This window comes from Paenibacillus sp. OK060 (assembly GCF_900101205.1).
Taxonomy (GTDB): Bacteria; Bacillota; Bacilli; order Paenibacillales; family Paenibacillaceae; genus Paenibacillus; species Paenibacillus marchantiae.
Genome location: NZ_FNFR01000012.1, coordinates 1 through 57,671, shown reverse-complemented (window position 1 = coordinate 57,671; position 57,671 = coordinate 1). Strand labels below are relative to the sequence as shown.

Below are 57,671 nucleotides of genomic sequence, written 5' to 3'. Positions count from 1 at the left end.
TCGTCGAAGCTGGGGTGCATAACTTTAGCAAAGAAGAGGAATGGGTGAAGCCTGAAGATCCGTTGCTGAATGAACGTCTGGAGTGGTTCAAGGATCAGAAGCTGGGGCTGATGATGCATTGGGGTCCCTATTCCCAACTTGGACTCGTGGAGTCCTGGGCGCTAAGTGATGAGGATGGCGATTGGTCGCGCAATGATATCGACTGGACTGACGACATGGAGCATTTCAAGCAAGAATACTTTGATCTCAACAAAACCTTCAATCCCATTCGCTTTCAGCCTGAAGAGTGGGCACAGATGGCCGCTGATAACGGGTTCAAATATTTCCTGTTCACCACCAAACATCATGATGGTTTCTGCATGTGGGATACACATACCACCGATTATCGCATCACGGGCAAGGATACTCCTTTTCACACTCATAAGTATGCGGACATTTGCCGGGCGCTTTTTGACGCTTTTCGTGCCAAGGGGCTTGGGATCTCAGCTTACTTCTCCAAAGCGGACTGGCATACGCCATATTACTGGACACCTGGCATGGAGCGGGGAAGCCATATGTGGCGTGGACCATCCTATGACCCGAAAGCGTATCCATGGCTGTGGGAGAAATTCGTGGAGTTCACGCATGAGCAAATTATGGAACTGCTGACCAACTACGGACGAATCGAATGTCTGTGGCTGGATGCAGGCTGGGTACGTGAAGGACGCCACGGTCAGGATATTCGATTGGGCGAAGTGGTGGAGCGGGCGCGTCAGACAACACAGCCGTGGCTCCTCGCAGCAGATCGCACAGTAGGTGGACCGTATGAGAATATCGTAACTCCGGAACAGACCATCCCTGAGCATCCAATGAATATTCCTTGGGAGAGCTGCATCACGGTGGGCAATTCCTTTGCGTTTGGATATGATGATCAGTATAAATCAGCAAGACAGCTGGCGCATATTCTGCTTGAGGTAGTATCCAAGGGCGGTAATTTGGCGCTGAATGTGGGGCCACAACCGGACGGGCGTCTTCCAAAAGGGGCAGTGCGAAGCATTAAAGCCCTCGGAGAATGGATCGGTACTCACGGGGAGGGCATCTATGGTACGCGGATTTGCGGACCATACTTCACAGGAGAGTGGGCCTTTACACGTAAGGAAGATCTCAACGTATCGTATGCCTTCCGTCTGTACAGAAGCGAGAACGAGGCAGTACAATCACAGGTAATCATTCCATATGTGGAAAAGGTGGAGCGAATTGAATTCGTCGGCACAGATGATGTGCTGTCATTCCAACGGACAGAAGATGGACTTGCTGTAGAGTTGCCGCAAGCGGTAGTTACAGAAGTAGCACCTATCACGCTGACGTTCAGATTGTTCACAAACCAATAAATCTATACTTCAAATCCCGGGGGACTTTTAAAGTCCCCCGGGATTTTTTGGGTTGGTGATTTTTGCGATATACCTATCCTAAAGGACGATTTTCCCTTGTCCGGCAAGGGTTTTGGGAATAAGGAGAGGTGGGAGAAAATTGCAAATTGATAAAAGAACACCGCTCAAGGTACTATCGATTTAAGAAAGCGTTACCTGACATTAATCTTCACACGGATGACACTATTACAGAAAAAAGAGTCAAAGAAAAGGATGTTTAAGGGATGTAAATGTAATGTATTATTACACTTAAGGTGTAGAAGGAGTGACGCGAATGAGTCGAGCTACGGAAAGCATACCTGCACCGGTGGAGTTCCAGCAAGGAAGGAATGACGCAGAGCCCAAGCGACAGCATCCATTTATCAGAAGCCTAAAAAAGCATTGGGAGCTCTATCTACTGGTGCTTCCTCCCGTATTGTATCTATTGATCTTCAAGTACATTCCAATGGTCGGTGTACAGATTGCCTTCAAAGACTTCAGTGTCGTCAAAGGAATCTGGGGCAGCCCATGGGTTGGACTGAAACACTTTGAAGCCTTTTTTGAATCCCCAAACTTCTGGCTGCTGATCAAAAATACGATTGGGATCAGTTTCTACTCGTTACTCGCCGGATTTCCCATTCCGATCCTGCTGGCGCTCGCGCTGAATGAGATCCGAACAGGTTACTTTAAAAAGACCGTCCAGATGGTCACGTACGCTCCGCATTTTATCTCCACAGTCGTTATGGTATCCATTATCATTCTGATGCTGTCACCGCATGTGGGTGTTGTAGACAAGCTATTTACCTTCCTGGGTTTCCCGATGACCAACTTTATGGGCATTCCCGAATACTTCAAATCCATCTATGTGTGGTCGGGTGTCTGGCAAGGCATGGGCTATTCATCGATCATTTATATCGCGGCTCTCGCTGGGGTTGATCCATCCCTCTATGAGGCAGCGAAGATGGACGGCGCTTCAAGGCTTCGGAAAATTTGGCATATCGATCTTCCAACGCTCGTACCGGTCACCGTCATCATGCTGATTCTGAGTTTGGGCAGCATTATGGGCGTGGGCTTTGAAAAAATATATCTAATGCAGAATCCGCTCAACACGAGTGCTTCGGAAGTCATCTCCACGTATGTGTACAAGGTCGGTCTGATCGGGGCCAACTTCAGCTTCTCCTCGGCGGTAGGATTGTTCAACTCCGTTATCAACCTGATCCTGCTGGTTATCGTCAACGGCATTTCCCGCAAAGTATCCCAGAACAGCTTGTGGTAAAGGAGGAGCTCATCCATGTTTAACCTGATGAATCGTAACCGGATCAAGGACCCGCTCGGTGACCGTATCTTCATGACATTCAACTATATCTTTCTGTTCGCCATACTTCTAACAGTGTTTTACCCGCTCTTGTATATCATCAGTTCTTCGTTCAGCTCCTCGCGTGCCGTTACATCCGGTCAGGTGTGGCTGTTCCCGGTAGACTTTAACATCAAGGCCTATATCTCCATTTTCAAAAGCCAGCAGCTCATGCTTGGTTTCTACAACACGATCATCTATACCGTTGTAGGCACATTTATCAATGTGGCGCTAACGGTCATGCTCGCGTATCCGCTATCGCGCAAGTCGTTTTACGGACGGGGTGCCATCATTATTTTCATGATGATCACGATGTTCTTTGATGGCGGTCTGATTCCAACCTATCTCTTGATGAAAGACCTTCATCTGCTGGATACACGCTGGGCGATGTGGCTGCCAGGGGCGCTCGCAGTGTTCCAAGTTATCGTAGCGAGAACCTTCTTCCAATCTTCCATCCCGGAAGAGCTGGGGGAGGCGGCGGAAATGGACGGATGTCGGGACATCCGGTATTTGATCAGCGTAGTTCTTCCGTTATCAAAGCCGATTCTGGCGGTCATGACCCTGATGTATGCGGTGGGCCACTGGAATGCGTACTTTGATGCCCTGATCTATCTTCGTTCCGAGAAGCTGTTCCCACTCCAGTATGTGCTGCGCAATCTGCTAATTCTAAACGCCGCAGACCCAGCAATGTTGGCCAATACGAGCCAGCAGCTAAGAGATCAGGGGTTCGAGCAGGTCCTGAAATACGCACTGATCGTAGTTGCCAGTATTCCTATTCTCATCATGTACCCGTTTGTGCAGAAGCATTTTGTTAAAGGGGTTATGGTTGGCTCGCTCAAAGGATGATCTTTGTCATCTGCGTCCGTTACGTCACTTGAAAGGAGGTGGGGGAACACTCCGGCTTCCGGGATAAGGTTTAACACGAGTACGCAATCAGAATGTTATGCCGTTTTCAACAAAAAGGAGGAGTCAGATTGAAAAAATCTTGGATTTCGATGTTGTTTCTGGTCTTTGCTTCGATGGCTTTGTTGTCCGCATGTGGTTCATCCGAGGATGCGGGTACAGGGAGCGACGGTAGCGGGGAGAGCGGTGGCCCGGTAACGATGACCTTCTTTGCCCCACAAGGTAAAGCGTCCATGGAAGAAAATGAGTTCACCAAATTTATCGAAGACAAGTTCGATGTTACCCTGAAATGGGATCTGGCCCCGACGGACGCTCTGCAAGACCGCAGACAGTTGCTGCTGGCGAGTGGGGATTATCCCGAAGTGTTCCTCCATGGCAAGTTCACGACCTCAGACCTTCAAACATACGGAAAACAGGGCGTGTTCCTCCCGCTGCAGGATCTGATCAAGCAGTACGGTCCGAACCTGTCCAAGATGATGGAGGAGAAGCCGTACTTCAAAGAAGCGGTAACTGCGCCGGATGGCAACATCTACGCTCTGCCGATTTTCAATGAATGTTACCACTGTACGTACGCTCAGAAATACTGGATTAACACCGAGTGGCTGGACAATCTGGGTCTCAAAATGCCTACCACGACAGAAGAACTCTACACGGTTCTGAAGGCGTTCAAGGAACAAGACCCGAATGGCAACGGCAAAGCCGATGAGATTCCACTCACGGGTGCACCCAACAAGTACGTGTGGAACGGCAACATCGATGCCTATTTAATGAACAGCTTTATCTATAATGACAACGATAAATATCTGATCGTGAATGATGGCAAGGTTGATTTTGCAGCGAATAAGGAAGAGTGGAAAAAAGGGCTGGAGTACATGCATAAGCTGTATGCAGAAGGCCTGATTGATCCGGCTTCCTTCACACAGAACGATCAGGCAATCGGGCAGTTGGGTAACAAGGAAGGCGATGAAGTGGTCGGCTCCATTACGACAGCGCTGGTCAGCTACCTCGTGAACACATATGACAAAGATATCACCCGCCACCAGCACTGGGACATCGTGCCTCCACTGAAAGGGCCAGATGGTGTGCAGACGACAGGCGCTACGCAAAGCGTAGGTGAGTTTGAGTTCGCCATCACCAATAAAGCGACCGAAGCACAACAGATCGCCGCGATCAAAATTGTAGATTATATGTTCAGTGAAGAAGGCGCTTTATATGCAGAGTACGGGCCGACCGAAGGAAAAGGCTGGAAGAAGGCGGATGCCGATGAGAAAAACATCAATGGTGAGCCTGCCAAATACAGCTACTACAACCTGCCTGAGCGTGACCCAAATGTTGTAGTCAACGAGAGTTGGTCACAGATCGGAGCACATGACTTGTCCAATACGTTCCGGAATCTTTTTGCAGAAGGTCAGAACCCACTGGAAGCGGAGGGTTACGGTACACGTCTAGCGCAAGCAACCAATGTATATGAACCTTATGCGCCAAAAGAAGTCTATCCTGCGAACGTATTTATCCGTCCTGAAGATACAGAAACCGCTGCGCAGCTCACGACAGCCGTCAAGGATTACGTGATGACCAATATGGCTCAATTCATTATCGGCAGCAAGAGCATCGATAAGGAATGGGAAGCGTACGTGAAAGGTTTTGATGGTCTGGGACTCAGCAATTACCTTGAGATTTACCAGCGTGCGATTGAGAAGAATCAATAAAGATTAATGGATTCATGAATGAGGCTGTCCCGATGCCAACACAGGAATCGGGACGGTCTTCTCCTTTTGACTACCCCACTTCATTCGATATAATTTACTGAATATTTATGGAAACTTAGCGACCAGATTGGCGCGGTTGTCATTCTAACTTATGCAAAATGCTCATGCGTATAAACAGTGGTGGGGGGCCTCGGAGATGAACAACAGTTGGTTTAGACGTTTGCTGCTTTCGTATTTGCCTGTTTTTTTTATCGTGACCACAATCCTGTTTATTATCTTCTTTCAGGTATTTAATGAACAGAACCGGAGAGAAGCACTCAAGGCCAATGAATTTCTGGCGTCACAGGTAACGCAATATTTGGACAATTCACTACGCTCCATCGACTTCAAGGTGCTGCGTGATATTTTGACCAATCCCAACCTGAAAAATTATTATTCGGTAACCGGAAGCGAGGATGTGTATGCCGGAATTCAAGCAGTCCAGGTTATTGATGAATTAAAAATAGAGTATCCGCTGATTGATTCCATATATCTGGTGAGATACAACGACGATACGGTATTCAGCAACGGCAAGGCAGTGCCGATTGAGGAATTCCCGGATGCAGCGTTTATTAAAGACAGTCGTGCTGCGGCAACGCAAAAGTGGGTGGGGGCGAGATCCTTTAAGGCATTCCCGACAGAGGAAGGAAAACAGGTCATTACACTCATTCGCGGTGTCGGAAACGGCACGGGTCTTGTGGTTGTTAACGTCGATCTGCCGACCTTGCAGAAATCCATCATGCAGATGTATGACCCTGAATTCACCTTCGTGAATATCTTCAATCGCTCGGGTGGCAATCTGTGGGACGGAGGAATTCAGGATGGAATTACAGCGGTTTCTCCCAAAACAGACTCAGGTGAAGTATTCTCCGAGTTTACATCCAGCTACAGCGGCTGGAAGGTACAGACGGGACTGAATAATGGCAAGATCGTCAAATTTGCCCTGAAATTTTATAATATCTGGTTTGTTTTTGCCGTTGCAGTTGTCCTGATTGGTGTGGTGTGGGTGATCTATGTGACACGGAGAAATTACAAGCCCATCCAGCAGATTGTCACGTTGATTGAGACGGTGGCTTCGCAGAAACAGTCAGGGGCGGGTTATACGAAGGATAACGAGTTCCGTTTTATCCAGACTACGCTGGAGCGAATGATTGATCAAACCAAGCAATATCAGGAGGAGCATGAAGAGAACCTGATTTTGCAGAAGAAATATTTCTTTCAGGAGCTGCTGGAGGGTACGCGGGACTTTACTGGAAATGAACTGACAGCGGAGATGAGCAGGTTCAAGCTCCCGCAGTTAGAGGATCGATGGGCTGTAATGGTGGTGGAGATTGATCAGTATTCACGGTTCATGGAGGAGTACCACAATCAGGATCAATCCCTTCTGAAATTCGTGTTATCCAGCATTCTGCAGGAGAGTGCAAGGCACGAGGGCACCGAAGTGTGGGCAGAGTGGATATCGGATCAGCGTCTGTATGCCATACTCTGGATTCCCGAAATGGAGAAAGGTGAGGAAACCGAGCAGAGACTGCTCTCCGGTTATCTTGACAGGGTTGGGCAGTATTTGAACTTCACCGTAACCATTGGTATTGGAAGAGTGGCAGTGGATGTCCGTGGTCTGAGAGCTTCGCTGAAGGAGGCGGTGCATGCCTTGGAATACAAGGCTGTGCTCGGCATGAATCGGATCATTCCATGCGGGGAGGTACCGAGCTCAACCAATGATGTGTATGAGTTCCTGAAGACGATCTCTTTGCTGGTGCAGGCGATGCGACTCTCGGAAGATGTGTGGGAGAAGCATTTTGATCGCTTGTTCGAACAGATCCATGAATCCGTGCTCTCCCGCCAGGAGATTATGAATACGGTCCAATTGCTGTTCCAGCACTATAACCGGGAGTTCGCAGAACTTCCACGAGAGTATCAGGAGCGATGGGCATCTGTATTTACACCACTTCTTCCTAGGTTGGAAGGTTGGGAGACGTTGGATGATTTACGCGCGCTGTGCTGGGAGGGTTTCCGTGAGCTGGCTGATGAGATGCAGACGCTTCATTGCTCCAGAAAACATCGATCTCATATTCTTGAAATTCGCAAGTATATTGAACAGAACTACAACAACCCCGAGTTGTCGCTGAATTATCTAAGTGATCTATTTGATATCAATCCGAAATATTTAAGCAAGCTGTTTAAGGACGAAATTGGTGAGAAGTTCGTGGATCTTCTGATTAGTCACCGTATTGAGAAGGCGAAGCAGCTCATGCTGGAGACGGATAAGGCCATTCAGGAGATCAGTGAGGAAGTTGGGTATACGAATTACAATTCCTTCAATCGGGCGTTCAAGAATGTGGTGGGTGTAGCGCCTAGCGACTACAGAAAAGCCATGTGAGCCCATGCACCAGACTAAGCCGAACTCATAAGGAGAATGTGCATATGGACTATAAAGATGTTTCGCTTCCCATTCAGGAGCGGACCCAAGATCTGCTCGGACGGATGACCACGGAGGAGAAGATAGGACAGCTGATCCAGCCGATGGGGTGGAAGACTTATGTTAAGGAAGCAGATGGTACGGTTCAGGTTACAGATGAGTTTAAAAAGGACATCGCAGAGGGCGGGATTGGGTCGTTGTATGGAGCACTTCGTGCTGATCCCTGGACGGAAGTGACGCTGGAGACTGGCCTGACCCCTAGGCAAGGAGCTGTTGCCACTAATGAAATTCAGCGGTATGCCATGGAGAACTCCCGGCTGGGAATTCCCATTTTGTTCGGGGAAGAGTGTTCTCACGGGCATATGGCCATTGGGGCAACTGTATTCCCGGTGCCGTTAGCAATAGGAAGTGCTTGGAACACGGAATTGTACCGCAAGATGTGTGAAGCGACTGCTGTGGAGACTCGGAGCCAGGGAGGAGCGGCAACATATTCTCCTGTGCTTGATGTCGTACGGGACCCGAGATGGGGACGGACGGAGGAATGTTTTGCCGAAGATCCATACCTGATCGGTGAACTGGCGGTTGAAGCGATAAAAGGTTTACAGGGTGACCGGCTCGATTCTAATCGGACGATTGTGGCGACACTCAAACATTTTGCAGCCTATGGCAGCTCGGAGGGTGGGCGCAATGCTGCTCCGGTGCATATGGGACTGCGAGAGCTGCACGAGGTGGATCTGCTGCCGTTCAAGAAAGCAGTGGAAGCCGGAGCATGTTCTGTCATGACAGCGTATAACGAGATTGATGGTGTGCCTTGTACGTCGAGTTCGTATCTGCTGAATGATCTCCTGCGCGAGCAATGGGGGTTTGACGGATTTGTCATTACTGACTTTGGTGCAATTCAGATGCTCGTCAATGGACACAACACCGCGAAGAACGGGGAGCAGGCCGTCGCTCAGTCGCTTAAGGCAGGGGTGGATATGGAAATGTCCGGGTACATGTACCGTAAGCATCTCGGGCAGGCCCTGTCGCAAGGATTAATTGAAGAGCAGGATCTGGATACAGCGGTAAGGCGGGTGCTGGAGATGAAGTTCAGACTGGGCTTATTCGAACAACCTTTCGTTGATCCTGACTTTGCAGAGCAGGTGATCGGATGTGAAGAACATATTCAGCTGGCGAGAAAAGTCGCGCAAGAGGGAATCATTTTACTCAAAAATGAAGACAACACCCTTCCGCTCGGTAAAACAGGTACAAAACTGGCGGTCATTGGCCCAAATGCGAACCACGTCTACAACCAGCTTGGCGACTACACCTCGCCGCAGCCGAGAGGACAGATCGTTACGGTGCTGGATGGGATTACGCGCAAGCTTGGTGCTGAAACCGGAAAGGTGCTGTACGCACCAGGCTGCCGGATCAAAGGGGATTCCAGAGAGGGCTTTGCGCAAGCGCTCGCCTGTGCTGAAGAAGCAGACACCATCATTATGGTGATGGGAGGGTCAAGTAGCCGGGATTTTGGCGAAGGGACCATTGATCTGCGGACGGGGGCATCCGTTGTTACGGATGATCCATGGAACGATATGGAGTGCGGCGAGGGGATAGACCGCTCGTCTCTGAACCTGATGGGTGTTCAATTGGAACTGGTGCAGGAAGTACATAAGCTGGGGAAACCGGTTATTGTCGTATATATTAACGGCCGGCCGATTGCTGAATCATGGATTGATGAGCATGCCCATGCCATTGTGGAAGCGTGGTATCCGGGGCAGGAGGGAGGCAACGCTATTGCAGATATTCTGTTCGGTGATGTGAATCCATCTGGTCGTCTTACCGTCTCCATTCCCAAGCATGTAGGTCAGCTTCCGGTCAGCTACAATGCCAAACGCACTCGGGGTAAGCGATATCTGGAGATCGATCTGGTACCACAATATCCGTTCGGCTTTGGGCTGAGTTATACAGAATTTAAGTACGAGAATGTAAGAGTTGTGCCGGAAGTGATCGGACCAGACGATGAAGCAGAGGTGCAGGTAGAGGTCACAAATACGGGAGTGGTTGCGGGAAATGAGGTGGTGCAGCTGTATATTACGGATGTATCGGCTTCGGTCACCCGAGCCGAAATTTCGCTGAAGGGTTTCCGTAAAATTCATCTAGAGCCGGGACAGACCCAGACGGTGACGTTCCCTGTGCAAAAAGAACATCTGGAGCTGATCGACTCCAGTCTTCAGCCTGTTGTGGAGCCTGGTGAATTCAGACTGATGGTTGGCAGCAGCTCCAGAGACTGGACTGCTTGTAGTTTACACATCCAGAAGGTGGGGGTGGAGGTATGATTCGAATTCAGCGATTCATTCAGGATCTGGCTCAGCAGCAATGGAAGGATACCCTTGAGCTTCCAGAGTGGCAGATGCAGAAGACCAAGTATATCCGGCCAGGGGTATATGAGAATGAACAGGAGAATGCGGCTGTTCAAAGCTTGAATCCGCTCCATAGCAACCATGGAACGACTTATTTTCTGAGCAAAACCGTAAAGATTCCGGCTAATTGGGAGGAAGATGTGGTCGGATTGATCTTCGAGGCCGGGGGTGAAGGGCTGCTAAGGGTAAATGGCATGCCTTATCACGGACTGGACCGTAATCATGGGTATGTACCGTTACCGAAGAGCCGTGTGGGAACTACGCCTTTGCTGGAGATTGAGCTATATGATCCCATACCGGAACCACATGACCCCTTGAATCGACAGGCGGTCATCCAGCCGCCAATTCAGGGCATCCGAGCCGCTTTGGTTCGTGTTAATTCGCCTTTACAGAGTCTAATGTATAGCATTACGGTACTTGCAGAATCACTCAGAGCATTGCCGGAGAAAGACTTAAAGCGCACCCGTCTTATCCGGGATATTCATCAGGTGATGGATAAGATGTACAACGAGCCGGAGCGCTGGAGTGAAGCGGCGTGGGTGCAGCATTGGGAAGAATGGCTCGCACAGTCGGTGCAGGAGGAAGACCCGGAAGAGTACCGGGACGGATTCATGCATCTGGTTGGGCAGTCCCATATCGATATTGCCTGGCTGTGGCCTGTGCGTGAGACCGTGCGCAAGTCCAGCCGCACCTTCTCCACGATGTGTACTTTGATGGATGAGTATCCGGAGTTCGTGTATTCGCAGAGTCAACCACAGCTGTATGCATTCGTGAAAGAGCACTATCCAGAGCTGTACGAACGCATCAAAGCCCGAATTGCCGAAGGCCGCTGGGAACTAGTTGGTGGCATGTGGGTAGAGCCTGATCTGAACATTCCGAGTGGCGAATCGCTGGTGCGGCAGATCTTATACGGGCAGAACTTTTATCAGGAGGAGTTCGGCAAGCGTTCAAACATCGAGTGGCTTCCTGACACGTTTGGCTACTGTGCTTCGCTGCCACAACTGCTCAAGCTGGCTGATATTCCTTATTTTATGACCACTAAGCTCAATTGGAATGATACCAACGTTTTCCCGTATGATCTGTTCCACTGGGTGGGCATTGACGGCACCTCGGTGCTTGCGTATCTCAATCATGGAGTGAATGAACATACCCGGCCCAAAGATGTCGATGAGCACTGGCAATCCTACAAGCAGAAGGATGTACACCCCGAGCAAATGCTGCTTTATGGGCATGGCGATGGTGGAGGTGGGGTAACGAACGAAATGGTTGCATTCGCAGAGCGATCCCATTTCATGGTTGGGCAGCCCATTAGCAATTTTAGTACAGCAGGCGCGTTTTTCGAGGAAATTTCGAACAACAATCCTAAGCTGCCCCAATGGCATGGCGACTTATATCTGGAACTGCACCGTGGAACCTATACAACCCATGCGCGCAACAAACGGAGCAATCGCAAAGCGGAGGTGTTGTATCGGGAAGCGGAAATCTGGGGGCAGTTTGCCGGAGTTGAAGCAGCTCAGTCGAAAAGTGATCTGGATGAAGGCTGGAAGCTGATTATGCTGAATCAATTCCATGATATTATCCCGGGCACGTCCATTCCCGAAGTATACGTAACATCTATGGAAGAGTATACGAAAGTATTCGCTCTGGGGACATCGGCTATGGATGGTACTCTTGGCCGTATTGAGGACCGCATTGCGACAGATGGCTTCGACGGTCTGCCCTATGTTGTATTTAATAGTCTGGGCTGGGAGCGGGGAGAAGTCGTTACGATTACAGGCGACGAGAAACTGAGCGGTATAGCAGCGTTTGACCATCAGGGTAATCGTCTGCCGAGTGACCTTGAGGCAAATGGAGACGCACTGACCTTGTCAGTCTATGTCCGATCTATTCCGGCCTTTGGATATACAACGTTATGGCTACGCCATGAACCGGATGCCAATCTTCCTGCATTGAAGCAGGATGAATCCTTTCCTTCTGTCTGGGAAACGGACTTTTACACGCTTGAGTTTAACGATGTAGGAGAGATCACCAGATGGTATGACAAATCCATGCAACGGGAGTGGCTGAAGCCGGGCGATAAAGCGAATGAGTTACAGTTTTTCCATGACAGGCCAACGTATTGGGATGCTTGGGATATTGATCCGCGGTTTGAATCGCAGCGAGCAGGAGTGGCAGAGCTGATCTCCAAAGAAGTAGTACAGCGTGGAGTAACGCAGGATATCCTTCGGTTTCACTGGAAGTTAAACGAATCGGAGATTCACCAGGATATTATCCTGTATCGTCATCAGCGACGTGTTGATTTCAAGACAAAGGTGAACTGGGCGGAGAGCCATAAGCTGCTTAAAGTGGCTTTTCCCGTTGATTTGGTATCAGCGAAAGCTACCTATGAAATCCCGTTTGGTGCGCTGGAGCGCCCTACTCATAACAACACCAGTTGGGAGCAAGCCCAGTTTGAAGTGTGTGGTCACCGCTGGGCGGATATCTCTGAGGGCAACAGTGGTGTAAGCCTGCTGAACGATTGTAAATATGGATATGACATCAAGGATCAGACGATCCGTCTTTCCCTGCTCCGTGCTCCTAAATGGCCGGATGAACATGCTGACCGGGGTGAGCATGAATTCACGTATTCCCTGCTGCCGCATCAGGGAGATTGGCGGGAAGCGGGTGTGGTACGACGTGCGATGGAACTGAACTACCCGGTTCGGGTTGTTGCAAGTGAACGACACTCTGGCACATTGCCAGCAGAGCACAGCTGGGTTCATTTCCATAGTGAACATGTCATTCTGGATACGATTAAGGCTTCCGAAGACGGTACGGGAACGGTACTTCGTTTCTATGAGTCATCTGGTGGAAGAGAAACGGTTGAGATTCAATGGGCTGACGCGCGTATACAGACGTCTGTAGTCAATCTGTTGGAGGATGAAATCATGCCACTAGCTTGTCATGAAGGGAAGTTTGAGCTGACGTTCAAGCCATATGAAATTCAAACCGTGAAGCTGGTCTCAGCAGATTAGTCTCAAGAAACCGGATAAGAAATGATCGGAGAAAAAGGAGTGACCGGGTAGGGGTCGAAAATTGTATAGAGCATTCCGTCCATCATGAAGGCTCACCAGGAATGAAAAATCAAATACCGATTTAACGGGAGGGTATGGCATGAAATTAACAAACAAGATTGGCGTGATCGTGGATAGCTTCGGTGTAGGTGTACGTGAAGGATTAAGCAAAGCGAAGGATGTAGGTGCAGAAGGCGTACAGATCTATGCAGTCCATGGAGAGATGGACCCTGAGAACCTCTCTCCGACAGCTCGCAAGGAGTTAAGAAGTTATATCGATTCTCTTGGTCTTGAAATTTCTGCCCTGGTTGGCGATTTGGGTGGTCACGGGTTTCAGGTCAAGGAAGATAATCCGTGGAAAGTAGAGAAGTCCAAGCGCATCGTGGATCTTGCTTTGGATCTAGGTACAAATATCGTCACAACACATATCGGTATTGTTCCGCACGATCCTTCCTCCGAAGTGTATGCCACACTGCATGCCGCATGTGAGGAACTGGGGCAATACGCCAAAAGCGCAGGAGCCTACTTCGCGATTGAGACGGGACCGGAAACGGCAGCAGACCTGAAAGGATTTCTGGATACCCTGTCGACTAACGGGGTTTCAGTGAATTTTGACCCGGCGAACATGGTGATGGTTACCGGAGATGACCCTGCACGAGGTGTTCATCTGCTCAAGGATTATATTGTGCATACCCATGTGAAAGATGGTGTGCGCCTGAAGGAAGTAGACCCGAGGGACGTATACGGTGCAGTAGGATATGCGCCTATGGATCATGAGAAAATTGCCGAAATGGTCTCTTCCGGAACATTCTTCCGTGAGGTACCGCTGGGCGAGGGCAGTGTGGATTTTGACGCATACTTTGCAGCCCTTCGGGATATTGGCTACAAAGGTTATCTGACGATTGAACGCGAGGTAGGCGACCAGCCGGAACAGGACATTCGCAAAGCGGTTAAATTTATCCAACAATACCGATAGGGAGCTGAGCAGATGAAGGTGGGCCTGAGTACGTATAGCTTGTTGAACGATCTGAATTCAGGTGAAATGACGGTTCTGGATATCATCGACTGGATTGCTGCGAATGGTGGCGAGCATATGGAGATGGTTCCGTATGGCTACACCGTGGAGGACAATCCTGATCTCGCCGACGCCATTCGGGAGCGGGCTGCTTCTGCGGGTATTGAGCTGTCCAACTATTCGATGCCTGCGAATTTCGTACAGGAGACGGAAGAAGCTTTTGAAGAAGAGATAGCTCGGGTCAAAAGACATGTCGATGTTGTACACCGGATGGGTGTAAAGCATATGCGTCATGACGTAACGGCGTTTACTTTGCCTAAGGAGAAAATGACCATTGCCTGGTTTGAGGAAAATTTGCCGCTGATGGTGAAGGGAAGCCAGATCATTGCTGATTATGCTGCACAGTTTGGCATTACAACAACCATTGAGAATCACGGCTTCAGTGTGCAGGCCAGTGATCGTGTGCAGCGTGTGCTTCATGCTGTAGATCGTCCCAACTTCAAAACGACACTCGATATTGGCAACTTCATGTGCGTGGATGAGAATCCGATTATCGGGGTCATGAAAAATCTGCCGTACGCTTCTCTGGTCCACTTCAAGGACTTTTATTTCCGCCCTTATGATGAGCATCCGGGTGAAGGGGAATGGTTCACAACCGCTTACGGCAACTTCCTGCGCGGTGCCATTGTTGGGCAAGGGGATATTCCAATTCGCAAAATTGTGAGGCTGATCAAAGACTCCGGTTATGATGGTAACATTACGATTGAGTTTGAGGGCATGGAGGAATGCAAATCTGCTTCCAAAATCGCCATGAGCAACCTGCGCCGCTTCTGGGAAGAGGCTTAGGGCAATCATTTAGTTTTACATTGTGGGGCCACTTTAAGGAAGTGGCTCTTTTTGCACTTCTTATGTTGGAAAATATACTCGTCTTTGTGTTAAATAAGTCATTATTCAGGGATGCCCAGTCCCGTGATTATGATAAAGTATAATAAAGCGAAGCGCTTTCATATTTTCTAATCAAGATAATTATAAATAATATTAATAGAAATGGAGAATGTAGATGACGAACTTATCGCTCGAAATTCAAAATGCGGACGGTGTGGTGCTCGAAACGCGGACGGACAGTGAACAAGTAAATCTTGTGTACAGACAGGCTTATGGATCAGGGGACAGTATCGTTCTAAGAAGCTCTGATGTAAACGTATATCTGATCATCCAGCTGGAGGATTCCATGAACCCGGCTTTCGTTTATTTTACAGGTGAGGAGTATCGTTATGCCATTCCTTTTGACGAGAAACGAGTGTCCTATTCACCAAAGTCATTTACGGGTGACAAGCATGTTCTACATGCTCGGTTGGCTACACGTGAAGAGATTGAGGCATATAAAAATGTAGCGCTGAATCCTTATGATCAGCATGGAAACGAAAGCTGTTTTCCCCATGCCTCCGCCAACGTGGAAACCCGTGGAGAGTCCGTATTTGCAGCACGTAACGCCATTAATGGCAACAGCGCCAATGATTCACATGGCGAGTGGCCTTACGAATCTTGGGGGATCAACCAGCGGGATGATGCTGCCATTACAGTCAACTTTGGACGTACGGTGTCTATCGACAAAGTAGTCCTGACCTTGCGTGCAGATTTTCCCCACGATAACTTCTGGGAGCGGGTTACTCTTACCTTTTCCGATGGCAGCTCCGAGCAGGCCAGTTTGATCCAAACTCATAAACCACAAACGATCGAAATTCAGTCGAAGGACGTGGAATGGGTAACGTTAAGCGAACTGATTAAGTCGTCAGATCCCTCTCCATTCCCGGCATTAAGTCAGTTCGAGGTGTTTGGTCACGAAGCCTAAATTCATTAACATTAATTGGTTCTCGATAAGGATTAAGTTACGATCATCACAAGTATGGTATAATAGATCTATTCAGCCTGGAAAATGACTGGCTATGGATAGGGGAGATCACTGATCTATGCAGGTATTCGAGGACTGGAACCAGAAAGTGAAAAAAACGTTTAATGCTACGAATCCCGAGGTTGTATTGACGGTATCTGAAGCAGGGAGTTTGCTCGGTCTGACCAAAGATCAGATGAAACTTTATGTAGACAAGAATAAACTAACTAAGGTCCCGATCATGAGAAGTGTTCACCGATACCTCTTGTTGAAAAGTGAAATAGATAGCATCGTAAAAACGCGCTAACCTCATAGGATCGACCGCAGCCATTTTACCGACAGGATTCGGGAGAGTGGTTTTTTTTTGGAGATAGGAGGAACAGACCATGCTGAGCAAACTCTCGAGAGGGCTATACCATTGGGTGAATTGGAAATGGGTGGTGGCTTCAGTTGTTATTTTTGCATGCTTTATTGCATTCATTCTTCCCTGGCAGGCGGCGAAGTCGGAAGAAGTAACAGGAAGTGGAGAATCACCGGATACATCCTTCCTGTATTCGGCAAATGATCTCTACCAGATGGCTGAACAATATGGCGAAGAAGGGCGTAGCGCTTATATCCAGGCACGTTTTACATTTGATCTCGTCTGGCCGATCGTTTATCTGTTCCTGTTGTTGGTTTTGTTGTCTATTCTGTATCGAGTGATTCCGCCAGAGAATCGCTGGCGAAGGCTTAATTTGCTTCCAGTTGGAGGATGGGCCTTAGATATGCTTGAAAATGCAGGTGCCTCCTTGACGATGTATCGTTATCCTGTACATACTCCCGTGGTAGCAGAATTGACTCCGATTTTTACTCTGCTGAAATGGTGTCTCATCTCTGCCAGTTTTGCTGCGCTGGTACCGGGTATTATCCTAACAATCTTTCATTTCGCTCGCACAAACCGGGGATAAAATAAGGAATACAGGACAATCCTACCACTGGATGATTTTTGTGCCCCAGTACTGCTGGAAGTGGAATGATAGTGGTCAGAGCTCCTTTGGAGAGGGGAATTTGTTCTTAGAGGAGCCTGTGGAAATACCTTCTTGTCAATGGACAACCTATTCGTATATACTCTTGTCGCAAGTGGCAGGAATGGTTCAATTACATGATATCAAGGAGATGAAGCACGAATGGCGATTAGCTTGAATGTGTATCTTGTAACGGATGGTAACGGACGTGAAGCAGTAGAATTTTACAAAAAGGCATTTGGAGCGGAAGTGCTGGCTCTCCAGACATTTGGCGATGGTCCTTCCAACCCAGACCACCCCGTACCTCCCGAAGCGAAAGACCGCATCATGCATGCTTCTTTGCAGATTGGCAGTTCTGTACTGATGTTATCCGATACATTCCCTGGCATGCCTTATATTGTGGGTAATCATGTGAATGTTACGGTGAACACGGATACTGCGGATGAAGCCAAAGCAATTTTCAACCAGTTGCAAGACGGTGGTGAAGTGAAAATGCCGATCCAGGAAACATTTTGGAGTCCAGCCTACGGCATGGTTATCGATAAATTTGGCGTTCAGTTCCAGATCAGCTGTACAGCAGCCAACCATCAGTAAAATGTAAGTTAGTGTCTCTGACATAAAAGATAAAACTACAAAACCTCCAGGACATGAGTAACGTGTCTGGAGGTTTTTTTGTGACTTTTATTCTTTCTGAATCTTGGAAGGATTATTGATTTTGTAGGGAACAGGGTTCTTGGTCAGCTTTTTCTTGATAATCTTTGCTTCAAAAGTAAGCACATCGCCAACCTCAAGCTCCTGCTTCTTGATCGTGGCACTGTGGCTGGACCAGGCTTCGCCAACGTCAATAACTTCGGGCTCGGTGATCGTAAGAGCTTCATAGATAATGACTTCATCATCATTGTCGGAGAAATGGTTCGGCACGGTCGTAAATTCCTTCACAACAGCGGACATTTTCACTTTACCCTCCGGCAATTCAATCTTAAGCGATTTAGCTTTACCTGCGGTTTTTGCCTTTGGTTTAGCAGCACTGCTTGTTGCGTTAGCGGGTCCAACATACTCTTCCACCAGACCATCAGGGTCGCCTTTTAGCTCGGAGGAGGTATCATCGTTATCCGTGTCCACATCCAGTTCGGAATCAAAGTCACTCATACCGGATGGAATCTTATCCGAATAGGAAGCAGTAACAGGATCTTGTGCAGCATCAGAGCTAGGGAGCTCTTCTAAGTTGGTTGTAGCGACTGGTTCATTAGATTTGTCCTTTGCCGTACCCGCTCCAACCGGACTTTTTACATTATAGCTGGACGCCTGCATTTCTTTCAGATAAGACGGATGAATGCAGTGTTTCTGGTTATTGTCCAATTGGATGACTGCTGCCATATGATCGACAAAGCCAATGATGGTGCAAGGCATATTCAGCCCATTCCCTTTATAATAGAACGTTTTGACCTTCGTTGCTTTTTCCGAAAGCAAGCCCCATTCCTGGCACTTCTCAATCAACTCGTCCTCGTTCTCCAAAGCGGTATAATACTGCGGTTCGATCATAAAAGCATATGCCATAACGAATTTCCGCCTTTCCAATCATATCTTCATGTTCATCGTTGCCAAATTACACTCAGTGTATCACAAAAGTGGACTCTTCGATGAGGAATATAAAAGCGCCTGCGTAGGCGCCTATGGTATAATTTTGGTAGACAACGGGTGGGCATTACCGTAATGAAGTCATAAACAAAAACCCACCGTTAAACAGGTTGACCGCCTGCGGTGGGATTTGCTCTGCATCTGAACAGACGTGTGCCGTGAGAGGATTTCACCTCTCCATATTGTCTATTCTTATGTTATCATAGCCATTTTATACAGGCAAATGAGTGACTGTTCCTACATTAAAATTAATATTTTTTTATGAATATCTTCAAGGAGGATGATCTCCATGGACAAAAAAGTGAATCCTCAAACTCTTTGGCTTGGGGTGGGTATTGCCATTGGAACGAGTATTGGCGTGGCAACAAACCAGATCGCTCTGGGGGTTGCCTTTGGTGTGGCAATGGGCGTCGTGGTTGGATCTGCCGTTAGCAAACGTGCAGGCTCGGGGCTGGATGATATGCTGAGTGAACATGTCAAGGAATTGTATAAGCAGGAGGAATGGGAAGAGGTACTTGAGCGGTCGCAGGATCATCCGGTGCTGCTTCTGAAACACAGTACGACTTGTCCAGTCAGTGCGAGGGCATACAGGGAGTTTATGGCCTTTGTGGGCTCGAATGCATCAGATCCCGCACAGAAAATGGAGTACCGGATCGTCAAAGTCATCGAAAGCCGCTCGCTTTCCCGCCGCATTGCGGAAGACACCGAGGTTCACCATGAATCGCCTCAAGTCCTGCTGCTAGACGGCGGCCAAGTTATTCAACATACGTCACACGGGAAAATTACCCGGAAGAGACTGCTGCAATGGGCCCAGAATCCGTTTGGATAAAGGGCACCCAACATACATAGACCCGCTTCCTTCAGCTAATCGCTGAGTGGAACGGGTCTTTTTTACGCTTTTTTTACACCCTGGAGGGTATTTCTTTACCCCCTTTTTACAGCGTTTCGTATTACGATTTCATATGTAGAAGGTTGCAAGAACGGTAGAGAGAGGGAGGGGAGCACATGGTGAATGATGCCACGATAATTGGGCTGGTCGTGCTGTTGTTTGTGGTGTTCTGGGGCTTTGTAAAATTTTGTGAGAAGGCATGAATGCATAGGGCATGAAAGGGGAGAAGCCGTATGATCGTCATCGGCATGATTGTGCTCGCACTGGTAGTCTATCTTGGTTACGTGCTAGTGAGGCCGGAGAAGTTCTGATGGTCGCTTGGGGCACGAAACCAGAAGCACTCGGATCGTCGATTTTAGGGAGGAAATGCGGATATGAGTAGCGGTTTATTACAAGTGGCGGTGACGCTGCTGATCATCATACTATTGGTGAAGCCAGTAGGGAGTTATCTGGTGAAGGTGTTTGACGGCAAACGAACAGGACTGGATCGGATATTTGGCGGGCCTGAGCGATTGCTGTATCGATTGATGGGGGTGAAGGAGAACGAGTCGATGGGTTGGAAAAAGTACCTGTCAGCCGTGCTCATCTCAAACTTCGTCATGCTGTTATTAATGTTTCTGGTGCTGCGGCTGCAAAAGTATTTGCCACTCAACCCGGATGGCATCGGTAATATGCCTGCGGCACAGGCCTTTAATACAGCTGCATCGTTCATGACCAACACGAACTGGCAGTCTTACACGGGTGAGAATGCCCTGTCGTATCTGTCGCAGATGCTGGCCGTGACGTTTCCAATGTTCACCTCAGCCGCGACCGGCTTCGCGGTCGCTATTGCCTTCATTCGCGGCCTGGTGGGCCGACGGGATGAACTGGGGAACTTCTACGTCGACGTGGTACGGTCGATTACGAGAATCTTTTTGCCGCTGAGCTTCATTGTGGCGTTGTTCCTCGTATTCCAGGGTGTGCCGCAGACACTGGCGGGAGCGGTGAACGCAACCACACTGGACGGGGCACAGCAGACGATTAGCCGCGGGCTGGTCGCTTCGCTGGAGTCGATCAAACACTTGGGTACCAATGGTGGAGGCTGGTTCGGAACCAACGCAGCGCATCCATTTGAGAACCCAACGGCGTTATCGAATCTGGTGCATATCGTCTGCATGATGCTGCTTCCTACTGCGCTGGTTTACGCCTTCGGCATCATGGTGAACAACCGGAAGCAGGGCTGGACGCTGTTTGCGGCTATGAGTTTACTTTTCCTCGTGATGCTGACCACGGTATTTGTTTCGGAATATCGCGGTGTGCCAGCGCTGGATGCGGTGGGAATCCAAGGTAATATGGAAGGCAAGGAAGTCAGGTTCGGGGTATCCGAATCGGCGCTTTTCACAGCGGTGACTACAGCAGCTACAACCGGGTCGGTGAACAATATGCATGAGTCGCTTACCCCGCTTGGTGGCATGGTTGCACTGGCCGAGATGATGCTTAACAACGTATTCGGCGGTAAAGGAGTAGGTTTGCTCAACGGATTGCTCTATGTGATTCTGGCTGTGTTTATCTGTGGGTTGATGGTTGGGCGGACCCCTGAATTTCTGGGCAAAAAAATTGAGGGTAAGGAAGTGAAGCTCGCGTCTATCGCGCTGCTTGTTCATCCTTTGATTATTCTGGCTCCGACCGCGCTGGCGCTTATGCGCCCTGAATCTGTCGCTTCAATTTCGAATTCAGGCATGCATGGTCTGACCGAAGTGTTATATGCCTTTGCATCCGGAGCTGCCAATAATGGATCGGCGTTTGCCGGACTGAATGCCAATACGGACTTTTACAACATCGCCATTGGTGTGGTAATGCTGCTTGGAAGATACATTTCCATGATCGCGATGCTCGCCATTGCCGGATCACTGGCCACCAAACGGGTTGTTCCCGTAACAACGGGTACATTGCGTACGCACACGCCTCTTTTTGCAGGTATTCTGGTGATGATGATTGTGGTAGTTGGGGCGTTGACGTTCTTCCCATCACTGGCGCTTGGACCGATTGCAGAACATTTGGCGATGATTCGATGATGAACGGCACGGTGATCGGATATGGGAATAGGAGCAAGGACGTAAAGTGCGGAGGTGGATTATCACAATGAATGTAGTAGAACGAAAGAAGGAGCAGACGGTGGAAGGATTAGACAGAGGCACGATCAGAACCCAGGGTAAAGGAACGAGAGGTACGGGCACGGATCCCGGTACGCCCAAAAGAAGCAAAACATTAAGTCGGGATATTCTGCTTCAGGCATCTCTGGATGCCTTCAAGAAGCTGAACCCGGTCGTCATGATCAAAAATCCGGTGATGTTCATCGTCGAAGTCGGCACACTCATCACATTGCTGTTATGTATCAATCCGGATCTATTTGTTGCATCCGAGGCGGGGCGAGGGTACAACATCGCGGTGTTTCTCATCCTGTTGTTCACGTTGCTGTTTGCCAACTTTGCTGAAGCACTGGCAGAGGGACGGGGTAAAGCTCAGGCAGATACGCTACGGAAGACGAAATCGGACACGACTGCAAAGCTGGTACAGAAAGACGGGACCATTAAGCAAGTGTCTTCGACCCAGTTGAAAAAAGGAGATATCGTCCGTGTAGAAGCAGGCGAACTGATTCCCACGGACGGTGAGATTATTGAAGGGCTGGCCTCTATCGACGAGTCCGCCATTACCGGGGAATCGGCTCCCGTAATCAAGGAGGCGGGCGGTGACTTTTCCTCCGTTACAGGAGGCACGCGGGTTACTTCCGACTATATCGTGATGCGTGTGCAGACCGATCCGGGGGAGTCGTTCCTCGACCGAATGATCTCACTCGTTGAAGGCGCACAGCGCCAGAAAACGCCGAATGAAATTGCGCTGACAACACTGCTCGCCGTGTTGACCCTGATATTCCTGATTGTCATCATGACCATGGTGCCAATGGCGAACTATTTGGGCATCCGGCTTGATCTGGCTACCCTTATCGCATTGCTTGTCTGTCTGATTCCGACGACGATCGGCGGGTTGTTATCCGCGATCGGTATTGCCGGGATGGACCGTGTCACGCAGTTCAACGTACTCGCCATGTCGGGTAAAGCGGTGGAAGCGGCAGGGGATATTGATACGCTGATTCTGGATAAAACCGGAACTATTACGTACGGCAACCGCATGGCCTCGGAGTTTATTCCTGTTCAGGGCGTATCTGCACAGGAGATGACTCGGGCTGCGCTGCAAGCTTCCGTAGTCGATGAGACACCGGAGGGGCGCTCGGTTGTTGAATTGGCTGGCAAGCAGGGTGAGAACTGGGCGGAGACAGAATATGCAGATGCAGAACATGTGAACTTCACTGCAGAAACTCGCATGTCGGGTCTGAATCTAAGCGGTGGGAAGCAAATTCGCAAAGGTGCGGTGGATGCGATCAAACGCCATATTTCCTCCCGTGGGGGACGGATACCCGGCGATTTGGACGATATAGCTAACCGAATTGCAAAAGCTGGGGGTACACCGCTTGCTGTTGCGATTGATGACCAAATTTATGGTGTGATCTATCTGAAAGATACAGTGAAACCAGGGCTGAAAGAGAAGTTTGCAGAGATGCGAGCCATGGGCATCAAGACGATCATGTGTACAGGGGATAATCCCCTGACGGCGGCGACCATTGCGCTGGAAGCGGGCGTGGATGATTTTATTGCCGAGGCCAAGCCGGAAGACAAGATTAACGCGATCAAAAAAGAGCAGCAGGAGGGTAAGCTCGTCGCCATGACCGGCGACGGCACCAACGATGCTCCTGCTCTAGCGCAGGCCGATGTCGGCCTCGCGATGAATTCGGGCACCATGGCGGCCAAGGAAGCGGCCAACATGATCGATCTGGATTCCGACCCGACCAAGCTGTTGTCGGTGGTCTCCATTGGCAAGCAGCTGCTCATTACCCGCGGCGCACTGACGACCTTTTCGATATCCAATGATATTGCCAAGTATTTCGCCATCATTCCGGCCATGTTTATTCTAGCCATGCCGCAGCTTCAGGCACTCAATATTATGAATCTCGCTTCACCGCAGTCCGCAATTTTGTCAGCGCTGATCTTCAACGCCATCATTATCCCACTGCTAATCCCAATCGCCATGCGGGGTGTGAAATATCGGGCTATGTCCGCGGAGCGGCTGCTTGGACGGAATGTGTTCATCTATGGTGTGGGCGGTGTAATTGTTCCGTTTATCGGTATTAAGCTGATTGATCTGGTCCTGTCGGGGCTTATTTAACTAAGTATTTAAAAAGAAGCCTTGATTTACACGACAACGAAGAGTGCAGAACCAATCTGAAGAAACGAAGTGTTCGCCTTTATCCCCGGATTTTATCCCTTGGAAAAGGGAATCAAAAAAAATCTGGGGATAACAGCGATCGTAGGATGGTGCTGCAATCGGAGTGAACCAGTGTAACACGTATAGGTTGAGTTTTTACAATAACAAATCAGGATGTGATTCATATGAAACAGGTACTGCCCGCCATTCGGTTGTCTGTCGTACTTATGCTAATTTGCGGTATTATCTACCCGCTTGTTACAACCGGAGTGGCGCAGCTGCTCTTCTCAAATCAGGCGAACGGCAGTCTGATCACACAAGGCGGGAAAACCATCGGTTCGTCTCTGCTGGCGCAGGAAGTAAAATCGCCGGGGCTGTTCCAGCCCCGGGCATCGAACGCTAATTATGATGGAACCGCTTCGGCAGGTTCCAATCGCGCTGTGGCATCGGAGGCGTATATAGTTGAAATGAAGGAAAAGGTGGCTCAGCTCAAGCAAGAGAATCCGGGCTTGCAGCAAATTCCTGCAGATCTCGTGACAGGTTCCGGTTCCGGTCTTGACCCCGATCTGTCACCGGAAGCGGCAAAAGCACAGATTCCCCGGATTAGCCAGGCAACGGGCCTTGGTGAGCAAGAGCTTGCCAAGATCGTCGAGGAACATACACAAGGGCGACAGCTAGGCATTTTCGGTGAGCCTCGTGTGAATGTGACCGCTCTGAATCAAGCGTTGACGGCTGAGCTAAAATAACAGGCATCGTGTTGGGTAGATCCACGGGGAATACAACTTCCCTCGGTTGTTCGTATCAGGCCTTCTTCCGAGCTTCGGAAGGGGCTTTCTCCATTTTAAGTAAAGGTTATGTTGGGGGAGTGAACAGGATGGAAGACAGCTTCAAGCGGAAGTCCCCGGAAGACATCTTGAAGATGATCACGAAGCTGCAGCAGGGCACCTTGAAGATATATATCGGTCCGGTCAGCGGTTCGGGCAAAACGTATCATATGCTTAGGGAAGGAAACACATTACGCCATCAGGGGATCGATGTGGTTATCTGCGCTGTGTCTACCATGCAAAGACCGGAGACCGTGGAGCAGCTCGGCGAGTTGGAGCGGATTCCAAGCATTCACTGGTCTCGCTGGAAGGATGGCATGGAGATGAAGGACCTGAATCTGGATGCTCTGCTGGCACGTAATCCGGAGGTTGTGCTCGTTGATGGGCTTGCTCATAGAAACCGAAAAGGGGCGCGTCATGCAACCCGACTGGAAGACATTCAGTATTTGCTGCGACACAACATCAGTGTCATTACAACGGTGAATGTATATGAACTGGAGGGATATACGGAGCTTGCACGCCAGCTAACGGGAATTGCAGCAGAGCATACTGTACCTGCCGATACCCTTGAACTGGCCGATGAAGTGAAATTGATCGATGTAACCCCGGAAACCGTATTAAGCCGTCTTGCGGAGGGACACCTTCGGGGACATGAAGGTGAAGCGGTGTTTCGGCATGGCAATTTGGGCATTTTGCGTGAACTGGCTCTTCGACTTGTTGCGGAAGGGGTCAACGAATCACTGCGTGAGCACCGGGAAGAGATGGGAATTACGGTTACGACAGGCATCATGGAACGCATTTTGGTATCCACCCAATATCACTGGAACGGGTCCATCTATATTCGGCGCGGACAGCAGATTGCGAAGAGATTAAACGGGGATCTGCATGCCGTGACCTTTCGCAATATGAAGCAGCCGCTAACCAAGGAAGCTACTGTTTTTCGTCGCAACATGATCAAACTGGTGGAGAAGTTTGGAGGGCAGTTTGAGGAATTGCCTGTATTACACCGCCGTAACATTCCATCTACACTTGCACGCTACGCAGTCCAGCATCAGATTACCCGTATTGTTATGGGACACTCACGGCACAGTCGCTGGCAGGAGCTGTGGCGGGGATCATTTGTTAATTCCTTGCTGCGCAGAGTGCGGGGTGTCGATCTGTTTCTACTCGCCGATCGGGCACAGCATGAGGGCGAGCGGGTACTTCCGACCCGATTGCCGGATACAGAGACTCCAACATATCGCAGGTTAAGTGAGCAGGAGATGAAGGCACAGATTGGTCAGATTCGGCGTGGTAAGTTCAAGGTATACATCGGTGCTGCGCCAGGTGTGGGAAAAACCTATATGATGCTCCGGGAAGGCAATGATCTGCTCCGCAAAGGCATCGATGTACAGATTGGTCTGCTGGAGACACATAATCGGGCGGAGACGTTGGAACAGATCGGCCAGTTATCCATCATTCCACGAGAGCAGCGGGTGTACCAAGGGGTGAAGCTCGAGGAAATGGACACTGATGCCATTCTTCGTCTATGTCCTGAAGTGGTATTGGTGGATGAGCTCGCGCATACGAATGTCCCGGGAAGCTTGCGGCAAAAGCGTTACGAAGATGTGCAGATCCTGTTGGATGCAGGCATCTCTGTCATCACTACCGTGAATGTGCAGCATCTGGAAAGTCTGAACGATGCGGTGGAACATATTACGGGAATTCGAGTCCGAGAGACCGTGCCGGATCAGATTTTGCAAATGGCAGATGAGGTCCAACTTATCGATGTTGCCCCCCAAGCCTTGCGGCAACGCATGCGGGAGGGTAAAATCTATGCAGCAGCCAAGGTGGAACAAGCGCTTGGTCATTTTTTTCGCATTGGTAATCTGATTGCCTTACGGGAACTTGCCCTGCGGGAATTGGCCGATGATGTGGATGAACGCCTTGAATCACAGGAGCGCAAAAGTGCACTTCGCGGTCCCTGGCGCAGACAGGAGGCGGTCTTTGTCTGCGTAAGCAGTGATGAGCATGCGGAGCGGCTGATTCGCCGCGGATTTCGTACAGCCTACCGGTTAAAGGCGGTCTGGCATGTGCACCATGTTCATGTAGGTGAAGTCATGAGTGATGAAGTGAAATGCCAGTTGGAGGAGCTGGAACAGCTGACCGTTCGACTGGGCGGCAAATTTCATATTCATCATAGCCAGAGGCTGAGAGATGTGCCTGGTATTTTGGCGGGTAAAGCTTCTGAAGAAAAAGCAACGCAGTTGGTGGTTGGTCAAGCGAGACGAGTCTGGTGGCTGAACGGCTATCGTGGAAAGGGAACGGTGGTCAGCAGGCTGGTGCGGTTATCCAGACATATGGACGTATTGATCGTTGCGGACTACGATTATGATCTGAGCGGGATGTGAGATGTGCTGTGTCTGAACGAAATAAAGGGGAAGACTTCCGGCTGAAGCTGAACCGTGTTCCTAAATATATATGGGTAACCCTTGGAATCACATTGCTAACCATTCTGCTTCATGCGATAGGGATTAGTGATGACCTGGTTAACGTGGGGTTAATTTATCTTTTTCCGGTATTGGTCAGCGCTGTGTACTGGGGAATGGGTCCGGCCATATATGCAGCAAGTCTTAGCGTTGTTGCCTTTGACTTCTTTTTTGTTCCCCCGTTTCTCAGTTTTACGGTTGAAGATTTGCGATATATGTTTTCTTTTATAGTGTATTTGGCAGTGGCGGTATTAACGGCGAGTCTGGCGGGGCGCCTGCGGCAGCAGCTGGAGGTGGTAAAACAACGCGAGATTACGACGAATTCGCTATATGCTTTAAGCCGTCAGATGACGGCTGTTACAGATTTGCATACTCTACTCGGCAACATTGTGAGACAAGTGTCACTGACACTTGGGGCTCCGGCGGCAATATATCTCCCGAATGCTCAAGGCGAACTTCAGGTTACCTCCTCTTCGGAGGATTCGGATTCAATAGCCTGGGGTGAAGGGGAAGCTGAAGTCGCTATTGCCAAATGGGTGTATAAACATGGCGAAATTGCCGGACGCGGCTCCTCCAGCCTGCGGGAATCGTCTGGTCTGTATGTGCCGCTGCGTACAGAAGACCAGACACATGGGGTGCTTGCTGTAAATCTGGAATCCAGCGATCTTCAGGAGCAGCGGGAAGAGCTGCGTTTGCTGGAAGCGTGTGGCGGGCTGGCAGCAAGTGCCATTGCCCGTGTCAAGCTGGCTGAGGAAGCGAGACTCGCGCAAGTGACGGCTGAATCGGAACGAATTCGCACCGCTTTGCTGGACTCGGTGTCCCATGAGCTACGGACACCCCTTACGGCCATCATTGGTTCAGCGACAGGTTTGCTGGAGAATGATTCTCTTTTTACCCCGGAGGATCGAAAAGAACTGACAGGCAATATTCGGGATGGAGCGCTTCGCATGAACAGGCTGGTAACCAATTTGCTGGGCATGGTGAAGCTGGAGAGTGGCATGTTGCAGCTGCGCAGAAAATGGTGCGACGTGGGCGACATGATCGGCATTGTGCTAACCCAGGTTCAACAATTCATCCAGCACCGTCGCATTCGGGTTGAATTGCCCGATCAGCCGCCGTTTGTATCCGGGGATGAGGTTTTGCTGGAGCAGGTTCTGGTCAACGTCATCAGCAATGCCATCAAATATTCACCAGAGGACAGTGAAATCGTCATTACGGTGAAGGTGGATGAGCGGCATGGACGAATGACTATTGTGGTGGCTGATTCGGGTGTTGGGATTCCGGAAGCAGAGCGCGAGCGGGTGTTTGAGAAGTTTTATCGATCCGAATCGTCACGGCATGTGACAGGTACGGGACTCGGGCTTGCCATCTGTAGAGGAATCGTCGAAGTTCACGGAGGTACGATTACCGCAGAACCGAATCCGGGAGGCGGGACGCGGGTATGCATCTGTTTGCCCACAGAGGAACCCGAAGCATCATTCCCGTATATGGGACAAGGAGAGGAAGAATGACATGACGGCACCGCAAGGCGCGCGTATATTAATTGTGGATGATGAACCACAAATCCGTAAACTGCTGAAGGTTACGCTTCAGGCGCATCAATTTGAGATTCACGAATGCGCCAACGGCGAAGAAGCGGTCCTTCAGGCGAGCATTGTACATCCTGATCTGATCGTGCTTGATCTGGGCTTGCCTGGTATGTCCGGAATGGATGTACTTCAGCGGATTCGGGAATGGTCGCAGGTACCAGTCATTGTACTGACTGCAAAGGATCGCGAAGAGGATAAAATTGCTGCACTTGATGGCGGGGCGGATGATTATGTCACCAAACCGTTTGGCATGGGGGAGCTCGTTGCCCGTATTCGGGTTGCCCTTCGCCATGTGGCTAAAACTACGGATGAGCCGGTATTGCGTTTTGGTCCGCTCACCATTGATTTGGCCCAGAGACAGGTCGATTTGGACGGGTCACCCGTAAAATTAACACCAACTGAGTATGAAATGCTGAAAGTGCTCGCAACCCATGCAGGCAAAATTATTACCCAACGCCAGCTGCTGCAACAGGTGTGGGGAGGGCATCATCATGAGTCGGACAGCCATTACTTGCGGGTATATGTCGGACATCTGCGCAAAAAATTGCAGGAAGATCCCACGCGTCCACGTTTTATTCAGACCGAGCCGGGAATCGGCTATCGTTTTCTGCTTCAGGATTAGGCTAGGAAACAAGATGAAAGCTCAAAAAAGCACCAGCCCCTCCCTGCTGAGAGGAGACTAGTGCTTCTGAATTGCAAACAATGAACTTCTTATGACGTGTACTTCGGCAACCAGTCGCCATGAGCTTCGATCAGTTCATCACACATGGAGACGATATCATCGATGGACAGCTCGGCAGCTGTATGCGGGTCAAGCATTGCGGCATGATAGATGTGCTCTCTTTTGCCCGTAATCGCCGCTTCAATGGTCAACAGCTGGGTGTTAATATTCGTACGGTTCAATGCCGCAAGCTGCGGAGGCAGGTCCCCGATATACGTCGGGCTGATACCTGATCCATCAACAAGACAAGGCACCTCAACACAGGCTTCACGAGGCAGGTTGGTGATCAGTCCGTTATTCATGACATTACCGCCGATTTTGTAAGGGCGATCCGTCTCCATAGCTTCCATAATATGCGAAGCGTATTCGCGGCTGCGCGTATGTTCAATATTTTCGCTGGATAACAGCTTCTCACGCATTTCTTTCCAGCCTTCAATCTGGTTCACGCAGCGGCGCGGATACTCATCCAGCGGAATGTTGAAGCGTTCGATCAGCTCCGGGTAGTTTCGTTTGATAAAATAAGGATGGTACTCGGCATTATGCTCGGAGGACTCGGTTACATAGTATCCAAAACGCTGCATCAGCTCATAACGCACCATGTCATCATGCTGCTCTTTCTGCTTTTCCTTCGCCAGACGTTTAATCTCTGGATACAAATCTTCACCATCCCGTGTCACTTCCAGCAGCCAGGCCATATGGTTGATACCCGCAACTTTCGCGACCACACCCGTCTGATCAATCCCCAGTGCATCAAACAGATGCGGTACACACACCTGTACACTGTGACACAGACCTACGGTTTTGATTCCGCCATGCACGTTCATGACATTCGTTAGTACCGCCATCGGGTTGGTGTAGTTCAGGAACCACGCATCCGGGCACACTTCCTGCATATCCCGTGCAAAATCGAGCATCACCGGAATCGTCCGCAAATTACGGAAGATCCCGCCAATCCCGAGCGTATCGGCAATCGTCTGACGCAATCCATATTTCTTCGGAATCTCAAAATCCGTAATGGTACATGGATCATAACCGCCCACCTGAATGGCGTTAATCACATATTTGGCTCCGCGCAGTGCTTCCTTGCGGTCGGTATAAGCTTTGATGGCACATTGGCTTCCGAGCGAACGGGCCATACTGGTAAGCAAACGCTCTGAGTCGCTTAGGCGTTCAGCATCAATATCGAACAACGCCAGCTCAAAATCCTGAAGTGCTTCGGTCATCATAACGTCACCCAATACATTTTTGACAAAAACGGTGCTTCCCGCACCGAGGAACGTAATTTTGTTCATCTCAAGTTCAGCCTCCCTGAATAAATGGTGTACCTCCAATATAGGCGGATTGGGCTTATATAACTATGGCTCAACCTCTCTGAAACATGGCATAATCCCATTTTTGGATTCGCTTACAGCTAATAATTCATCTATTTACCTGTTATAATTTTAGTGAAGAGATTGCCTGTTGTGGTGAACGGAGGGAGTGTGGAATGTTGAAATTAATCGAAACGAACGTGGTTCCTATGGATTTGACGCAGATGGAATTGGTACTGTTATTTTTCGGTTGGCAGGCATGTGATCCGTCGCATTATTGGGGGCCGGGTGTTCGGGATGCCTACATTGTTCATTACATTCATGAAGGACAGGGCACTGTGTTTATGGCGGATCAACAATACGAGCTTACACAGGGTCAAGGCTTTGTCATTCTTCCGGATACACTTATTCATTATGAAGCAGATGCGAAGCAGCCATGGACTTATTCATGGTTCGGGTTCAAAGGTGTTCATGCCAAGGCATTCATGCAGCGGGCGCACATCAGTCCGGAACATCCTGTATTTGAGGCTAGAGATGGAGACACATTTGCTCGTCTTTATACGGAGATGGTTCAAGCATCAACACGTACCGGGGGAGATGTGTTCAACCAGAGCCTGCTGTACCGGCTGATCGCCGAATTGATTGCATCTTCTCCTGCAGAAGAGCAGCTGCAACGGCCACTGTCCACTAAAGAGGAATACATCAGGCAGGCCGTTCAATTTATGGAGAACAGGTATAGTCAGAGAACTTCAATTCTAGATATTGCCCGAGCCGTAGGTTTGGATCGCACATATCTGTCAGGGCTTTTTAAGGAGAGGTACGGCAAGTCATTACAGGCTTTCTTTCTCGAATACCGGATGAATCGTGCAGCTGAACTGCTGCAGCATTCAGCCCTGTCGGTTAGTGAAGTGGCCCACTCTGTGGGGTATACAGATCCATTACTTTTTTCCAAGATGTTTAAGCGAGTGACGGGTGTGTCTCCAAAAGGGTCGAGAAGCATGGAACAGGGGGAATAGTCTTCATTATGTTGTGAACGTTTGTTTGGGATAGAAAGAATACAGCGTGGTAGAGGATTTATTTGTAAATAAACATTATGATCTCATCAGGCTCTCCTTCAACTTTATCGGAAGGTGGTTTTGATACGATATTTTTTATAAAATCACTGAATCACGAGATAGATGTCTTGATGAAGTTCGAAAGTTTAAATTCAAAAGGGTTGCTGCAAAGTCATGTTCATGACTTATGAAGCAACCCTTATTTTGATGATTAATGCGGTACTTGGGATTGGAAATCGTTCCGGCTGGACTGATCTGCGTGGTAAAAGACCACATCGCCATCCTTTACAGGCCATATTTTGCCTTGGCTGTCTACAGGAATGCTACTGAAGCCCTCCATTTGCCACTGATTCATTAATGGTGCATGAATGTATTGTAAATGCGGCGCATCCGTATTGCCATTCCTTACTGTCTCCAGATTGAAGTTAACCACGATATAACCGTTCTTTAGAAATACAGCGGACTTTTCATCCAGTTGATTTTGTCTGGCAAGCGGTTCAAGATTGGTTCCCTTCGGCACGGCGTAGACATCTGCCGGAAGACTATATTCCCCATACCAACGCTGGATGGCGGCATTGGCTCGGTCCGCATTCACCCCAGTAGGGATGTTTGTCTTTGGTCCAATTAATGTGCGGATTGGAGCCGACAGGATCATCCAGTCATAGCGTCCAACCCAGGTTTTCTGGTGAGAAGTCTGATCCACCAGTTGGACCATAAAATCAGCCAGTGTAGTTTGACTCTGTTCCTCGGCTGTCAGCTCATAGGTATACTGGTAACGCGCAGTATCGCCAAGCTCCTTGCCGGGTACATTCCGTAGACGCGAATTAAGAACGACAAACCGCTTCTCCAAATCCTCCGCAGATCCGATACGGATCAGCTGTTCCTGACCCCGATGGTAGTACAGATCCACTTCCTGTCGCGAGGAGCCATCTTTACTCACGAAATAGAAGGTCGGTGTGATCCGAACACCATCCTGTTTACCAAACATGTTGCCTTTGGTTTTCAGGTCAAACTTGATGTGGTATCCGGTTTTCACAGCCGCATTGCGGAACCCTTGAACCGGATGGCTGCCTGGACGTATAGGCAATACGAACGGTGCCAGAGTTCCTCGTGGATCCCCATCAATACGATTTAATCCTGTCCAATAGCTAACCCCCGTAGGTTCCGAGCTGCCAAGCTGCTTGCGAAATACATTTTCCCAGTTATAGTCCGATATATCGGTGACGTGAAAATCATACAAGCGTCCGATGACTTCCACAGGGATCGTATCTGAGGAGACATGGTGCGCCAGATTGGTGTTGGCATCCGGTTGCTCAGTGAATGTCGCTGGTGCATTCTCCGCAATATTGCGGAATTCAACTTGGTAGTTTCCCTCATCCACCCACACCGGTAGATAAAAGGTGGTATCCAACTGATTCACCGGAATATCCACCCAAGTATTGGTGGGGATAAACTGGCTCCGGTCTGCGTTATAGACATCAAACGAGAAGCGAACCTGCTTGATGCGATAATATTTGGCATAGTCGCGCTTGCCATAGCCCGGGTAACTTGCTACGTCCAAATGCTGTCCTGATGTGGGAATACGCACGATAAATGGTCGTTCCAGAATCAGTGCTGAACGAGTGGTATCTGGAATCGTCTTCTGATTGTGTGGTTGATCATCCGAGACTAAGGCATAGTTGACGACAGGGGTATGAACCGTAACGGTGTTGATGCTATTAATCGGTAACACTTTGTTTGAACCACCGTTTACGTTACCCGGTATTAAATCGTAATGGATCTCACCAGAACTGGTCGTATTTTCTTTATTCAGGAGTGTATTGCTGATCATGTTATTGGACTTATACAGAACATCCTGTCCGATGGTCGTTGGATTAGGAATATTCGTTGGGATTGGGCCATCTTTGGTTGTTTCTGCATCATCCATAATCTTGGTGTTATTGAATTTAACTAAGTCATTATTCACTTTACTCTGAGGTGTGTTTGACTCGGCCATTCCTTTTAATCGAGAAGTATCATCAGGCACATCCGGGGGTGAATTCAAACCACCTGTTAATTTGGGTGGCGTATATGAGATTGCACTCGTTTGGCCCGGCTTTACATGTCTTTCTACAGCTTCATCATTTTTGGACTCTAAAGTTGGTGGTATGTATCCTGAAGGCGTCATCGTGACCGTTTCACCAGGTAAAGCGTAATTTTTCATCGTTGCTTTAGCAATCTTGTACACTTCAAGGTTGTTAATTTTCCAGTAAGAGTAGTCCCTTGTGATCTGGAAGTTGTAAGGCTGAGTTACGCTATCCCCTGTTTTAATTGGTGGGCCAGGGGAACAAGCTCCTTTAGGTGGACAAACCTCTGGACCGGGTATAGTCCATTCTCTGACATAGGTTATCGTAACGTTACAATTATACGTTGTTTTCCCCGTCATTTTGGCCCATGCTTGTTTGAACAGGTAGTTGTCTGCAAATGCATTGGTGTACAAAGCTTCAGATGTAGGGATACCTTTTAACACATCGAATTTTTCAGCGCCTCTATTATCTGCTTTAATTACTCCATTCGCATTCGGATCCAAATCACTCATGTTCATCGTGGTTCCTTGAGAAGGTGGTCCGATATTTGGTGTACAGGATCCGCCACCCCCGTTGTTACCACCATCATCGCCTGGATCTTCCTCTACACCCACAACTGTAGTCGTAGTTAACTCGAAATCATCCTTCTCCCACAATACTGTTATAGTTGTTGTCCCTTTAGCGTCAGCTGAAACGAGGCCAGATGAACTTACTGTAGCCACTGAAGGGTTGGAAGAGGTCCATGTTGTTTTACCATTGCCACTATTCACATTGGTTTCAGCACCAAAGCTTCCATCACCTGTTTTGGTTTTAACTGTTGCATTTAATTGTTTTTTTTCTTTAAGTTGAAGTTGTCCACCGTTTGTCAGATTGATTTCTTTGGTGATCTCGGCTAATGCTTTCCAATATAAATCTGTGTTAAATTGATAGTCAGCATTCCATTTGGGTGGATTATATTCCTCAGTTTTGATAGGTGCAATTGCGCCACCAATTTGCGTGGTGAATTTTGTGTTACGACCAGTAAACGATTCAACAGAAACCAGAATGGGTTCTCCTGGAAAATAATAGGCTGTATTATCCATGTAGTGAGGCTCATTAGACTTATCAGTTATTTCTGCAGTAGAACGCTTTTCACCTGCTTTATCAAAGTACTCAGTCGGAATATAAACATCTTTGTTCAAATTAAGGTCGACACAGATTGTTGAAGATACCGGAAGGTTTTTAGTGCGATCGTTTTCTAGTTCGATGTTGTTGCATTGACCATCAACTTTCCATTTTAGGTTATCAATCTGGTAAATATATACACCAATGTTGGTTTTCTTTGTTCCTTCAACAGGGATTACCTTTTTTTGTGACTTCGCAGGTGTAGAAGGCTCCATATGAAATGTTTTCAGTTCAGGTTTAGTTCCTGGCCCTCCACCTGCATGGACTTGAGTTACTGATGATACAAATACTACAAGTGACAGCACGAACAACATCACTTTTTTAACAGATGTTTTTTGTCCCAAACCTTATCCCCTCTAATCTGTGGCTATTACGCTGTAGGTAGGACCTTCTTTGGTCACAAGGCTGACATCCGAAATTATCTCTTTATCGAAATGCAAAAGTCCTACACTCCAGTAAACTGGATTATTAACAGCGAATATACCTCTATTTTTTGTGACATCATTAATACTAGGCCCAGCATATGCAGCAAATGCATCTGTTTTTGGAGAGTTCATAGGATTAATTGTTGCTGAATTAAGTAAACTTCCAGCTTGAAGTGTATTCATAGTAGAACTTTTTACGTTTAATTCAACTTCTGCAAAAGAAAAGTATGCTCCCCGTAAGAGAGTGAATCCTTCATCCACAAAAACAGGATAATAAATACTTCTTTCAGAACCCTTCGCAAAGGTATTAATAATAATCCAATTCTTTATCTTGAGATCGGCATATTTAGTATCTGTAATAATATTTTTATTGCGAACTTTCGAGAAGTCGTCTGTAACCTCGCTGTAATCAACGTTTGGTGAGACCTTTTTCTCTGGTGTCTTCTTATATTTAGGCGCAATAATGTTTATGTTTGTTCCAGTCAAACCAACTTGGCGAAGTTCATTCAAATCCTTGTAGTCCGAAGGTTTAGTTTTAGCAACGGATGCATAACGAGCAATGAGAACAGCAACCTCAGCCCGTGTTGTCGTACGATCCGTACCGAAGGTTTTATCGTTTGCGACGCTCATCAATCCCGTACCCAGGGCAACCGCAACCGCATTTTTTTGCGAGCTTGCCAGCTTACCTGTAAAGTACTCTTTCACAGGCACAACCGTGTTGGTTACATCAGATAGTGCTTGTTTGTACTCAGGATCAACCGCAGTCAGTCCTTGCGTTAACCATGAGGCCATTTCTCCACGTTGGAGTGCCGCTTGCGCATCCAGTTTCCCATTGTATTTGGAAGGGCTTATGAATCCTTTTTGGATCGCGATGGAAACGCCGTTTTTTGCCCAGTCCGGTACGTCTGTGAAGTTGTTTTGTTCTTGAATGGTGGCATCAGGCTGCTCTGCAAGGCGCCCCAGAATACTTGCCATTTCTGCCTTGGTGACAGGCGAGCTTGGTTTGAATGTTCCATCTGCATATCCTTTAAAATATCCTTGCTCCACTGCCGAATTGATCGCCGCAGCGGCCCAGTGTGTAGATGGGACATCTTTGAATTTTAGTGTGGCCTGAGCGGCTTCTACCGAACTTCCGATTCCTCCCATACCTACAATCCCCCCTGTCAACAATGCCAATGCGGTTACCCCGGAAATCATCATCTTTTTCATGAATACTGCTCCTCTCGATTCTCGTTTGCCTGTTTTGTGTATGTACGCCACTGCTTCACACTGCTAGATACTAAATTTGTCATAATCATCAATATTCTACCATGTAAAAATAGGCTTTTGGCATTATTTTTCAATAAATTCCATCCACTCCAGGTGTGCAGATATCCTCCTCAGGACCCATTTAACCTCGAAAAATGCAAAAAAAGGCCACGAATCCGAAGATTCATAGCCTTATACTTTAAGGTGTCAGTCCTATTTAGTTCAATATTGTACTTCAAGAATAACCGATTTCCAAACATTTGAAAAGACAGGAATAGCGATATGATAAAAAATCAGGCAATCGGTGTTCCGTTCGGTAAGGTCTGGTCCGGCGTTAACAATACAACGTCACCTTCGCCAGGCACGCCGCCAAGCACCAGTACTTCGGATACAAAACCTGCAATTCGGCGCGGCGGGAAATTGATTACAGCAATAACCTGCTTGCCTACCATCATGTCGGGGGTATAACGTTTCGTAATTTGGGCGCTCGAACGTTTAAGGCCAAGTGGGCCGAAATCGATGGTCATTTTAATGGCAGGCATGCGTGCCTTTGGAAAAGGTTCGGCTTCTACCACTGTACCAACGCGGATATCATGCTGTATAAACTCTTCAAAAGTAGCCATGTTGTGATGTCTCCTTTCAGCTATGGAGTCCATTATAAAATAGAAATAACCAAAAAATCCAGATTGCGCTAATCGCAACCTGGATTTTAGTGGTGATATTGTATGAGCGATGCCCGTTTTTGTCCCACTGGGAAGTGAGCGGGGCAGAGCGCTTAATGCAGCAACATCATATTAAATTATGCGCCATTCCACTTTTCACCAGTCAGATATTTCTCAGTCAGGATGGATAACATCTGAATGCCGACTTCATTATGTCCACCTTCGGGAATGATGATGTCTGCATACTTTTTGGAAGGCTCGATAAAAGCATCATGCATCGGTTTGACGGTTTCGAGATATTGTTTGTACACGGATTGAATCGTACGGCCGCGTTCTTCCATATCCCGCAGTACTCTGCGCAGAATACGTACGTCGGAATCCGTATCAACAAATACCTTGATATCCAGAAGGGCACGCAGATGTTCATCGATCAGGACATGCAGTCCTTCCACAATAACGATATGGTTCGGTGCCAGTTCAACCGTTTCATCAGCGGCACGGTTATCTATGGTGAAGTCATATACGGGAGCATATGCCGTTTGTCCTTGTTTTAACAGGGTAAGATGCTCAATTAACAGATCATTATCGAATGCAAACGGATGATCGTAATTGGTGAGTCGACGTTGCTCAGGGGTGAGCTGCGACTGGTCTTTGTAATAGTTGTCTTGGGATATGAAAGTCACTTTTCCTGATCCAAGACGGTCTATGACGGAGCGAGCTACCGTCGTTTTACCGGAGCCGGTTCCTCCGGCGATACCAATAATGAGCATGATTGTTCCATAAACCTCCCTAGAATGGCAGCATGGTCATGGATAAATATGAATGAATCGGGATAGATTCAAGTCCTTACCCACATGTCTGTCTGTGAATGCACAATTCCTCTATTGTAGCACAGCAACTCACTTTTTTCATCTTAGGGAATTACCACATTTTTCTGTAGAACTACCCATCAATCTGTATCAATTTAGTCTCAACTTCGCAATTATAGGTTGTAGGATCTAGGACCTTCGATATATGATGTCGAAAGATGCCAGTTAATGGGGGGTATCTACAAATATAAAAGGAGGTGTACGTTATGAAAAAATCAAGCAAAGTCATTTCTTCCACAGTTATTGCTGCCATCGCAGCTGTATCCGTTGTAACTTCTGCTTCTGCTGCAAGTGTATCTACGGTACCTTCTGTCTCAAGCATTCATTTGAGTAGCATGGACATCGAAACAGCTTTGATGATGGTTCAGCAAGAACGCACGAAATTGCTGGATATCCAATTACAGGCACAAATTCAAGAAGTTCAAAATCGCAATCAAGCGATTGCAGAGCTGAACGCACAATTGCAGGCAGCTATTCAGAACGGGGATACTGCCCAAGTTCAAAAGCTGAAAAACCAAATTGATGCGATGGGCAATTCACTACAGATGGATATGCTGCGTGTGCAGTCTTTGTCCAACAAACGCAATGAAGCCTTTGATGTGATGACTAACTTCATCAAGAAAATGCAGGATTCAAGATCGTCTATCATCGGAAACATGCGCTAGGAATGTAAAAAAAAGAGCGAAGACGGAATGCATTTCCGACACTTCGCTCTTTTTGTATTCTACTATTTACAAGGTTGCGTATGTTGCATCAACCCAGTCTGGAGTTAACCCGACCAGTCGCGGCGCCGGGTGAACAGATCCTTCAGCTCATCCGTCGACAGCTCGGTAATCCAGTTTTCAGAGCTGGTGATAATATTGTCGCTGAGCTGCTGTTTACTCTCCAGCATCTCGTCAATGCGTTCTTCAAGTGTGCCCAGCGAGATGAACTTGTGTACCTGAACATCCTTCGTCTGTCCCATCCGATAGGCGCGGTCTGTAGCCTGATTTTCCACGGCAGGGTTCCACCAGCGGTCAAAGTGGAATACATGATTCGCTGCGGTCAGGTTCAAGCCCACGCCGCCTGCTTTGATGGATAGAATAAAGACCGACGGCTGCTCTGCCGGAGGCAACGTCCGGGACTGGAACTCATCAATCATGCGATCCCTTCCAGTCTTGGACGTACCCCCATGCAGATATAGCACAGGTTCCTGCAACTCCTGTCTCAATACTTGTTGCAGCATCTGTCCCATGCCGATGTATTGTGTGAAAATCAGGCACCGTTCGCCCTCATCCCGTAGTTCGCGGACCAGTTCCATCAGTCGTTCCAGCTTCGCGGAGCGACTGATCAGCATGGCCATATCCTGTGGACTGTACAGGTCATACTCTGTTACAGAGCCTTCCGAGGAGATCGTTTCCGGCAAGGCTTCTTTGGTCAGCAGCAGGGGATGATCACACAACTGCTTGAGCTGGGTTAAGGCAGACAGAATCGCACCTTTGCGCTTGATGCCTTCCAGCTCTTTCATTTTGTCCATCAGTTCCTGAACGGACTGGTCATACAGTGCACTTTGCTCACCCGTAAGGTGAATGTAGGTTTTCATCTCATTTTTGTCCGGCAGATCGAGTTGAATATTCGGATCTTTCTTCTTGCGGCGCAGCATGAATGGCTTCACGAGCTGCTGCAAATCTTGCATGCGTTGCTCGTCCTTATCCTTCTCGATCGCACTGATAAAGCGAGTCTGAAATGCCCGCGCGCTGCCCAAATAGCCTGGATTAATAAAATCATAGATGGACCACAGCTCGGACAGCCGATTTTCAATCGGCGTACCAGTCAGTGCAATACGGTGTTTTGCCGGGAAGCTGCGTACTGCCATGGACTGCTTCGTTTGGGCATTTTTAATATTTTGCGCCTCATCCAGACAGATGGATGCCCACGTATATGACTGCAACATCTCTTGATCCAGAGTAGCTGTTGCATAGGAGGTAATGATGATATCTACCTGTTCAGTCTGTTCCCGGAACTCTTCTCCGCTCAGTCTTCGTGCCCCGTAATGCAAACTGACGTTAATTGAAGGCGCGAAGCGGCTGATTTCTTTTTGCCAGTTTCCCAATACGGAAGTGGGGCAGACGAGAAGGGCCGGGGCCTGCCCAGGCAAGCGCTGCTCATGCTCTTTGAGATGAAGTAAATACGTAATGAACTGTATCGTTTTTCCCAGTCCCATGTCATCCGCAAGACAAGCCCCGAGACCGAATCTACGCAGGAATCCAAGCCATGCGAAACCTTCTTTTTGATAAGAACGCAGCTCAGCATGCAATCCTTCCGGAATAGGCAGGGAAGGAGCGCCGCCTTGCCCGCCGCCAAGCTGTGCAATTACCCGGTTCAGGTGTTCGTTCAGTTCCACCTCAAGTCGAATGTTCTCGTTGGATTGTGGCTGTTCTTCTTCCTCTTCTTGTCCTTCCTTGCGTTTCTGGTTGCGATATTCTCGCTGCTCATTATGCAGCAGATGCAGGTGCAGAATATCCTGAAACGATAGCCCCTGTTCCTGATCCACACCGCCCATGGCCCGGCGAATCTGCTCAAGCAAGGCCGGATCAAGGGGAACCCATTCTCCACGGAAGCGGACCAGCCGTTCATTACGGGCTACGAGATCAGCGAATTCTTCCTCGCTGAGATCCGTATCCCCAATCGCAATACGCCAGTCAAAATGAATGATCGAGTCCAGTCCAAAGAACGACTGTCCCCGTTCACTGCCTTCATCCGGTTTCACCTTGGCACGCAGCTTGGGTTTCTTCTTGCGTGCAGCTTCCCACCAACCCGGAAGCAGCACTTGCCAGCCAGCTTCGAGTAGTCGTCCGCTGTCTTGCGTCAGGAACAGCCAAGCATCCTGATCTTCCAATGGATCACTGAGCACATCCCGACTGCCACTGATAGCGCGGCGAATTCGGGGCAGATGTGCACGCAGCTGCTCCAGCCATCCTCCCGAACGATCAAGGATGAACGGCGTCCACACGTCAGGCCATTCACCTTCCAACCGGCCACGTGAATCTAGCCTCACGGGAACGAGTACGGCTGCATCCAGTTTGTTCTGCAATACCAGCCGTAGCCGCCAAGCCGGTTCATCATCTTCCGGCTCCAGCAATTGCAGGAGTGGACGGAATGGGGCTGCGTCTGCTTTCCAGCCGATGGACACCAGCCAGGATTGGGCATCCATGCCGGCTGTTTGCGGAGCTGTTCCGCTTTGTGGAAACAACTGCGGGAATTCTCGCCGCAGATCGGTGGCCGCTTCCTCCGTACTGTACCATCGCTGGAACACGGAAGCGGAAAAGGCAGCACTCAGCCCTTCGGCGTAGCTCTCATCCGTTTGTTCCAGAGCTTTGCCAAGAGTGGTGCGATCCTGCTTTTTCAAGCTGTCCGGGTCCCAGGTCCATTGCAGTTGTCCGGTACGAAATGCGGTGAAGCTAGGGATGTATTTACGATTCTCAATCGATGCTGCGAGTACCGGGGCCAGCCGGATCAAATGCTCTGCCTGCTCGTCCCATTTCCATTCTATGTGTAGAAGGGTGTTCATTTCGCTGAAGAAAGGAATCACTTCTTCCGCAGGCAGTACGACCAGTTCAATTTCTTCGATCTGTCTTGTTTCAAGTTCTGTACCGTAGAAAGAAGGGGCATGCCAAGCAAATAATCGCTGCTTGAGCGATTGTCCCGATACAAAGTGATGGGTGTTCAGCGCTCCATAGAACAAGGCGTCCCCGTATCCTGTCAATGCAACATGGACCTCAATTGTTTCGGTGTAAGGGTGCATTAGGCTCATGAGATCAACTTACCTTTCCGAAGCTCTTCCTGCAGGGCGCGCAGTCGGCTGTTGCGAACAGCCAATGTGGTGATAAACTGCTCCCAATGTTCTTCCTGCTTCAATTTTTTATAAATTTTGGACAGACGCTTCAACAGTTTCACTGCTGCTTTGTATCCGTCCCTGTTTTTGTGTCCGATATAACGATCCACTGCTTGATGGTAGAAAGGCAAAAGCAGTTCGGGTGCATCCTTTTCAATCGGCTGTAGCACCGCTACCCGGAATTCTAGCGGCTCTGTCTCCGTGCTCAGTTGAAAATCAATCCACCGCCGCCACTGTCCCCGGGAATGCATTGCTTCTTCATAAGCTGGCCGGGAATGAGGCAGCATGCTGACCAATGTGTCCCACATGCGGTGCTCTACATCAGGCAGATGATGAATGGCTGTGTCCCACAACTGCATGTAATCATTCAGAGGGGAGTTCCGTCGGTTCGCGAGCAGAGGTCCAAGCTGTACTAACCACTCGCCTAGCCGTTTCCAGTCTGAAGAATCTGCAAGCACATGAAGAAAATGCAGCAGATGCTCCGGCGGGATGCCATATGCCGAGCCTCCGCTAATCAACCGCTGCCAAGCCTGTTCATCTTGTCCCAAATGGAAATGCATCCAGCTCTGCGCCAATACCAGCGGCAAGGGCAGCGTGACAGATTTAATCGGCGCATTGCGCCCGTTTTCCGTCAGATTCGCTACGCTCAGCACGCTCTCACCAGGCTTGGCGGGTTTAGAAGCAGCAGTCAGGCCGTCCTCCATTTCCTGTAGAAATGCCAGCTCTGACTCCAGCGTTTTCCGGTTTTGCTGAAGATGAGGCACAATCCAGCTTAACCAAAGCTGTCGATAAATCGGAGTAAAGAACAGCATGCTGGATGTCTCGGAGATCATCTGCGTACGCAGGTAAGCCGAGGTTTCCTCAAGCCTGTTCCAAAGTTGTTCAAGCTTCGTGCCCTTCAGACCGGAGAGATCCAACGGACGGCTAAAGATCTGTTCCAACCCTTTCTGGAGCGCATCCACGGCAAGTTGAGCAGGATAGCTCAGATACACCGGTGTATGTGTGATTGAATTGCGGCCAGGCACACAGAAGCGAATCAGGTATAACTGAACATGCAGTTCAAATAACTGGTCCATGCCAGCGGACAGCTTAGGTTTGATGGAATAGAGCTCGTCCGCTGCGGCCTGTACGTATGATTTACTTGGCGTGCCTATCCCGAGTCGTTTCAGGCATGCTCGAAACAGCTCATGCCACTCCGTGATTTCAAGTTCTGCAAGTTCCGTTGCACGATCCTTGATCTGGCTATACTGGTTAACAGGGATAGTGAGATCCTCTTCGTGCGCTGCGTAATCCGAACGTCCGGAAGCCGCTATAACAGCAGGTTTTGGAGCTTGTTTCAGTGCTGTACTGGAGTGGGCGTTCACAATGCCGTGTACAGGTCGCCCCAGTTGCTCCGCATAACTCATTAGAACGGCTATCATATGTTTGCAATGAGAACGAACCGGACAGGTACAGTGACTGGTGTTCAACGATTGCAAACTCAGCGTTACCTCATAATCATCGGAGCCTTGTACTTTAGCCAAAATTCCATTTTGTTCGGTGTAGGTTAATGGGCCGACACGTTTCTGTTTATAATATTGGAATCCGCGCATAATCGTCAGGTTGTTAAAATGTTCAGCGACCTGCCTGATCAACTGTTGCCACTGCGCATCATCCATGTTCATGTCAATAGGTATGTTCATCATTCCATCTCCTGGGGAAATCATAGGTTCAGTAATCACCACGTCTTGACGTAATGGTGTTCATTTTATGTATCCATCATATCAGTTATCGTGTGCTCCGTGCATCGGTTCTGAGAACTTGGACCATGCATAATAGGCTCGTCTTGTGTATGCTTAGCGTATGTATTCCTTTCAGGAACGATACAGGCCGGGATTCGGCTTAATTTCAAACAACAGGAGAGTGCATAATGAAAATACTTACGTTAAATACACACGCTTGGGCAGAAGAAGACCAACTGAACAAGATCAGTCAGCTGGCTGATTTTATCAATACACATCAATTTGATGTCATCTCCATGCAGGAGGTCAACCAATCCATGCATGAAGCAGCGCTATCCGCGGAGGAACTGAAACATTACTTTTCCACGGAATCGGATGCTGTGATCAAAAAAGACAACTACGCCTACGTTCTGCTTACGCAACTGACCGAAACCTATTACTGGACATGGATTCCGGCCCACGTCGGTTTCCAAAAATACGATGAAGGGCTGGCCATCCTGAGCCGGACGCCAATTACACAGGCTTTTGGTGAATATGTATCCCATATGCGCGATTACGACAACTACCGCACACGCAAAATTGTAGGTGTTCAGACTGAAGTACAAGGTGAAGCAATCTGGTTTGTGAATGGACACTATAACTGGTGGGATGATGAACAAGAGCCTTTCAAGGGGCAGTGGGAACTGACTGAGAGCAAGCTCGCTCCATATATGGACCAGCCGCTGTATATTATGGGTGATTTCAATAATGTCGCGGAAGTACGTGAGGAAGGCTACGATTATATGATGAGCAAGGGCTGGAATGACCTGTACACGACAGCTGTGCAAAAGGATGACGGTGCAACCGTGGTCAAAGCCATTGCCGGATGGGCGGATAACAAACGAGATCTGCGTATTGATTATATTTTCTCGAATCGTCCGGTACAGGCGAAGTCTTCGACGGTAGTTCTCAACGGAAAGAACGGCCCTGTGGTCTCTGACCATTATGGCGTAGCTGTGGAAATTTAACAGTAGGTCAGCCTTGTACACAATTTTTTATCAAAATAAAACGAAAGCCTCCGCTCACTTCCTTATAAGGAAAGTGCAGTCGGAGGTTTTTTAATTTTAAAGCCAATACCCGAAATAAGGCGATTTGTTCAGAATCGGTTCAGAGCCTCTCTATATAATGTGCATTATCGTACATGTCCATATTATTTAAGGAAGATCCTCGATTGGATTTTGCGTTGGAATGACACGAACTTACTTCATACTGGAGGAGCATTCTTTTGAAAAAAATCATTTCATCAGCTCGATTCTCGCGGCGTCCTTGTTGACAACACCTTTGTGGACGACACAGGCTAACGCCGCAGTATCATTTACCGATATCGATAAATCCTACGCCAAGGATGCCATTGTAGAGTTGCAAAATGAAGGAATTATCGCCGGATTCAGTGATGGTCGATTTAATCCGTCCGGTATGATTACCAGACAGGATTTTGCCATCCTAGTTGCCAAAACGTTAAAACTGGATGTAACCAATAACGTCCCATCCAATCCGACATTTACAGATATTCCTGTGACCAGCTATGCCTATGCTTCTGTTGAAGCGGTACATCAAGCAGGTATATTTAAAGGCATGGGAAGCGGGAAATTCGGGAGCGGTCAGACATTATCCAGACAGGATATGGTCGTAACCCTGATGAGAGCGAAGGGAACAGACGTAACGGGCAAAGCTGCTTCGTTAACGTTTAAGGACAGCACAAGCATCTCGGAATATGCAAAAGATGCGGTTGGAGCGGCACTAGAAGCCGGATACATTATCGGAGATCAAAACAACATGTTCAAACCGGCTTTGCAAGCGGATCGTCAAGCTGCAGCATTGACGGCTTCCCGATTGCTGCAAACGATAAAAGAAACTACAGGTCCGCAACCTGAACCAGTGCCTACGCCAACACCAACACCAGAGGTAACACCAACGCCCGTGCCTACTCCGGCTCCATCTACCAGTTCGAATAATAGCGGGTCCTCATCAGGTGGAAGTAGCGACAGCGGGAACATGAATCCATCTGTACCTGCGGATACAACAGCACCAACGGTGGATGTAAGCAAATTTAGCATTATCGATAATTACAGCGGAACCTGGGATCAAGTTCAGGGGGATTCTGGAGCAGTAAGTGAAGAAGGAGCCGTTGTAACTTTCTATAGTTGGACTGATGCGAATACGAATGAAGTCGTGGATGAAGGAGAGTTGGAAGAAGGAATTCCCCTTGCCAAAAGCAAATCGGATGGTTCACTTGCGCTTACCAAATTGAAAAATTTGACTCCAGGAGACTACACATTTGTGGTTACTGCCAAGGATTCAGCAGGTAATGAGTCTCCTAAAGATGCGGCGCATGTATTTACTTTTACGCTTGTAAACGGAGAAATGCCAGTAGACGTGCCGACTATAGGTTCCAGTAAGTTTGGCTTCGACTCAAGCAACTCTAAAACAAAGTATCTTCAAGTTCAATATGGAAATAATCCATTTTCTCTAAACTACGATGTAGGGGAAGAATTTATGGATGGCACCATCGAGTATTGGACCGATGCGTTCCAGTTTAGCATAGATGATTCATACCAAATTGATGGTGAGAATTATACAATAGATAGCAGTCAGATCAGTAATGATGGTCATACGCTTAAGCTTAAAGTAAATGTAGAACCCGGCACACCTATTATTTTGCAATTGGGAAATAAGATGAATGAGACAAGAGGTCAATATGATTTAATCATTCGTGTAGATGCTGACGGCGAAGGATTAACCAAATCTGTATATGAAGAAACAGAGAAGCTATTCGTTAAATTTGACATCTTCGGATAATTTTAATTTACATGAGACGGACTACAACGATGTAGTCCGTTGTTTTGTCTTATCGTCAGACTGACAATACAATTATTTATTTGTAAGCGTAATCAAAAATCTGTAGCCACCGGGAAGCAGGTCAGTTATACTTGGTTTATTATTTGGCTATTCCAAAGATAAACGAGGATCATCAACGTTCACCAAAAAGGGATTTTCTCACAAAGGTTAAGCGCTATACCTATGTATTCCATCGGGAGAGGAATGTGGGCATTCAATGACAACGTATTTCAGTGAACCGCAGAGTATGTACTATCGATTCGGAGAAGATCAGGATCAGGTGCTGAAGGTGCTGGCAGAGAGGTATATAGGTGCCAACGCGCAGGCTGATTTTGTATATCGCGTATTTCAGAAGTCTGGTATTTTGCAAAATGAGAAGGGTCTGTATGATCTGAATTTGAGTAAACGTTTCCCTGATGCACAGAAAGGTCAGATTTCTTATGCCGCAGCGCTGGTATGGGGGGATGAAGATCGAAATCTGGATGTGCTGATCCGCTGTTATGGACCGGTTCGCTTCTATTTTAACGAGCAATTGGTATATCGCTCCACGGTCATGGATGAGATCAACCTGGACGCGACTGTGAAACTGGGAATCGACATTAAACCGGGATGGAATATGTTGTTGCTGGAGATGAAGTATACACCTGCGGGCTTTGGATGCCAGTTTGGCTCGGACGAGGGGAAAGTGCGTATTCTGAATGTGCTTGCTCCTTTCCAGGAGAGACAGGGACAGGCCGGATGGGTGTATTCCAAACCGATAAGTTCGGAGGAGAATCATCCGGAATGGAATCTGCTCGGGTCAGAAGAGGATCACAGACTAGATTGGCTGCCTGACGCGCAATGGTCAGAGGAGAAACAGACGCAACCATCCCTGGAGAGAATATACGGACATCTTCAAGGTCAGCAAGTCTATGCGTGGACACGGTTAATCAACAGGGATTCAAGTGATTGCCCGATCCGTTTGTCTGGTCAATCTTCCGGACCACTGAATATATGGCTGAACGGTGTATCGGCAGTGCAATTGAAGGAAGCGGGTCCATTCGAGTCGAACATAACCGGATCTTTTGGACGGAACGACCTGTTGGTTTGCAGTGAATGTAGCGATACGGCCGAGCCATGGAATTTTGTAATAAATGCAACGGTGAATGGAGAGCAATTGGAACTGGAGCTTCCCCAGCGTGTGCACGGAGCTTCTGGAGAGCCGTGGCTATATCTAGGACCTTTTGAATCGGAGGACGTAGAACCTGATTTGCAGGATCTAATGCGTACTGATCGGGTGTTTAAAGGAAGTGTATTGAACGATAACCCAGAAGAAATGGGAAGCCAACATACACGGAAGGAACGCATATATTGGCGATTGGACAGACCGGATGCGTGGATACGCCCCTATTATGAAAATGCAATGCTCAGTAACAAATGGACCGTAGGCAGTGTAACCAACTATGGTCGCTGGGACTATCCTTTAGGTGTCACCGTATATGGTCTGTTGCAAACTGGACGTTATTTGCAGCGGCCCGACATTACGCGTTATGCGTCAGAACATGTGCAGGCGTGTACCCGTATGGATGAGTACTCATTATGGGATCGGGAGCAGTATGGTTTCCCAGCGGTTAACCAGCAGCTGGTTATGATGAAAATGCTGGATAACTGTGGCTCCTTTGGCTCAGCCATGCTGGAAGCCTATTCCGAATGTCAGGAGCCGACGTTTTTGCCGATTGCCGATCGAATTGCAGATTTTATGTTGACCCGGTTGGAGCGACAGGAGGACGGTGCATTTTACCGTGAGTGTATCGGTGAATTTGCCGAGAATACGATGTGGGCAGATGACCTTTATATGAGCACTCCGTTTCTTGTGCGGTATGCCCGACTGACGGGAAATAATTCAGCACTGGATGAAGCTGCTAGACAATTTTTATTGTATCGGAAATATCTGTTCATGCCTGAATTCAAGATCATGTCCCACGTATACGATTTTAAATATGGACAGGCGACACAAATTCCGTGGGGACGGGGAAATGGTTGGACGCTTTTTTCGCTGTCTGAGGTATTGGAAGCTTTGCCGACAGAGCACCCGGAGCGCCCGACTTTAATTGCCTTCTTTAATGAATTATGTGAAGGATATGCAGCTCTGCAAGGAGAGGGTGGATTGTGGCATCAGGTATTGAATGATTCGGAAACATACCAGGAAGCCTCCTGTACAGCGATGTTTGCTTATGGTTTTGCACGGGGAGTACGTTTTGGTTGGTTATATCAACCTGAACGTTACATTGAAGCGGCTGAGCGGGCCTGGAACGGATTAACCCGTAAAGCGATTGATCGTCAGGGTAATGTACATGGTGTATGCAGTGGTTCGAGATATGCCTTTACTGCAGAATATTACAATAAGGACCTGCTCACGGTAACGAATGACAATCACGGTATTGGCATTATGATGCTGGCAGGAACCGAAGTGGCGAAGATGAAGAAACATCTGGCCCAGCCTAAGGTGTCATCAACTGCTGTGACGCAATCCTGAAAGTGTCAGTAAAACTACAGGATACCTTGATCGAAATCTCACATGATAGCTACTCTAACGTTTCATTGCAGACGGCTGGATGACCACTGGTGAGATGGAGCGAAGTAGAGTACGCGGCACGAGGAATGCAGTATATATGAATAACCACTGGGAGCGTCATTCCTGGTGGTTATTTAATCACTAAGAATATTGAAGACAATTGAATGGACATTTGTCCCAACCCCTTACTTTTTTGACAGGAAAGCTTACTTTTGTTTATGTCATGAGCAGCCATAGGCCGTTACAATAGTTTTTGTAAGCGATTCCATAAAAGCTAAAGGGGAGGAAATTCATTCATGTTGAATACCAAAAAGTGGGTAACCTTGTTCTGCCTATCCCTGTTAATGTTCGCTACAGCCTGTTCCGGAGGGTCATCAGGACCATCTGCTTCATCCAATGAAGGAGAAGAAGGGGGAACTTCCGGCAATATTGAACTTCGTATGACTTGGTGGGGATCACAGACTCGACACGATCTTACGACCAAAGTGATTAAGCTGTTTGAAGAAAAACACTCTGGCATTACTATCAAGCCGGAATATTCCGGTTGGGACGGATACTTTGACAAGCTGACCACACAGGTAGCCGGTTCAAATGCACCGGATATCATTCAGATGGATTACGCTTTTCTAACCGATTTTGCCCGGCGTGGTGCATTGCTTGACCTGACCCCATACGCAGAGAGCAAGGAGCTGCGCACCGAGGATCATGATAAGAGCATGCTCAAAGCCGGATCGATTGACGATAAATTATACGCCATTACATTGGGTGTAAATGCGCCAGGTGTCATCTATGATGCCACCGTATTCCAGGAGCTCGGAATCGAGGAGCCGCAGGAAAGCTGGACGTGGAAAGATTTTAGTGACGTAGCTGCCAAGATTGCAGCAGAGAAGGGTGACGGTTTCTACGGTTCGGCCGATGTATCCGGAACTACTAACATGTTTGAGGTATTTATCCGGCAAACAGGCAAGGGACTATTTGATGGCGGGACGTTGACAGCGACCAGCGAGGAGCTTCAGCAATGGTTTGACATGTGGGGGGCGCTTCGTGAGAACGGGGGTGCTACCTCCGCAGAAGTGACGGCGTCCACTACGAATGCACTGGAGACACGCCCGATCTCACTTGGTACAGCTGCCATGGACTTTGCCTGGTCTAACCAATTGCTGACGTTCCAGCAGGTTAACAAAAACCAGGATCATAAGCTTGGGATACAAGTGCTTCCGCACGGTGTGGGTGAAAAGCAAATCGGTGAATACCTGAAAGCAGGTCAGTTCCTGTCCGGTTATGCCAAAACGAAACATCCGAAGGAAGTGGCAATGTTTATCGACTTCATGGTAAATGATCCCGAAGCTACCGCCATTCTAGGCTCGGAACGCGGAGTACCCGTCAATGCCAGCATCCGTGAGAAGATGCAGCCTACACTGCCAGAAGCGGAGCAAGCTATCTTCCAATTTATCGATGTGGTATCGAAAAACTCCAGTGAAATTGATCCGCCATACCCGCAAGGATTTTCCGAAGTGGATACCAGCTTCAAGAGTGCAAGCGAGCAGATTGCCTTTGGTCAAGACAACACACCGGATGTGATTGCCCAGTTCATTGAAGGGGCCAAGGCGACACTTGCATCAAGTCAATAACACTTGAACGGTTCCAGACTTCATATTCCGCGGGGAGGTTGCGAAGATGAGTACAACACAGGTCAGTCAAGCACGAACCGAGCGTGTGACAGCCCGGCGGGTGAAACGGAAATATGCCCATAATGGAGCAGCGCTTCTTTTCCTGGCCCCATGGCTGGTTGGTTTATTATTTCTGACACTTGGGCCGATGCTCGTTTCCTTATACATTTCGTTCACAGACTACAGTATCCTGGCCGCCCCTTCCTGGGTCGGTCTGGATAACTACTTCACGATGTTTACATCGGATAAACTGTTTATCCAATCGCTCAAAGTCACATTTACGTATGTCGCCGTATCCGTACCGATCAAGCTGATCTTTGCCCTGCTGGTGGCGATGCTGTTGAACAAGGGCATTCGTGGGCTTGGCATTTACCGTACGGTGTATTACATTCCAACCCTGCTTGGGGGCAGTGTCGCGATTGCGATGCTGTGGCGCAAAATGCTGGGCGGTGACGGTCTGCTTAATGGGGTGCTTGCCATGGTCGGCATTAAGGCACCCGATTGGGTCGCCAACCCGAATTATGCCCTGTATTCGATCGTACTGCTGTCCGTATGGCAGTTCGGATCGTCGATGATTATTTTCCTGGCAGGATTGAAGCAGATTCCACCTGAGTATGACGAAGCTTCCGCCGTTGATGGAGCAGGCCCACTCCGGAGATTCTTTTATATCACACTGCCGATTCTGTCGCCGGTTATCTTTTTCAATCTCGTGATGCAGCTGATTACCTCCTTCCAATCATTTACTCAGGCTTTTGTCATCAGTAACGGCAGCGGGGGGCCAGTCAATTCAACATTAATGTACTCTCTATACCTGTACAAAAAAGGGTTCTCGTTCTTCCAGATGGGTTATGCATCCGCCATGGCCTGGGTGCTGGTGATCCTGATCGGTGTCTTTACATTGCTGGTATTCCGCAGCAGCAAGCTGTGGGTGCACTATGAGGATGGTGGAAAATCATGATTGGACAACGAAACTCTGCTGCGTGGGTAGTCGCCAAACATATACTTATCTCGGTCATTGCCTTTGTCATGCTGTACCCGGTGCTCTGGATGCTGGGCAGTTCATTCAAACCGGGACATATGATTTTCACCGAAACTTGGTTTTGGCCGCAAGAATGGAACTGGCAAAACTACATCAATGGCTGGACAGGAATTCAGGGCAATCCCTTCTCTCGTTTTCTGACCAACTCGGTCGTCCTGTCGCTGGGCGCTGTGCTTGGCAATGTCATCTCTTGCTCGATGGCGGCGTATGCCTTTGCCAGATTGAATTTTCGGTTCAAAGCGATTTGCTTTGGCATAATGCTGATGACGATCATGCTGCCACACCATGTGACGCTGATCCCTCAATATATTCTGTTTAACCATTTGGAATGGGTGAATACGTATCTGCCGCTGGTAGTGCCAAAATGGCTGGCGACCGATGCCTTCTTTATTTTCCTGATGGTCCAGTTCTTCCGGGGATTGCCCAAAGAGTTGGATGAAGCGGCGACGATTGATGGATGTGGTCCTGTACGAATTTATACCAAAATTATCATCCCGCTGGCCTTTCCGGCGCTGGTGACGACGATGATCTTTACCTTTTTGTGGACATGGGATGACTTCTTCAGCCAGTTGATTTATCTGAGTGATGTCAGCAAATATACGGTGCCGCTGGGCTTACGTCTATTCCTCGATTCCAGTTCCCAATCCGATTGGGGCCCGATGTTTGCGATGTCAGTGCTGTCACTGGTGCCTTGTTTTATCGTCTTTATCGTGTGTCAAAAGTATTTCGTGGAAGGAATCGCTACCTCTGGGCTTAAAGGGTAATTCCAAGACGAAACGAGTTGATTCCATGCGGAAACGAAGATTATCTGTATTCCTAAATCATAAGCTGCAACAAAGCAAGCTCTCCACGTTGATGGTGACTTGCTTTATTGCGTTTAACCTGCTGCTCGTCTCGGTTATTGTTTGGCTGGCATACCAGTCGTTCTCTGCCGTCACGTTTACCGAGATCAGCAAAGCACGACTTGCTCTTCTGAACGAGAGTACACGCCGCGGGTTTGATTTTATTACTGGTGTGACAGGCACGGCTTATTCTTTAGCGAGCAACCGTGAGCTGTCGAATCTGCTGGAAACGAAGGGAACGGGAAGGCTGACACAGATCCACCAACGGCGTGAGGTATCCAAAATACTGGATCATACGGTGGTAGTCAGTGAAGGTATTACCTCAGTGGAGCTGTATACGGATGCCTTCAACGGTGTCACTGTCACGATGGCCGACCGCATCTATTCAGTGGATACGATTGCCGGTGATTCATGGTTTGCTGCACTGGAGCATGCGGATGCGGCTTGGGTACCTCTGCGGGAAAACGAATCAGGCCAATCGCTAATCGGATACGCCCAGCGAATCTTTGACAGCCGGGGTGGTACGGTAGCCTACGTGCTCATTCGCCTGAGTCGCGCCGATATTGTACGCAGATTTGCGGATATGCCGATGGTGCTGGATGGACAGGTGCTGTTGGTGGATACCGCAGGCAACGTCGTCATGCAGATGGGCGATGACAATTTAGGGGTGAATTCTGCTGAGGATTCAAGCTTAATTCATGGAGCCTCAAAAATTTTTCCTTCTATTAATGTAGCTGCTAATGTAGCTGCTGCTGGGGAAAGCGAACCAGTCGTCGATCGTGCATGGATTCAGGAGCATGTTGAACATGGGCAGGACGGATTTGAAGTGGTTTCCGGCAAGCCTGGTGGAGCTCAGCTGGTTCTGTATTCAAGACCTGCCATGCTTCAGTGGCGACTGGTACAGACCATCCCTGTTCACACCCTGTTATCTCCTGTGAGGCAGGCCGGATGGCAGGTCCTTGGAATAGCTGTGCTGGGATTACTATTTTCAGCGGTACTTGCTTATCTGTTCGTTTGGCGGATTGTTCGTCCTTTACGTCAGTTGATCAAGCGGATGAGGCAACTGGAGAAGGGGGATTTCAATACCCGGGTTCAGCTTTCGTTTACTGAGGAATATGCCCATTTGGCGTATGGATTCAACCATATGGCTTCACAGTTGACGGAGTTGATGGAGCAGGTCAAGGAAGAGAGCCGGGCGAAGCGTGAAGCACAGACCGGTTTACTGGAGGCGCAAATCAAACCGCATTTTTTGTACAACACACTTGACATGATCCACTGGCGTGCTCTCGATTATGAGGCCAAGGACATCAGCCGCATGATTGTTCAACTCAGCAAACTGCTGCGTATTGGATTGAGCGGTGGCAGATTATTCATCCGAGTACGGGATGAGTTGGAGCATGCTCGTTGTTACGTTAGCATTCAGTCGGAGCGGCTGCCGTTCTCTATTGATTATCAGGAACAGATTGATCCGAGAGTGCGAGGTTGTTACATTCCCAAAATCATTTTGCAGCCCTTTATTGAAAATGCGGTCATGCATGGGCAGCCGAAGGAAGGACAACTTCGTATACAGGTGGATATGCGGGAATCGGAGAGCAACGATCCACCACCCAAAGTCATCATTTGCATAAAGGATAACGGTCAGGGCTTGCCTGAGGGCTGGAAGCTGGAGGAGACGACTGGTATTGGTATACGAAATGTACATCAACGCATTCAATTGTATTGTGGTACTGGGTACGGCGTTGATATATGTGCAGGTGAATTAGGCGGAGTAGAAGTGACCATTACGTTGCCACGTATTGAGACGGAAGAACAATTAAACTTATGGCTGGGCGGTGAAAATGAATGAAAACCATTATGCTCGTAGACGATGACCCGCATATTGTAAAAGCACTGACCGACCATATTGATTGGCCATCCATTGGCCTCCACATTGCAGGAACAGCTTCCAATGGCGTGGACGCACTGAAGCTATTCCAACAGCTGCGCCCTGATCTTGTGATGACGGACGTCTATTTGCCAGGAATGACAGGACTTGAGGTCACGCAGGCGCTGCGGCGGGACCATCCCCATCTGCCGATCATCATTCTTAGCGGATATGACGAATTCGAGAATGCCCGGGCGGCCATGCGCTGGGGCGTGAATCATTTTTTGCTAAAGCCTGCGGAAGTGGAGGAGATTGAGTCCGTTCTGCGTGAGGTGCTACTGGAAGAGGATGTGCGTGAGCGGCGTGAGCAGCTGGAGCGGACGTATAAACAGGAGATTGGACGGGTGGTTCCTTATCTTCGCAAATTGTTTCTCCACGAGCTGTTAACCACACGCTACCGGGAAGAGGAGTTATCTGCGGAGCGTATGGATTATGTGGGCATTCGTATACCCTCTCAAGTGCGCGCCATCAGTCTACAGTTGTACCGGCCTGCATTTTTGACAAAGATGAAAGAGAGGGACTGGCAGCTATTAAGATATGGGGCAGCTGATATTATTCAGGAGACCGTCAAAGAGCAGACTTCGCAGATAAACGACTGCCAGGTGGAGATCGTGGATTACTCGGACCAGGTGTTAGTGCTGCTTCTATTTGACGAGAAGGACCCGCTAGAGCAATTTGAGTCCATTGTTGAACGGATGATTGATCAGATTTTTACGTATCTCAAAATCGAAATGAGCGCAGGTATTGGAACGTCCAAAGAGCACTTATGCGAAGTGATGGACTCCTATCTGGAGAGCAGAGAGGCGCTAGAGAAAGCAGAGTTTCAGGGCGGGAGCCGTGTATATCGATATGATTCATCAGATGCGTTAACCCCGAGCGCAACGGATTACTCGCAATTGCTGCGACAATGGAGTGAGTCATGGGCAGGTATGAGGACTGATCTGGCAGAGGAGATATGGGTTCACCTTCGCAATCTGCTGGAAGAAGGGGGTGGTACCAGTATTCAGGATGTGCAGGTTGTGGCTGTGAGCCTGTTCGACACGTTAATTCATAGTTGGAACCGGCATTATCCCATGCTGGCACCACCGCTCTCGATGAGCCACTTTTTGCGGGAAATTCAATCGAAATATGGGCTGCAGGATCTGATATGCTGGATGGATGGTATTATTCGAAACTGGATGGAACAGATACGTAAAGAAATGGGCGAGAAAAAAAGCAATAAACTAGTGGAGCAGGTAAAACAGTACGTCGAAATGCATTATGCTGAAGAGATTAGTTTTGAAGCCATTGCCAAGGGACTGTTTGTACACCCCAAATATTTGAGTCAGCTGTTCAAGAGGGTGACCGGAGAGAACTTTGTGAGTTATGTAAATGGGTATCGGATTCAACGTGCGCTGGAGCTATTACAGTCAGGGCATTACATGGTCTACGAGGTTAGTGAAATGACTGGGTTCCGCAACGCGACCTATTTCAGTCAGGTGTTCAAGATGCTTACGGGCAAGAGTCCGTCTGAGGTGGGGTAGAGCCATCAATAGGGTAAGCAAAATAAAATAGATTGGACGGATTACAACGTATGATCATCGATCAACAGGAGTTTAACGTAAAAGGATTGACCTATTCAATTAGGTCCGCAATGGAAAAGGATGCTGAGGCATTGTCTTCACTTCGTTTACAGATGGATGGAGAAACCGAGTATATGGATCGTGAGCAAGGTGAAGGCTTTATTGATCCAGCGGGGTTTGAACAACTAATCCGGTTGGACTCTGAGAAAGAGAGAAACCTGTTTCTCGTTACTATGGTAAAGGAACAAATCGTCGGGTATTCCAGGTGTGAAGGTGTTGATCTAAAGCGATTTTCTCATAAGGTTGAATTTGGCGTTTGTGTAGCGAAAGAGTGCTGGGGATACGGGATTGGCAAGAAACTACTCGAACTATCAATAGATTGGGCAGACACGAATGGAATTGAGAAGATGACATTGAACGTGGTGGGGACGAACGATAAAGCGATGGAGCTTTACAAAAGGATGGGCTTCGAGATAGAGGGGACTGTGAAAAAGGATCGACGACACGCGGACGGTCGGTATTACGATACAGTTATGATGGGAAGGTTCAGGGGCTGAGGGGGAGAAGGTGGTGGTGAGAGGTTGGCTAACAATATACGCCACTCCTTTTATTATTCAATAACTATTCTTTTATATGAAAGAACAGATACACGAGTAACTACTTATCTCTCATGGAGAGAGTTAATATCTATTAGATGTAGTTTCTTAAAATCTGATTTCATATATTGTTATAGAGGCTAATAGATATGTGCGATACAAGACTAAGTATCCCTTGAGCTACCCTTTCTCTATAAGTTAATGATAATCAACATTGTCATATCTATTGAGTGTAGCAGATGGGGTCTGATTGCAAGACAAAGATTGATTATAAATAGAAGGGGAATATAACGGTTCTATTTGTTCTCATAAAACGGAGATAGAAAAATATTAATTAAGGGTTGCAATTTATTTTTGTACATGGTATATTCTAATTCCGGCCAAGAAAACACGAGAAACACGGTGCGGCAAGCGAATGAAATAAGCTTCGAAAGAAACTTAAAAAAAGAGCTTGCAAAGTTGGTTCGGATGTGATAAGATATAAAAGTTGCTGAGGTGAACAACACACGGCAGTGAAACAAGTTTGATCTTTGAAAACTGAACAACGAGTGAGTAACGATCTTGCTTGCAAGATCGACGCTGAGAAATCGGTACGCGTCTTCGGATTG

40 protein-coding genes (1 of these 40 running past the window's edge) are annotated in these 57,671 nt (G+C 48.4%); 32 read left to right on the top strand and 8 right to left on the bottom strand.

Going from position 1 to position 57,671, the window contains the following annotated elements:
• The 13 genes from BLS14_RS29450 to BLS14_RS29390 form a co-directional block, all read left to right on the top strand.
• Positions 1–1,370 carry the 3' portion of an alpha-L-fucosidase gene (locus BLS14_RS29450; protein WP_090955358.1) on the top strand. Its footprint begins 43 nt before the window's first position, so 1,370 of the gene's 1,413 nt are visible here — the last part of the coding sequence; its start codon lies off the left edge, out of view; the stop codon is at positions 1,368–1,370.
• 313 nt (positions 1,371–1,683) lie between these two features.
• Entirely contained in the window at positions 1,684–2,664 is a 981-nt protein-coding gene (locus BLS14_RS29445) for an ABC transporter permease (RefSeq protein WP_090955356.1), read from the top strand.
• 15 nt (positions 2,665–2,679) lie between these two features.
• Positions 2,680–3,588, top strand: coding sequence for a carbohydrate ABC transporter permease (locus tag BLS14_RS29440; protein ID WP_231952803.1), 909 nt, complete (start codon positions 2,680–2,682; stop codon positions 3,586–3,588).
• Positions 3,589–3,716: 128 nt separating this feature from the next.
• The gene (locus BLS14_RS29435) at positions 3,717–5,354 is read left to right on the top strand and encodes a type 2 periplasmic-binding domain-containing protein (RefSeq protein WP_090955354.1); all 1,638 of its coding nucleotides are present in this window, start codon (positions 3,717–3,719) and stop codon (positions 5,352–5,354) included.
• A 196-nt stretch (positions 5,355–5,550) separates the two neighbouring features.
• Positions 5,551–7,773, top strand: a complete 2,223-nt coding sequence (locus tag BLS14_RS29430; protein ID WP_176854836.1) for a helix-turn-helix domain-containing protein — start codon at positions 5,551–5,553, stop codon at positions 7,771–7,773.
• A gap of 44 nt (positions 7,774–7,817) precedes the next feature.
• Positions 7,818–10,130, top strand: coding sequence for a glycoside hydrolase family 3 N-terminal domain-containing protein (locus BLS14_RS29425; RefSeq protein ID WP_090955352.1), 2,313 nt, complete (start codon positions 7,818–7,820; stop codon positions 10,128–10,130).
• Positions 10,127–13,228 (top strand): alpha-mannosidase, encoded by a 3,102-nt coding sequence (locus tag BLS14_RS29420; protein WP_090955350.1) that lies wholly within the window; start codon positions 10,127–10,129, stop codon positions 13,226–13,228. Before BLS14_RS29425 ends, BLS14_RS29420 begins: the two co-directional genes overlap by 4 nt.
• Before the next feature lie 139 nt (positions 13,229–13,367).
• On the top strand, positions 13,368–14,243 hold the full coding sequence (locus BLS14_RS29415; RefSeq protein ID WP_063566456.1) for a sugar phosphate isomerase/epimerase family protein: 876 nt from the start codon (positions 13,368–13,370) through the stop codon (positions 14,241–14,243).
• Positions 14,244–14,255: 12 nt separating this feature from the next.
• Positions 14,256–15,128: a sugar phosphate isomerase/epimerase family protein gene (locus tag BLS14_RS29410; RefSeq protein ID WP_063566455.1), complete on the top strand. Its 873-nt coding sequence runs from the start codon at positions 14,256–14,258 to the stop codon at positions 15,126–15,128.
• A gap of 214 nt (positions 15,129–15,342) precedes the next feature.
• The gene (locus tag BLS14_RS29405; RefSeq protein WP_090955348.1) at positions 15,343–16,134 is read left to right on the top strand and encodes a carbohydrate-binding protein; all 792 of its coding nucleotides are present in this window, start codon (positions 15,343–15,345) and stop codon (positions 16,132–16,134) included.
• A gap of 118 nt (positions 16,135–16,252) precedes the next feature.
• Positions 16,253–16,480, top strand: coding sequence for a hypothetical protein (locus BLS14_RS29400; protein ID WP_053782996.1), 228 nt, complete (start codon positions 16,253–16,255; stop codon positions 16,478–16,480).
• 79 nt (positions 16,481–16,559) lie between these two features.
• On the top strand, positions 16,560–17,120 hold the full coding sequence (locus tag BLS14_RS29395; RefSeq protein ID WP_072735797.1) for a hypothetical protein: 561 nt from the start codon (positions 16,560–16,562) through the stop codon (positions 17,118–17,120).
• Positions 17,121–17,339: 219 nt separating this feature from the next.
• Entirely contained in the window at positions 17,340–17,771 is a 432-nt protein-coding gene (locus tag BLS14_RS29390; protein ID WP_064641272.1) for a VOC family protein, read from the top strand.
• Between the two features lie 87 nt (positions 17,772–17,858).
• Here the strand turns inward: BLS14_RS29390 and BLS14_RS29385 are convergent, their stop codons facing one another.
• The gene (locus BLS14_RS29385) at positions 17,859–18,734 is read right to left on the bottom strand and encodes a hypothetical protein (protein WP_090955346.1); all 876 of its coding nucleotides are present in this window, start codon (positions 18,732–18,734) and stop codon (positions 17,859–17,861) included.
• A gap of 370 nt (positions 18,735–19,104) precedes the next feature.
• On the opposite strand from BLS14_RS29385, the gene ytxJ reads away from it, so the two are divergent.
• The 8 genes from ytxJ to BLS14_RS29345 all read left to right on the top strand — a co-directional run bounded on the left by ytxJ (position 19,105) and on the right by BLS14_RS29345 (position 29,506).
• A complete protein-coding gene (gene ytxJ / locus BLS14_RS29380; protein ID WP_161490620.1) occupies positions 19,105–19,644 on the top strand; it encodes a bacillithiol system redox-active protein YtxJ in 540 nt (179 codons plus the stop codon).
• Between the two features lie 293 nt (positions 19,645–19,937).
• The gene (locus BLS14_RS33640) at positions 19,938–20,015 is read left to right on the top strand and encodes a potassium-transporting ATPase subunit F (RefSeq protein WP_072735816.1); all 78 of its coding nucleotides are present in this window, start codon (positions 19,938–19,940) and stop codon (positions 20,013–20,015) included.
• 63 nt (positions 20,016–20,078) lie between these two features.
• The gene (gene kdpA, locus BLS14_RS29370; protein ID WP_090955342.1) at positions 20,079–21,758 is read left to right on the top strand and encodes a potassium-transporting ATPase subunit KdpA; all 1,680 of its coding nucleotides are present in this window, start codon (positions 20,079–20,081) and stop codon (positions 21,756–21,758) included.
• A gap of 67 nt (positions 21,759–21,825) precedes the next feature.
• A complete protein-coding gene (kdpB, locus tag BLS14_RS29365; RefSeq protein WP_240321502.1) occupies positions 21,826–23,964 on the top strand; it encodes a potassium-transporting ATPase subunit KdpB in 2,139 nt (712 codons plus the stop codon).
• A 224-nt stretch (positions 23,965–24,188) separates the two neighbouring features.
• Positions 24,189–24,749 carry a potassium-transporting ATPase subunit KdpC gene (gene kdpC / locus BLS14_RS29360; RefSeq protein WP_063566449.1) on the top strand — a complete coding sequence of 187 codons (561 nt, stop codon included), beginning with the start codon at positions 24,189–24,191 and terminating at the stop codon, positions 24,747–24,749.
• 128 nt (positions 24,750–24,877) lie between these two features.
• Positions 24,878–27,217, top strand: a complete 2,340-nt coding sequence (locus BLS14_RS29355) for a histidine kinase (RefSeq protein WP_063566448.1) — start codon at positions 24,878–24,880, stop codon at positions 27,215–27,217.
• Between the two features lie 8 nt (positions 27,218–27,225).
• Positions 27,226–28,806, top strand: coding sequence for an ATP-binding protein (locus BLS14_RS29350; protein ID WP_231952808.1), 1,581 nt, complete (start codon positions 27,226–27,228; stop codon positions 28,804–28,806).
• 1 nt (position 28,807) lies between these two features.
• Positions 28,808–29,506, top strand: coding sequence for a response regulator (locus BLS14_RS29345; RefSeq protein WP_063566447.1), 699 nt, complete (start codon positions 28,808–28,810; stop codon positions 29,504–29,506).
• Between the two features lie 89 nt (positions 29,507–29,595).
• On the opposite strand, the gene BLS14_RS29340 is transcribed toward BLS14_RS29345, so the two are convergent.
• Positions 29,596–30,897, bottom strand: coding sequence for an alpha-glucosidase/alpha-galactosidase (locus BLS14_RS29340; protein WP_063566446.1), 1,302 nt, complete (start codon positions 30,895–30,897; stop codon positions 29,596–29,598).
• A gap of 194 nt (positions 30,898–31,091) precedes the next feature.
• Between BLS14_RS29340 and BLS14_RS29335 the strand changes: the two genes are divergently transcribed.
• Complete coding sequence (locus tag BLS14_RS29335; protein ID WP_256336743.1) at positions 31,092–31,931, top strand: AraC family transcriptional regulator; 840 nt, start codon at positions 31,092–31,094, stop codon at positions 31,929–31,931.
• 250 nt (positions 31,932–32,181) lie between these two features.
• Here the strand turns inward: BLS14_RS29335 and BLS14_RS29330 are convergent, their stop codons facing one another.
• From BLS14_RS29330 to udk, 4 genes are all read right to left on the bottom strand, one after another.
• The gene (locus BLS14_RS29330; protein WP_256336742.1) at positions 32,182–35,544 is read right to left on the bottom strand and encodes a DUF5704 domain-containing protein; all 3,363 of its coding nucleotides are present in this window, start codon (positions 35,542–35,544) and stop codon (positions 32,182–32,184) included.
• 12 nt (positions 35,545–35,556) lie between these two features.
• Entirely contained in the window at positions 35,557–36,834 is a 1,278-nt protein-coding gene (locus BLS14_RS29325) for an S-layer homology domain-containing protein (protein ID WP_090955340.1), read from the bottom strand.
• Positions 36,835–37,166: 332 nt separating this feature from the next.
• The gene (csaA, locus tag BLS14_RS29320) at positions 37,167–37,496 is read right to left on the bottom strand and encodes a chaperone CsaA (protein ID WP_090955338.1); all 330 of its coding nucleotides are present in this window, start codon (positions 37,494–37,496) and stop codon (positions 37,167–37,169) included.
• 176 nt (positions 37,497–37,672) lie between these two features.
• A complete protein-coding gene (gene udk, locus BLS14_RS29315; protein WP_063566443.1) occupies positions 37,673–38,305 on the bottom strand; it encodes a uridine kinase in 633 nt (210 codons plus the stop codon).
• Between the two features lie 305 nt (positions 38,306–38,610).
• Here udk and BLS14_RS29310 point away from each other — a divergent pair, with 305 nt between their 5' ends.
• A complete protein-coding gene (locus tag BLS14_RS29310; RefSeq protein WP_090955336.1) occupies positions 38,611–39,069 on the top strand; it encodes a hypothetical protein in 459 nt (152 codons plus the stop codon).
• Positions 39,070–39,173: 104 nt separating this feature from the next.
• Here BLS14_RS29310 and BLS14_RS29305 read toward each other — a convergent pair whose 3' ends face one another.
• Together BLS14_RS29305 and BLS14_RS29300 are read right to left on the bottom strand one after the other, a co-directional pair.
• Positions 39,174–42,188: a DEAD/DEAH box helicase gene (locus tag BLS14_RS29305; protein WP_090955405.1), complete on the bottom strand. Its 3,015-nt coding sequence runs from the start codon at positions 42,186–42,188 to the stop codon at positions 39,174–39,176.
• 5 nt (positions 42,189–42,193) lie between these two features.
• Positions 42,194–43,960 (bottom strand): SWIM zinc finger family protein, encoded by a 1,767-nt coding sequence (locus BLS14_RS29300; protein WP_090955334.1) that lies wholly within the window; start codon positions 43,958–43,960, stop codon positions 42,194–42,196.
• 227 nt (positions 43,961–44,187) lie between these two features.
• Between BLS14_RS29300 and BLS14_RS29295 the strand changes: the two genes are divergently transcribed.
• The 9 genes from BLS14_RS29295 to BLS14_RS29255 all read left to right on the top strand — a co-directional run bounded on the left by BLS14_RS29295 (position 44,188) and on the right by BLS14_RS29255 (position 57,024).
• Positions 44,188–45,006, top strand: coding sequence for an endonuclease/exonuclease/phosphatase family protein (locus tag BLS14_RS29295; protein WP_090955332.1), 819 nt, complete (start codon positions 44,188–44,190; stop codon positions 45,004–45,006).
• A 220-nt stretch (positions 45,007–45,226) separates the two neighbouring features.
• A complete protein-coding gene (locus BLS14_RS29290; protein WP_090955330.1) occupies positions 45,227–46,837 on the top strand; it encodes an S-layer homology domain-containing protein in 1,611 nt (536 codons plus the stop codon).
• Between the two features lie 256 nt (positions 46,838–47,093).
• Positions 47,094–49,391, top strand: a complete 2,298-nt coding sequence (locus tag BLS14_RS29285; RefSeq protein WP_090955328.1) for a glycoside hydrolase family 88/105 protein — start codon at positions 47,094–47,096, stop codon at positions 49,389–49,391.
• A gap of 335 nt (positions 49,392–49,726) precedes the next feature.
• Positions 49,727–51,061: an ABC transporter substrate-binding protein gene (locus tag BLS14_RS29280; RefSeq protein ID WP_090955326.1), complete on the top strand. Its 1,335-nt coding sequence runs from the start codon at positions 49,727–49,729 to the stop codon at positions 51,059–51,061.
• Positions 51,062–51,107: 46 nt separating this feature from the next.
• Positions 51,108–52,058, top strand: coding sequence for a carbohydrate ABC transporter permease (locus tag BLS14_RS29275; RefSeq protein ID WP_090955324.1), 951 nt, complete (start codon positions 51,108–51,110; stop codon positions 52,056–52,058).
• Positions 52,055–52,903, top strand: a complete 849-nt coding sequence (locus tag BLS14_RS29270; RefSeq protein WP_090955322.1) for a carbohydrate ABC transporter permease — start codon at positions 52,055–52,057, stop codon at positions 52,901–52,903. Before BLS14_RS29275 ends, BLS14_RS29270 begins: the two co-directional genes overlap by 4 nt.
• A gap of 25 nt (positions 52,904–52,928) precedes the next feature.
• Positions 52,929–54,827: a sensor histidine kinase gene (locus BLS14_RS29265; protein WP_090955320.1), complete on the top strand. Its 1,899-nt coding sequence runs from the start codon at positions 52,929–52,931 to the stop codon at positions 54,825–54,827.
• Entirely contained in the window at positions 54,824–56,428 is a 1,605-nt protein-coding gene (locus tag BLS14_RS29260) for a response regulator (protein ID WP_090955318.1), read from the top strand. Before BLS14_RS29265 ends, BLS14_RS29260 begins: the two co-directional genes overlap by 4 nt.
• A gap of 50 nt (positions 56,429–56,478) precedes the next feature.
• Positions 56,479–57,024 (top strand): GNAT family N-acetyltransferase, encoded by a 546-nt coding sequence (locus BLS14_RS29255; RefSeq protein ID WP_090955316.1) that lies wholly within the window; start codon positions 56,479–56,481, stop codon positions 57,022–57,024.
• The last annotated feature ends 647 nt before the right edge of the window (positions 57,025–57,671 follow it).

Coding starts and splice junctions, on each gene's coding strand:
- BLS14_RS29445 (WP_090955356.1), top strand. CDS start 1,684: ATGAGTCGAGCTACGGAAAGCATACCTGCACCGGTGGAGTTCCAGCAA.
- BLS14_RS29440 (WP_231952803.1), top strand. CDS start 2,680: ATGTTTAACCTGATGAATCGTAACCGGATCAAGGACCCGCTCGGTGAC.
- BLS14_RS29430 (WP_176854836.1), top strand. CDS start 5,551: ATGAACAACAGTTGGTTTAGACGTTTGCTGCTTTCGTATTTGCCTGTT.
- BLS14_RS29425 (WP_090955352.1), top strand. CDS start 7,818: ATGGACTATAAAGATGTTTCGCTTCCCATTCAGGAGCGGACCCAAGAT.
- BLS14_RS29420 (WP_090955350.1), top strand. CDS start 10,127: ATGATTCGAATTCAGCGATTCATTCAGGATCTGGCTCAGCAGCAATGG.
- BLS14_RS29415 (WP_063566456.1), top strand. CDS start 13,368: ATGAAATTAACAAACAAGATTGGCGTGATCGTGGATAGCTTCGGTGTA.
- BLS14_RS29410 (WP_063566455.1), top strand. CDS start 14,256: ATGAAGGTGGGCCTGAGTACGTATAGCTTGTTGAACGATCTGAATTCA.
- BLS14_RS29405 (WP_090955348.1), top strand. CDS start 15,343: ATGACGAACTTATCGCTCGAAATTCAAAATGCGGACGGTGTGGTGCTC.
- BLS14_RS29400 (WP_053782996.1), top strand. CDS start 16,253: ATGCAGGTATTCGAGGACTGGAACCAGAAAGTGAAAAAAACGTTTAAT.
- BLS14_RS29395 (WP_072735797.1), top strand. CDS start 16,560: ATGCTGAGCAAACTCTCGAGAGGGCTATACCATTGGGTGAATTGGAAA.
- BLS14_RS29390 (WP_064641272.1), top strand. CDS start 17,340: ATGGCGATTAGCTTGAATGTGTATCTTGTAACGGATGGTAACGGACGT.
- BLS14_RS29385 (WP_090955346.1), bottom strand. CDS start 18,734: ATGGCATATGCTTTTATGATCGAACCGCAGTATTATACCGCTTTGGAG.
- ytxJ (WP_161490620.1), top strand. CDS start 19,105: ATGGACAAAAAAGTGAATCCTCAAACTCTTTGGCTTGGGGTGGGTATT.
- BLS14_RS33640 (WP_072735816.1), top strand. CDS start 19,938: ATGATCGTCATCGGCATGATTGTGCTCGCACTGGTAGTCTATCTTGGT.
- kdpA (WP_090955342.1), top strand. CDS start 20,079: ATGAGTAGCGGTTTATTACAAGTGGCGGTGACGCTGCTGATCATCATA.
- kdpB (WP_240321502.1), top strand. CDS start 21,826: ATGAATGTAGTAGAACGAAAGAAGGAGCAGACGGTGGAAGGATTAGAC.
- kdpC (WP_063566449.1), top strand. CDS start 24,189: ATGAAACAGGTACTGCCCGCCATTCGGTTGTCTGTCGTACTTATGCTA.
- BLS14_RS29355 (WP_063566448.1), top strand. CDS start 24,878: ATGGAAGACAGCTTCAAGCGGAAGTCCCCGGAAGACATCTTGAAGATG.
- BLS14_RS29345 (WP_063566447.1), top strand. CDS start 28,808: ATGACGGCACCGCAAGGCGCGCGTATATTAATTGTGGATGATGAACCA.
- BLS14_RS29340 (WP_063566446.1), bottom strand. CDS start 30,897: ATGAACAAAATTACGTTCCTCGGTGCGGGAAGCACCGTTTTTGTCAAA.
- BLS14_RS29335 (WP_256336743.1), top strand. CDS start 31,092: ATGTTGAAATTAATCGAAACGAACGTGGTTCCTATGGATTTGACGCAG.
- BLS14_RS29325 (WP_090955340.1), bottom strand. CDS start 36,834: ATGAAAAAGATGATGATTTCCGGGGTAACCGCATTGGCATTGTTGACA.
- csaA (WP_090955338.1), bottom strand. CDS start 37,496: ATGGCTACTTTTGAAGAGTTTATACAGCATGATATCCGCGTTGGTACA.
- udk (WP_063566443.1), bottom strand. CDS start 38,305: ATGCTCATTATTGGTATCGCCGGAGGAACCGGCTCCGGTAAAACGACG.
- BLS14_RS29310 (WP_090955336.1), top strand. CDS start 38,611: ATGAAAAAATCAAGCAAAGTCATTTCTTCCACAGTTATTGCTGCCATC.
- BLS14_RS29305 (WP_090955405.1), bottom strand. CDS start 42,188: ATGCACCCTTACACCGAAACAATTGAGGTCCATGTTGCATTGACAGGA.
- BLS14_RS29300 (WP_090955334.1), bottom strand. CDS start 43,960: ATGAACATACCTATTGACATGAACATGGATGATGCGCAGTGGCAACAG.
- BLS14_RS29295 (WP_090955332.1), top strand. CDS start 44,188: ATGAAAATACTTACGTTAAATACACACGCTTGGGCAGAAGAAGACCAA.
- BLS14_RS29290 (WP_090955330.1), top strand. CDS start 45,227: ATGACACGAACTTACTTCATACTGGAGGAGCATTCTTTTGAAAAAAAT.
- BLS14_RS29285 (WP_090955328.1), top strand. CDS start 47,094: ATGACAACGTATTTCAGTGAACCGCAGAGTATGTACTATCGATTCGGA.
- BLS14_RS29280 (WP_090955326.1), top strand. CDS start 49,727: ATGTTGAATACCAAAAAGTGGGTAACCTTGTTCTGCCTATCCCTGTTA.
- BLS14_RS29275 (WP_090955324.1), top strand. CDS start 51,108: ATGAGTACAACACAGGTCAGTCAAGCACGAACCGAGCGTGTGACAGCC.
- BLS14_RS29270 (WP_090955322.1), top strand. CDS start 52,055: ATGATTGGACAACGAAACTCTGCTGCGTGGGTAGTCGCCAAACATATA.
- BLS14_RS29265 (WP_090955320.1), top strand. CDS start 52,929: ATGCGGAAACGAAGATTATCTGTATTCCTAAATCATAAGCTGCAACAA.
- BLS14_RS29260 (WP_090955318.1), top strand. CDS start 54,824: ATGAAAACCATTATGCTCGTAGACGATGACCCGCATATTGTAAAAGCA.
- BLS14_RS29255 (WP_090955316.1), top strand. CDS start 56,479: ATGATCATCGATCAACAGGAGTTTAACGTAAAAGGATTGACCTATTCA.